Origin of the sequence: Pseudomonas urethralis, assembly GCF_021602465.1 — a bacterium.
In the GTDB taxonomy this organism is placed as follows: domain Bacteria; phylum Pseudomonadota; class Gammaproteobacteria; order Pseudomonadales; family Pseudomonadaceae; genus Aquipseudomonas; species Aquipseudomonas vlassakiae.
In genome coordinates this window covers 284,162-337,078 of record NZ_BQIJ01000007.1, presented here as the reverse complement: position 1 = coordinate 337,078, position 52,917 = coordinate 284,162, and the positions used below count along the sequence as shown (strand labels likewise).

At 63.3% G+C, this 52,917-nt stretch carries 45 protein-coding genes, 4 tRNA genes and 1 pseudogene (1 of these 50 running past the window's edge); 19 read left to right on the top strand and 31 right to left on the bottom strand.

Going from position 1 to position 52,917, the window contains the following annotated elements; translation table 11 throughout:
• The coding region (locus tag L6D64_RS14700; protein WP_236192480.1) for an MFS transporter at positions 1 to 1,068 on the bottom strand (1,068 nt) is incomplete at its 3' end.
• Positions 1,069 to 1,220: 152 nt separating this feature from the next.
• On the opposite strand from L6D64_RS14700, the gene L6D64_RS14695 reads away from it, so the two are divergent.
• The 3 genes from L6D64_RS14695 (at position 1,221) to L6D64_RS14685 (ending at position 4,220) form a co-directional block, all read left to right on the top strand.
• Positions 1,221 to 1,952, top strand: coding sequence for a GntR family transcriptional regulator (locus tag L6D64_RS14695; protein WP_176509492.1), 732 nt, complete (start codon positions 1,221 to 1,223; stop codon positions 1,950 to 1,952).
• A gap of 138 nt (positions 1,953 to 2,090) precedes the next feature.
• The gene (locus tag L6D64_RS14690; protein WP_176509491.1) at positions 2,091 to 3,365 is read left to right on the top strand and encodes an MFS transporter; all 1,275 of its coding nucleotides are present in this window, start codon (positions 2,091 to 2,093) and stop codon (positions 3,363 to 3,365) included.
• A 21-nt stretch (positions 3,366 to 3,386) separates the two neighbouring features.
• Positions 3,387 to 4,220, top strand: coding sequence for an amidohydrolase family protein (locus tag L6D64_RS14685; RefSeq protein WP_176509490.1), 834 nt, complete (start codon positions 3,387 to 3,389; stop codon positions 4,218 to 4,220).
• A gap of 91 nt (positions 4,221 to 4,311) precedes the next feature.
• Here L6D64_RS14685 and L6D64_RS28550 read toward each other — a convergent pair whose 3' ends face one another.
• Positions 4,312 to 5,175 (bottom strand): methyl-accepting chemotaxis protein, encoded by an 864-nt coding sequence (locus tag L6D64_RS28550; RefSeq protein WP_371870323.1) that lies wholly within the window; start codon positions 5,173 to 5,175, stop codon positions 4,312 to 4,314.
• Positions 5,167 to 6,231: pseudogene (locus tag L6D64_RS28545) on the bottom strand (methyl-accepting chemotaxis protein); the annotation flags it as partial. The gene L6D64_RS28550 and the pseudogene L6D64_RS28545, both read right to left, overlap by 9 nt.
• A gap of 266 nt (positions 6,232 to 6,497) precedes the next feature.
• Between L6D64_RS28545 and L6D64_RS14675 the strand changes: the two are divergent.
• Positions 6,498 to 8,375, top strand: coding sequence for an MFS transporter (locus L6D64_RS14675; RefSeq protein ID WP_176509488.1), 1,878 nt, complete (start codon positions 6,498 to 6,500; stop codon positions 8,373 to 8,375).
• A gap of 9 nt (positions 8,376 to 8,384) precedes the next feature.
• Here L6D64_RS14675 and sugE read toward each other — a convergent pair whose 3' ends face one another.
• The 3 genes from sugE to rdgC all read right to left on the bottom strand — a co-directional run bounded on the left by sugE (position 8,385) and on the right by rdgC (position 10,869).
• Positions 8,385 to 8,702: a quaternary ammonium compound efflux SMR transporter SugE gene (gene sugE, locus L6D64_RS14670; RefSeq protein ID WP_054887036.1), complete on the bottom strand. Its 318-nt coding sequence runs from the start codon at positions 8,700 to 8,702 to the stop codon at positions 8,385 to 8,387.
• 95 nt (positions 8,703 to 8,797) lie between these two features.
• Complete coding sequence (locus tag L6D64_RS14665; protein WP_176509487.1) at positions 8,798 to 9,763, bottom strand: bile acid:sodium symporter family protein; 966 nt, start codon at positions 9,761 to 9,763, stop codon at positions 8,798 to 8,800.
• 185 nt (positions 9,764 to 9,948) lie between these two features.
• The gene (gene rdgC / locus L6D64_RS14660) at positions 9,949 to 10,869 is read right to left on the bottom strand and encodes a recombination-associated protein RdgC (RefSeq protein WP_099815954.1); all 921 of its coding nucleotides are present in this window, start codon (positions 10,867 to 10,869) and stop codon (positions 9,949 to 9,951) included.
• Between the two features lie 216 nt (positions 10,870 to 11,085).
• Between rdgC and L6D64_RS14655 the strand changes: the two genes are divergently transcribed.
• From L6D64_RS14655 to L6D64_RS14640, 4 genes are all read left to right on the top strand, one after another.
• Positions 11,086 to 11,161: transfer RNA gene (locus L6D64_RS14655), tRNA-Val, on the top strand.
• Positions 11,162 to 11,174: 13 nt separating this feature from the next.
• Positions 11,175 to 11,251, top strand: a tRNA-Asp gene (locus tag L6D64_RS14650).
• Positions 11,252 to 11,420: 169 nt separating this feature from the next.
• Positions 11,421 to 11,496, top strand: a tRNA-Val gene (locus tag L6D64_RS14645).
• 13 nt (positions 11,497 to 11,509) lie between these two features.
• A tRNA-Asp gene (locus L6D64_RS14640) sits at positions 11,510 to 11,586 on the top strand.
• A gap of 78 nt (positions 11,587 to 11,664) precedes the next feature.
• On the opposite strand, the gene map is transcribed toward L6D64_RS14640, so the two are convergent.
• Complete coding sequence (gene map / locus L6D64_RS14635; protein ID WP_176507203.1) at positions 11,665 to 12,441, bottom strand: type I methionyl aminopeptidase; 777 nt, start codon at positions 12,439 to 12,441, stop codon at positions 11,665 to 11,667.
• Positions 12,442 to 12,798: 357 nt separating this feature from the next.
• Between map and L6D64_RS14630 the strand changes: the two genes are divergently transcribed.
• The 3 genes from L6D64_RS14630 (at position 12,799) to nirD (ending at position 19,816) form a co-directional block, all read left to right on the top strand.
• Positions 12,799 to 16,599 carry a bifunctional nitrate reductase/sulfite reductase flavoprotein subunit alpha gene (locus tag L6D64_RS14630; protein WP_176507202.1) on the top strand — a complete coding sequence of 1,267 codons (3,801 nt, stop codon included), beginning with the start codon at positions 12,799 to 12,801 and terminating at the stop codon, positions 16,597 to 16,599.
• 305 nt (positions 16,600 to 16,904) lie between these two features.
• Positions 16,905 to 19,454, top strand: coding sequence for a nitrite reductase large subunit NirB (nirB, locus tag L6D64_RS14625; RefSeq protein ID WP_176507201.1), 2,550 nt, complete (start codon positions 16,905 to 16,907; stop codon positions 19,452 to 19,454).
• Positions 19,454 to 19,816 (top strand): nitrite reductase small subunit NirD, encoded by a 363-nt coding sequence (gene nirD, locus L6D64_RS14620; RefSeq protein WP_176507200.1) that lies wholly within the window; start codon positions 19,454 to 19,456, stop codon positions 19,814 to 19,816. The genes nirB and nirD overlap by 1 nt, the downstream gene beginning before the upstream one ends.
• A gap of 47 nt (positions 19,817 to 19,863) precedes the next feature.
• Here nirD and L6D64_RS14615 read toward each other — a convergent pair whose 3' ends face one another.
• The 10 genes from L6D64_RS14615 to L6D64_RS14570 all read right to left on the bottom strand — a co-directional run bounded on the left by L6D64_RS14615 (position 19,864) and on the right by L6D64_RS14570 (position 32,093).
• A complete protein-coding gene (locus L6D64_RS14615; RefSeq protein WP_176507199.1) occupies positions 19,864 to 20,121 on the bottom strand; it encodes a PAAR domain-containing protein in 258 nt (85 codons plus the stop codon).
• A complete protein-coding gene (locus L6D64_RS14610) occupies positions 20,118 to 20,948 on the bottom strand; it encodes a DUF6708 domain-containing protein (RefSeq protein ID WP_236192479.1) in 831 nt (276 codons plus the stop codon). The genes L6D64_RS14615 and L6D64_RS14610 overlap by 4 nt, the downstream gene beginning before the upstream one ends.
• Positions 20,948 to 24,136, bottom strand: coding sequence for a T6SS effector BTH_I2691 family protein (locus L6D64_RS14605; RefSeq protein WP_176507198.1), 3,189 nt, complete (start codon positions 24,134 to 24,136; stop codon positions 20,948 to 20,950). Before L6D64_RS14605 ends, L6D64_RS14610 begins: the two co-directional genes overlap by 1 nt.
• Positions 24,133 to 25,047, bottom strand: a complete 915-nt coding sequence (locus tag L6D64_RS14600; RefSeq protein ID WP_176507197.1) for a hypothetical protein — start codon at positions 25,045 to 25,047, stop codon at positions 24,133 to 24,135. Before L6D64_RS14600 ends, L6D64_RS14605 begins: the two co-directional genes overlap by 4 nt.
• Positions 25,044 to 27,128: a type VI secretion system Vgr family protein gene (locus L6D64_RS14595; RefSeq protein WP_176507196.1), complete on the bottom strand. Its 2,085-nt coding sequence runs from the start codon at positions 27,126 to 27,128 to the stop codon at positions 25,044 to 25,046. Before L6D64_RS14595 ends, L6D64_RS14600 begins: the two co-directional genes overlap by 4 nt.
• Before the next feature lie 19 nt (positions 27,129 to 27,147).
• Complete coding sequence (locus L6D64_RS14590; RefSeq protein ID WP_176507195.1) at positions 27,148 to 27,810, bottom strand: DotU family type IV/VI secretion system protein; 663 nt, start codon at positions 27,808 to 27,810, stop codon at positions 27,148 to 27,150.
• Positions 27,811 to 28,070: 260 nt separating this feature from the next.
• A complete protein-coding gene (locus L6D64_RS14585; RefSeq protein WP_176507194.1) occupies positions 28,071 to 29,021 on the bottom strand; it encodes a 2-hydroxyacid dehydrogenase in 951 nt (316 codons plus the stop codon).
• Positions 29,022 to 29,045: 24 nt separating this feature from the next.
• Positions 29,046 to 29,804, bottom strand: a complete 759-nt coding sequence (locus L6D64_RS14580) for an SDR family oxidoreductase (RefSeq protein WP_176507193.1) — start codon at positions 29,802 to 29,804, stop codon at positions 29,046 to 29,048.
• Positions 29,805 to 29,821: 17 nt separating this feature from the next.
• Positions 29,822 to 30,532: a fumarylacetoacetate hydrolase family protein gene (locus L6D64_RS14575; protein ID WP_176507192.1), complete on the bottom strand. Its 711-nt coding sequence runs from the start codon at positions 30,530 to 30,532 to the stop codon at positions 29,822 to 29,824.
• A 220-nt stretch (positions 30,533 to 30,752) separates the two neighbouring features.
• Entirely contained in the window at positions 30,753 to 32,093 is a 1,341-nt protein-coding gene (locus L6D64_RS14570) for an MFS transporter (protein WP_176507191.1), read from the bottom strand.
• A 294-nt stretch (positions 32,094 to 32,387) separates the two neighbouring features.
• Here L6D64_RS14570 and L6D64_RS14565 point away from each other — a divergent pair, with 294 nt between their 5' ends.
• From L6D64_RS14565 to L6D64_RS14540, 6 genes are all read left to right on the top strand, one after another.
• Positions 32,388 to 33,317 carry a helix-turn-helix transcriptional regulator gene (locus L6D64_RS14565; RefSeq protein ID WP_176507190.1) on the top strand — a complete coding sequence of 310 codons (930 nt, stop codon included), beginning with the start codon at positions 32,388 to 32,390 and terminating at the stop codon, positions 33,315 to 33,317.
• Positions 33,318 to 33,327: 10 nt separating this feature from the next.
• A complete protein-coding gene (pcaQ, locus tag L6D64_RS14560) occupies positions 33,328 to 34,260 on the top strand; it encodes a pca operon transcription factor PcaQ (protein ID WP_176507189.1) in 933 nt (310 codons plus the stop codon).
• Between the two features lie 306 nt (positions 34,261 to 34,566).
• Complete coding sequence (locus L6D64_RS14555; RefSeq protein ID WP_027918134.1) at positions 34,567 to 35,322, top strand: BamJ family beta-barrel-assembly machinery protein; 756 nt, start codon at positions 34,567 to 34,569, stop codon at positions 35,320 to 35,322.
• Between the two features lie 279 nt (positions 35,323 to 35,601).
• Positions 35,602 to 36,042 (top strand): YkvA family protein, encoded by a 441-nt coding sequence (locus L6D64_RS14550; RefSeq protein WP_054886433.1) that lies wholly within the window; start codon positions 35,602 to 35,604, stop codon positions 36,040 to 36,042.
• Between the two features lie 101 nt (positions 36,043 to 36,143).
• Positions 36,144 to 36,482, top strand: a complete 339-nt coding sequence (locus tag L6D64_RS14545) for a helix-turn-helix domain-containing protein (RefSeq protein WP_176507188.1) — start codon at positions 36,144 to 36,146, stop codon at positions 36,480 to 36,482.
• Positions 36,479 to 36,847 (top strand): hypothetical protein, encoded by a 369-nt coding sequence (locus L6D64_RS14540; protein ID WP_176507187.1) that lies wholly within the window; start codon positions 36,479 to 36,481, stop codon positions 36,845 to 36,847. Before L6D64_RS14545 ends, L6D64_RS14540 begins: the two co-directional genes overlap by 4 nt.
• Here the strand turns inward: L6D64_RS14540 and L6D64_RS14535 are convergent.
• Positions 36,829 to 37,827 (bottom strand): EAL domain-containing protein, encoded by a 999-nt coding sequence (locus L6D64_RS14535; RefSeq protein WP_176507186.1) that lies wholly within the window; start codon positions 37,825 to 37,827, stop codon positions 36,829 to 36,831. The two genes, L6D64_RS14540 and L6D64_RS14535, sit on opposite strands and share 19 nt — an antisense overlap.
• Before the next feature lie 113 nt (positions 37,828 to 37,940).
• Complete coding sequence (locus L6D64_RS14530; RefSeq protein ID WP_176507185.1) at positions 37,941 to 40,022, bottom strand: carboxy terminal-processing peptidase; 2,082 nt, start codon at positions 40,020 to 40,022, stop codon at positions 37,941 to 37,943.
• Positions 40,023 to 40,166: 144 nt separating this feature from the next.
• Here L6D64_RS14530 and L6D64_RS14525 point away from each other — a divergent pair, with 144 nt between their 5' ends.
• Positions 40,167 to 41,129, top strand: a complete 963-nt coding sequence (locus tag L6D64_RS14525) for an NAD(P)H-quinone oxidoreductase (RefSeq protein ID WP_176507184.1) — start codon at positions 40,167 to 40,169, stop codon at positions 41,127 to 41,129.
• Positions 41,130 to 41,190: 61 nt separating this feature from the next.
• On the opposite strand, the gene L6D64_RS14520 is transcribed toward L6D64_RS14525, so the two are convergent.
• From L6D64_RS14520 to L6D64_RS14495, 6 genes are all read right to left on the bottom strand, one after another.
• Positions 41,191 to 41,844, bottom strand: coding sequence for an HAD family hydrolase (locus tag L6D64_RS14520; RefSeq protein WP_176507183.1), 654 nt, complete (start codon positions 41,842 to 41,844; stop codon positions 41,191 to 41,193).
• A 14-nt stretch (positions 41,845 to 41,858) separates the two neighbouring features.
• Positions 41,859 to 42,848, bottom strand: coding sequence for an ABC transporter ATP-binding protein (locus L6D64_RS14515; RefSeq protein WP_176507182.1), 990 nt, complete (start codon positions 42,846 to 42,848; stop codon positions 41,859 to 41,861).
• A 1-nt stretch (position 42,849) separates the two neighbouring features.
• On the bottom strand, positions 42,850 to 43,644 hold the full coding sequence (locus tag L6D64_RS14510; protein ID WP_176507181.1) for an ABC transporter permease: 795 nt from the start codon (positions 43,642 to 43,644) through the stop codon (positions 42,850 to 42,852).
• Positions 43,634 to 44,464 (bottom strand): ABC transporter permease, encoded by an 831-nt coding sequence (locus L6D64_RS14505; RefSeq protein WP_054886424.1) that lies wholly within the window; start codon positions 44,462 to 44,464, stop codon positions 43,634 to 43,636. The genes L6D64_RS14510 and L6D64_RS14505 overlap by 11 nt, the downstream gene beginning before the upstream one ends.
• Entirely contained in the window at positions 44,461 to 45,267 is an 807-nt protein-coding gene (locus L6D64_RS14500) for an alkaline phosphatase family protein (RefSeq protein WP_054886423.1), read from the bottom strand. The genes L6D64_RS14505 and L6D64_RS14500 overlap by 4 nt, the downstream gene beginning before the upstream one ends.
• A gap of 160 nt (positions 45,268 to 45,427) precedes the next feature.
• Positions 45,428 to 46,492 (bottom strand): ABC transporter substrate-binding protein, encoded by a 1,065-nt coding sequence (locus L6D64_RS14495; RefSeq protein ID WP_176507180.1) that lies wholly within the window; start codon positions 46,490 to 46,492, stop codon positions 45,428 to 45,430.
• Positions 46,493 to 46,810: 318 nt separating this feature from the next.
• Here L6D64_RS14495 and L6D64_RS14490 point away from each other — a divergent pair, with 318 nt between their 5' ends.
• Entirely contained in the window at positions 46,811 to 47,524 is a 714-nt protein-coding gene (locus L6D64_RS14490; protein ID WP_176507179.1) for a UTRA domain-containing protein, read from the top strand.
• A gap of 4 nt (positions 47,525 to 47,528) precedes the next feature.
• On the opposite strand, the gene L6D64_RS14485 is transcribed toward L6D64_RS14490, so the two are convergent.
• From L6D64_RS14485 to minD, 6 genes are all read right to left on the bottom strand, one after another.
• Complete coding sequence (locus tag L6D64_RS14485; protein WP_176507178.1) at positions 47,529 to 49,682, bottom strand: mechanosensitive ion channel family protein; 2,154 nt, start codon at positions 49,680 to 49,682, stop codon at positions 47,529 to 47,531.
• 44 nt (positions 49,683 to 49,726) lie between these two features.
• Entirely contained in the window at positions 49,727 to 49,894 is a 168-nt protein-coding gene (locus L6D64_RS14480) for a hypothetical protein (RefSeq protein WP_165837385.1), read from the bottom strand.
• Positions 49,895 to 50,095: 201 nt separating this feature from the next.
• Entirely contained in the window at positions 50,096 to 51,385 is a 1,290-nt protein-coding gene (locus tag L6D64_RS14475) for a M18 family aminopeptidase (protein ID WP_176507177.1), read from the bottom strand.
• A gap of 44 nt (positions 51,386 to 51,429) precedes the next feature.
• On the bottom strand, positions 51,430 to 52,065 hold the full coding sequence (locus L6D64_RS14470) for an RluA family pseudouridine synthase (protein WP_019472567.1): 636 nt from the start codon (positions 52,063 to 52,065) through the stop codon (positions 51,430 to 51,432).
• An 84-nt stretch (positions 52,066 to 52,149) separates the two neighbouring features.
• A complete protein-coding gene (gene minE / locus L6D64_RS14465; RefSeq protein WP_003252572.1) occupies positions 52,150 to 52,404 on the bottom strand; it encodes a cell division topological specificity factor MinE in 255 nt (84 codons plus the stop codon).
• 3 nt (positions 52,405 to 52,407) lie between these two features.
• A protein-coding gene (minD, locus tag L6D64_RS14460) for a septum site-determining protein MinD (RefSeq protein WP_054886417.1) crosses the window boundary here: on the bottom strand, positions 52,408 to 52,917 show its 3' portion. The gene runs 303 nt beyond the window's last position; the window shows 510 of its 813 coding nt (coding positions 304-813); its start codon lies beyond the right edge, outside the window; the stop codon is at positions 52,408 to 52,410.

Here is a 52,917-nt window from a genome sequence, read left to right as displayed (position 1 = left end):
TACCGGCCCCAGCGCCGCCCCGAGGTTGGACAGGTTCTGCGCCCCGTAATACACCCCGCGCAGGTGCTCCGGGGCAATCAGGTCGATGAACATGTACTCGGCGGGTATGACGATGATTTCACCGAGGGTGAACACCAGCATCGCCAGGCACCACGCCACGACCGATCCGGCCATGGCAAAGCCGAGCAGCCCGGCGATGAACAGCGCCATGCCGGCCAGCAGCCAGGGCATCAGCTGCTGGCGGCCGATGCGTCGACCGATCAGGTACTGCAGGGCTATCACCGTCACCGCGTTGGTCGTGACCAGATAACCGACCAACCGTGCCGCCTCGCTGGCGCTGCTGGTCACCACCAGGTACTGCGACAGATAGGCGGTGAACTGGCCGAAGACCACTGCGCTCAGTACGCCGCCCAGGGTGAAGCACACCAGTCGACGGTCGCGCGCCAGCCCTAGCGCAACCTGGCTGAACCCGGCGCCCGGCTGCACCTGCGTGCTGGCCTGCAGGCCACGGTCGCCAAGCCGCCAGTAGGCCAGGCACATGCCCAGGCCGGTGAGCGCCGAGGCGATGAAAGGCAGATGGTCGTCCAGCTCCAGCATGGCCACGCCAAGCAGCGGGCCGACGGCATAACCGACGTTGCTCAAGGTGTACTTGATGGCGAACACCTCGGCCCGTTGCTCCACCGGCAGCAGCGCGCAGAAGCCGGCCTTGGCGGCGATGTCGACCACCGCCAGGGCCAGGTTGATCAGCACCAGGCAGGTGAAGAACAGCCACACCGAACGGCTGGCGATGGCGATTACGAATGCGAGGGCGAAGACCAGCGTGCTGGCGCTGACCAGGGTGTGGTTGCGCACGGTGTCGACCAGGTGCCCGCCATACAGGCTCAGCAATGAGGCGACGATCAGCGCGCCACCGATCAGCAAGCCGATCTGGCCGACCGACAGTTGGAAGTTGTCGGCCAGGTAGACCACCAGGTAGGGCAGGGTGATAGCGCGGGCGACAGTCAGCGAGAAGGTGGTTGCCAGCAGCAGACGGACGCTGGCGGGATAGCCTTTCATGGCAGCGAGCATTGCCACGTCCTTGGTGTGGGGTAATTCGATGCTGGAGGATAATTGAGACGGGCGGCGGCGACCAGCGGAGGATTGACAGCCTGCACCTCGCGGGGGAATACTCTCGACCAATTCATATATATGTTTATATAACAAGAGACGAGAGCCGACCCATGCACCCACTGTCCGGTGATGCTCGACTACCCCGCTATCAACAGCTGCGCGATCATCTGATCGAGCAGATCGCCAACAACCGCTGGCGTCCGGGCGAGGCCATTCCCACCGAAGCCGCCCTGGCCAACGAGTTCGACATGTCTGTCGGCACCGTGCGCAAGGCCGTCGACGTGCTGGTCGCCGAAGGCGTGCTGGAGCGTCAGCAGGGCCGCGGCACCTTCATCCGCCGCCCGCAGTTCCAGTCTTCGCTGTTCCGCTTCTTCCGTTTCGAAAGCGCCAACGGCGAGCGGCTGATGCCGGAAAGCCGCATCCTCTCCATCGAGCCGGTGCCGGCCCCTTCGGCGGTTGCCCAGGCCTTGGGCCTGGTTGCCGAGGCTGAGGTCATTCGCATTGTCCGTACCCGTCTGCTCGGCGCTCAGCCGGTGCTTGCCGAGGAAATCTGGCTGCCGCGCCAGACCTTCCAACCCCTGCTCGACGTCGACCTGGACAGCAAAGGTCCGCTGCTCTACCCGATCTACGAGGAGCTGTGCGGCCAGGTGGTCGCCTACGCCGAGGAGACGCTGACCGCCGAAGCGGTCGATGCGGTGCATGGCCGCTTGTTGCAACTGCCGGCCAACAGCCCGGTCGTGGTGATCGAGCGCCTGGCCCGCGATTACGCCGGCAAACCGCTGGAATGGCGCCGCTCGCGCGGCCACGCGCAGCACTTCCGCTACCGCGTCGACATTCGCTGAGCCGTTAAACCGGCTGCTTCCCCCGTACCCGTCTGCGCCGTTCTGCCACGGCGCAGTGGCTTCGCCTGTCCGGTCGCCGGCCTGCCAGCGCTTTGGCACGCCCGGCCGTCACACACACGACTAAGAAGGATAACAACCATGTTCAGCTGGTATCGCCAGATCACTTCACGGGAACGCAAGACGTTCTGGGCCTGTTTCGGTGGCTGGTCGCTCGATGCGCTGGAAGTGCAGATGTTCGGCCTGGCTATCCCCGCGCTGATCGCCGCGTTCTCCCTGACCAAGGGCGATGCCGGCCTGATCAGCGGCCTGACCCTGGTGACCTCGGCGATCGGTGGTTGGCTTGGTGGCACCCTGTCGGACCGTTATGGCCGCGTGCGGACCTTGCAGTGGATGATCCTCTGGTTCTCCTTCTTTACCTTCCTCTCGGCGTTCGTCACTGGCTTCTATCCGCTGCTGTTCGTCAAGGCCATGCAGGGCTTCGGCATCGGTGGCGAGTGGGCGGCCGGTGCGGTGCTGATGGCCGAGACCATCAACCCGAAATACCGCGGCAAGGTCATGGGCACCGTGCAGAGCGCCTGGGCCGTGGGCTGGGGCCTGGCGGTGGGGCTGTTCACCCTGATCTATTCGCTGGTACCGGCTGAGTACGCCTGGCGGGTAATGTTCTTCATCGGCCTGCTGCCATCGCTGCTGATCATCTGGGTGCGCCGCAACGTGCCGGAGCCGGACAGCTTCCAGCGCCTGCAAAAGGACAAGGCCATCCCCGGCAGCTTCTTCAAGTCGATGGCCGGCATCTTCCGCCCGGAGCTGCTGCGCGTGACCCTGCTCGGCGGCCTGCTCGGCCTCGGGGCGCACGGTGGCTACCATGCCGTCATGACCTGGCTGCCGACCTTCCTCAAGACCGAACGCAACCTGTCGGTACTGAACTCCGGTGGTTACCTGGCGGTGATCATCTTTGCCTTCTGGTGTGGTTGCGTGGCCAGCGGCCTGCTGATCGACCGCATCGGCCGTCGCAAGAACATCCTGCTGTTCGCGCTGTGCTGCGTGCTGACCGTGCAGGCGTATGTGTTCTTCCCGCTGAGCAATACCCAGATGCTGTTCCTCGGCTTCCCGCTGGGCTTCTTCGCCGCCGGCATCCCGGCCAGCCTGGGGGCGTTCTTCAACGAGCTGTACCCGGCCGATGTGCGCGGTGCCGGGGTCGGCTTCTGCTACAACTTCGGCCGCGTGCTGTCGGCGGTGTTCCCGTTCCTGGTCGGCCACATGAGCGAATCCATGTCGCTGGGTAGCGCAATCGGTATCGATGCCGGCATCGCCTACGGCGTGGCGATGCTCGCCGCGCTGTGCCTGCCGGAGACCCGTGGCCGCAACCTCGAGGCCACGCCCGCGCCGGCAATGGCTGGCGCTGTCGCCAAGTAACCTGACTGTTCTGTGATGACCATGCCCGACGTTCCTGTTTCACACCTGACCGCCATCGACAGCCATGCCCACGTGTTCAGCCGTGGGCTGAACCTGGCCAGCGAGCGGCGTTACGCGCCCAGCTACGATGCGCCGCTGGGTGATTACCTGGGCCAGCTGCTGGCCCATGGTTTCAGCCATGGCGTGTTGGTACAGCCCAGCTTCCTGGGTACCGACAACCGCTACCTGCTCGATGCCCTGAAGACCGTGCCGGGGCAACTGCGCGGGGTGGTGATGCTTGACCGGGACGTCGAGCGCGAGACCTTGCAAGAGATGGATCAGCTCGGGGTCCGGGGCGTGCGCCTGAACCTCATGGGCCAGGCCCTGCCAGACCTGACGGGGGCTGAATGGCGGCCCCTGCTGGAGCGCATCGGCGAACAGGGCTGGCACCTGGAGCTGCACCGCCAGGTGGCGGACATGCCGACCCTGGTGCAGGCCCTGGAGCCTTATGGGCTGAACATCGTGGTCGACCATTTCGGTCGGCCCGATGCCCGCCTGGGGCTTGGGCAACCGGGCTTTGCCGAGCTGTTGACGCTGGGCGGCAAGGGCAAGGTGTGGGTCAAGGTGTCGGGGATCTACCGGTTGGAGGGTAGCGCGGAGCAGAACCTGGCATTTGCGCGCCAGGCGCTGTGTGCGCTGGAGGCTCACTACGGTGCCGAGCGGTTGATGTGGGGGAGCGATTGGCCGCATACCCAGCATGAGTCTTCGGTGAGCTTTACCAAGGTTGTCGAGCAGTTCGATGCCTTGGGCTGCTCGGCTGAATTGCGCCGCGCGCTGCTGGTGGATACTGCACAGGCGTTGTTCGGGTTCGCGTGATGTAGCGCCTGTGCTGGCCTCATCGCGGGTAGTGGCACGGTCAATCTGAAAGATGCCCCGCCACCTTCACAGGCAGCGGGGCATCTATTGGTCAGAAGCGGAATCGGCTGATCATCTGCTGCAACTGCCCGCCCAACCGCGCCAGCTCCACACTGGACGCCGAGGTTTGCTGACTGGCCTCAGCGGTCTGTTCGGAAATATCCCGCACTGTCACCACGCTGCGGCTGATCTCTTCAGCCACCGCACTCTGCTGCTCGGAAGCCGCGGCAATCTGCTGGTTCATCAGCTGGATCGCCGACACACGCTGGGTAATCCCTTCCAACGCCACCCCTGCCTCACGCACCAGCGCCACGCTGCTTTCGGTGAGGCTCTGGCTCTGCTCCATCAGCTCGCTCACCGAACGAGTGCCTTGCTCAAGGCTGCCGATCGCCGATTCGATCTCCAGCGTCGATGCCTGGGTACGCTGTGCCAGGCTGCGCACTTCATCTGCCACCACGGCGAAACCACGGCCCGCTTCACCGGCCCGGGCCGCTTCGATGGCGGCATTGAGCGCCAGCAGGTTGGTCTGTTCGGCCACGGCCTTGATCACGTCCATGACCTTGCCGATACGCTGGCTCTCGGTGCGCAGCGCTCCCATGGCTTCGCCAGTGGCGTCCACCTGGCTGGCCAGGCGGCTGATCTGGGCCACGGCGCGGCTGACCACGCTGTCACCTTCACGGGCTTCTTCGTCAGTGGCACTGGCGGCGGTAGAGGCTTCGCCGGCATTGCGCGCGACTTCGTGCACGGTGGCAGCCATTTCCTGCATGGCCGTGGCCACCTGGTCGGTTTCGACCTTCTGGTTGCTGGCGCCGGCGCTGGTCTGCTCGGTGATTGCCGACAGCTCTTCGGTAGCGCTGGCAATCTGCGAAATGCCATCGCGCACCTGGGCGATCAGCTCGCGCAGGTTGCGAGTCATGCCCTGCAGGGCGTTCTGCAGTTGGCCGACTTCGTCGCGGCGGCGGCTGCTCGGTTGTTCGCCGAGGTCACCGGCAGCGACCTGCTCCATGGCCTTGAGTGCCTGGCGCAGCGGCTGGCTGATCTGCCGGGCAATCACCCCGGCAGCCAGGGCGCCGAGCAGCAAGGCGAGCAGGGTGGTGGCAATTTGCAGGGTGCGGGCGAAGTGGCTGTCTTTGGCGACCAGCACCGCCTGGTCGTCCAGCAGTTGGCCGATGACACCGTTGAGGGTCTCGATGTCGTTGGCCATGGCGGCGCGGTAGTCCACCAAGTGGCTGACCTCGCCACGGAACGCCTCTACGGCCTTCGCATAGGCCTGCACCTGCAGCTCCAGCTGCTGGAACTGCTGCGGGAAATTGCCATTGAAGCGGGCGACCAGCCCCGGCAGATCGTTCACCGTGGTGGCGATCTGGGTGTTCATCAGTTTCTCGGTCTCGGCGTTGGTATTACCGGTATAACCGCGAACGTGGTAGCGCAGCAGGATCAGGTTTTCGCGGATCTGGTTGATGGCCTCGATGCGCACGAAACGCTGCTCGGCATCGGGCAAGGCGCGTACCTGATTGCGAATCTGCTCGATGCTGGCGAACGACTGGGTGGCCAGGACGCCCATTTCCTTTTGTGCCGCGCGCATCTTTTCATAGGAGCGGAAGCTGGCGGCCTGGTTGCCGCTGTAGCTCTGCAGTGCCTGGTCGGCACTATTGATCAGCGCATGGGCCTGCGCCCTGACCATCACCTCGCGCAGCTTTGCCAGTGTCGGCTTGAACGCGTCCAGTGCAACTTGCAGCTGTTTGCTCTCGGCGGGTGCGCCGTTGGCCATGGCATGGCGCAAGCGCGCTTCGCGCAGGTCGCCGAGGGCGTCGTTGAGGCGCGATACATCGCTGACAACCTCACTGCGCCGTACCAGGCTGCCGAGGCCGTCCCAGCTGATCAGCGACTGCACGAGTGTCAGGCACAGCACCAGGCCGAAACCGAGAAAGAGTTTATGGGCGATCCTGAGGTCGCCAAACCAGGTAAACATTACTGCCGAGCTCCTTTTCTTATGCGTTGGAGGAGACCTGAGGTCTGTTCCTTCTGTCAGATATAGTCATCTATATGAATTATCGGCACATGTAACAAAATCTGAACAGTGGTTGGCAGGAAATTAATGTCACTGTGATATCAAATTGTGAGCGGGTTCCTGAGTTGCCCGGTGTTTCTTGCCAGGCGGTGGCTTTCCCATGCAGATTTGTGGCTTGCAGCGCTTCGCGTGCCTCCAATGACAAAAGACACTCAGGAACAAGGACGATGAGTCACCCCTCGCAATTCACCTTGCTCGGCAAACGGCGTTTCCTGCCGTTCTTCGTCACCCAGTTACTGGGTGCCTTCAACGACAACCTGTTCAAGCAGTCGCTGATCCTGGCCATTCTGTTCAAGCTCAGCCTGGGCGACGGCGATCGATCGATCTGGGTCAACCTCTGCGCGCTGCTGTTCATCCTGCCGTTCTTTCTGTTCTCGGCGCTGGGTGGGCAGTTCGGCGAGAAGTTCGCCAAGGACGCACTGATCCGCGCGATCAAGCTGGCCGAGATCGTCATCATGGCGATCGGCGCCATCGGCTTCGTCACCCACCACCTCACGCTGATGCTGGTGGCGCTGTTCGGCATGGGCACCCACTCGGCGCTGTTCGGCCCGGTGAAATACTCGATCCTGCCCCAGGCCCTGCGTGAAGAGGAGCTGGTGGGGGGCAACGGCCTGGTGGAGATGGGCACCTTCCTCGCCATCCTGGTAGGCACCATTGGCGCCGGGGTGATGATGGCCAATGACAGCTATGCCACGGTGGTGGCCGGTGGCGTGGTCGGTACCGCCGTGCTCGGCTACCTGGCCAGCCGCTGGATTCCCCGGGCTGCGGCAGCGTCGCCGCAGATGGCGCTGGACTGGAACATCTTCAAGCAGTCGTGGGTGATCCTGCGCATGGGCCTGGGGCAGACCCCGGCAGTGTCGCGCTCGATCGTCGGCAACTCGTGGTTCTGGTTCGTCGGCGCCATCTACCTGACGCAGATCCCGACTTACGCCCAAGAGTGGCTGCACGGCGACGAGACCGCAGTGACCTTGGTGCTGACCCTGTTCTCGGTCGGTATCGCCGTCGGGTCGCTACTGTGTGAACGCCTCAGTGGGCGCAAGGTGGAAATCGGCCTGGTGCCGTTCGGCTCGTTTGGCCTCACCTTGTTCGGCCTGCTCTGGTGGTGGCACTCAGGTGACGTACCGGCCGGCGCCCAGCCGCACGACTGGCTGGCGCTGCTGGGCATGCACCAGGCCTGGTGGATCCTGGTGTCGATCGTTGGCCTCGGCGTGTTCGGCGGCTTCTACATCGTGCCGCTGTACGCGCTGATCCAGGCGCGCACTGCCGAAGACCAGCGGGCGCGGGTGATCGCCTCCAACAACATCCTCAACGCGCTGTTCATGGTGGTCTCGGCGATCTTCACCATCGTCCTGCTGAGCGTGCTCAAGCTGAGCATCCCCCAGCTGTTCCTGGTGGTGTCACTGCTGAACGTGCTGGTCAATGCCTACATCTTCAGGATCGTGCCCGAGTTCACCATGCGCTTCCTGATCTGGATGCTCAGCCATTCGATGTACCGCGTGCAGCACCGCGACCTCGAACGCATCCCCGATGAAGGCGCTGCGCTGCTGGTGTGCAACCACGTGTCGTTCGTCGATGCACTGCTGCTGGGCGGGGCGATCCGCCGGCCGATCCGCTTCGTCATGTACTACAAGATCTACAACCTGCCGGTGCTCAACTTCGTGTTCCGCACGGCGGGTGCCATTCCCATTGCCGGGCGCAACGAAGACCAGGCCACCTATGATCGGGCCTTTGCGCGTATCGCCGAGTACCTGGCAGACGGTGAGCTGGTGTGTATCTTCCCGGAAGGCAAATTGACCGGTGATGGTGAAATCGACGTGTTCAAGGGAGGCGTCAGCCGCATCCTCGAAGAAACCCCGGTGCCGGTGATTCCGCTGGCGCTGCAGGGCCTGTGGGGGAGTTTCTTCAGCCGCGACCCGGCCAAGGGCTTCTTCAAGCGCCTGTGGTCGCGGGTGACCATCGTGGCAGGCGCCGCCATCCCGGTGGAGGCGGCGCAGCCAGAGGCCTTGCGTGAGCAGGTCAGCCGCTTGCGCGGTGGCCTGCGCTGAGCAGGGGTATCAGCTGGCGCTGACCTTCAGGCCGATCAGGCCGGTAATGATCAGCGCCACGCTGACCAGCCGTACCAGGGCCATCGACTCGCCGAACAGGATGATCCCGGCGATCACCGTGCCGACGGCGCCGACGCCGGTCCAGATGGCATAGGCGGTGCCCAGCGGCAGTTCCTTCATGGCAAGGCCCAGCAGGCCCAGGCTGATGGCCATGGCGGCGACGGTGAGTACGGTCGGGAGCGGTTTGCTGAAGCCGTCGGTGTATTTCAGGCCGACGGCCCAGCCGACCTCGAACAGGCCGGCGAAGAACAGGATGATCCAGGACATGATGCGTCTCCATCGTTGCGAATGATGGGGCCGTCCCCGGAATGGTCACGCGGTGCGTCGTGAGGTCGTCCTCACCGTGGCCATCAGGGTACACATCAATGCCTGGCTGGCTCAACCTGTTCAATGGCGGCCGATGGCTCTTCCACCCTGCGGAACCAGGTCGAAAGCAGCGCCCCGGAGATGTTGTGCCAGACGCTGAACAGCGCGCTCGGCACCGCCGCCAGCGGCGAGAAGTGCGCCGCCGCCAGCGCCGCCCCCAGCCCCGAGTTCTGCATGCCCACCTCCAGCGCCAGCGACTTGCGCTGGGCCAGCGGCAGGTTGCAGAGCCGGCCAGTGAGGTAGCCCAGCAGGTAGCCGAAGGTGTTGTGCAGCACCACCACCGCCATGATCAGCAACCCCGATTCGGCAATCTTAGCCTGGCTGGCCGCCACCACCGCGCAGACAATCATCACGATGCTCACCACCGACACCAGTGGCAGCACCTGTACCGCCGCCTGCACCCGCGCACCCAGCAAGCGCTGAGCCAACACACCGAGCACGATCGGCAGCATCACCAACTGCAGGATCGACCAGAACATGTCCATGAAGGACACCGGCAGCCAGGCCGAGGCCAGGAACCAGATCAGCGCCGGGGTCAGCAGGGGGGCGAGCAGGGTGGTGACCGCAGCGATCGCCACCGCCAGCGCCAGGTCGCCCTTGGACAGCCAGACCATCACGTTCGACGCCGTGCCGCTCGGGCAGCAGCCGACCAGGATGACGCCCACGGCGATTTCCGCCGGCAGGTGGAACAGCTGGCACAGCAGCCAGGCCATGCCCGGCATGATCACGAAGTGCGCGACCACGCCCAGGGCCACACGCCAGGGCTGGCGGGCGAGGGCGGCGAAGTCATCGAGCTTGAGGGTCAGGCCCATGCCGAACATCACCAGCCCCAGCAGTGGCACGATGGCGACCTTGAGGGCGATGAACCACTGGGGCACCAGGAAGGCCAGCACGGCGAACACCAGCACCCACAGGGCGAAAGTATTACCGACGAAGCGGCTGAGGGCGGCGAGGGCACGCATGGGGCAATTCCTTTTCTATTTATAGCTTTGTGAATTTCACCGGCCTCTTCGCGGGCAAGCCCGCTCCCACAGGTACTCCACAGAATCTGAAAACTGTGGAGTACCTGTGGGAGCGGGCTTGCCCGCGAAGAGGCCGGTGCTGGCGACAACCGAATGTCAGGCCAGCACCGGTCTATCAAACCACATCAGACCCCTTGCGGAATCTCTTCGCCACCGAGCACTTCGAACAGCGCCGGCAGGAATTCGGCAAAGGTCATCATCATCAGCTGGAAGCTGGCATCGAACTGCTGCGCGGCCTCTTCGCCACCGTCCTGTTCGGCCTGTTCCTGCAGCAGCTCTTCGAACTTCAGGCGCTTGATCACCATCTTGTCGTCGAGCACGAACGACAGCTTGTCCTGCCAGGCCAGGGCCAGCTGGGTGACCACCTTGCCGGTGCTCAGGTGCAGCTGGATCTCCTCGCTGGTCAGGTCCTGGCGCTTGCAGCGCACGATGCCGCCGTCTTCGGCGGTGTCCCGCAGTTCGCACTCGTCCAGCACGTAGAAGCCTTCGGCAGCCTGTTGCGACTTGACCCAGTCGGTCATGGTCGCAGTGGGTGCGATCTTCACGGTCACCGGGCGCACCGGCAGCGAGCCCATCACTTCGCGCAGGGTCGACAGCAGGTCTTCGGCGCGCTTGGCGCTGGCCGAGTTGACCAGGATCATCCCCAGGCGCGGGGCGATGGCGGCGAAGATCATCGAGCGGCGGATGAACGCGCGCGGCAGGAAGGCCTGGATGATCTCGTCCTTGATCTGGTCGCGCTCTTTCTTGTAGACCTTGCGCATTTGCTCGGTCTCGATCTCTTCGACCTTCTCCTTCACGGCATCGTTGACCACGCTGCTCGGCAGGATGCGTTCTTCCTTGCGCGCGGCAACCAGCAGGAATTCGCCGCTGACGTGCACCAGGGGAGCGTCTTCACCCTTGCCGAACGGCGCGATGAAACCGTAGGTGGTCAGCTCCTGGCTGGCGCAGGCGCGGGCTGGCTTGGTGGCCAGCGCGGCTTCCAGCGCTTCAGGCTCGAACGGTACTTCCTGGGTCAGGCGGTAGGACAGCAGGTTCTTGAACCACATGGGGGGCAATCTCTCCTTAATGCATAAGGCGGGCATTATTCTCCGAGCAGCGCTCTGAGGCCAACCCTGTCAGAGGGCCAGCAGGACCCGATAAGGAAGGAAAAGCCCCGGCTGCGCTAGGTCTTTGAAAGGCTTGGAGTTTTTTTTGAAAAAAAATAAAAAAATGCTTGCCAGGGTAGCAGCCCCTCCGTAGAATGCGCGCCACACCGAGACGAAGGGTGATTAGCTCAGCCGGGAGAGCATCTGCCTTACAAGCAGAGGGTCGGCGGTTCGATCCCGTCATCACCCACCACTCGATGTATAGCGCAGCGGTAGTTCAGTCGGTTAGAATACCGGCCTGTCACGCCGGGGGTCGCGGGTTCGAGTCCCGTCCGCTGCGCCATATTCCACTTCCTGGGCCCACTGAACACCCGGAAGTAACAAAGATAGCGACCTTAGGGTCGCTTTTTTTGTGCCTGAAATTTGCGATGGTTGATTTTGCAAAAAAGTTGCTTCAATGGCTTGCCAGGCTGCTGGTTCATCCGTAGAATGCGCGCCTCACCGAGACGAATGGGTGATTAGCTCAGCCGGGAGAGCATCTGCCTTACAAGCAGAGGGTCGGCGGTTCGATCCCGTCATCACCCACCACTCGTTGATTAGCGCAGCGGTAGTTCAGTCGGTTAGAATACCGGCCTGTCACGCCGGGGGTCGCGGGTTCGAGTCCCGTCCGCTGCGCCATATTCCGCTTCCAGGGCCCACTGAACACCCGGAAGCCACAAAAAAGCGACCTTAGGGTCGCTTTTTTTGTTTGTGCGCTTACCGGCTACGCTCTTCATCCCGTAATGTCAGTACCTCGACCCCATCCTCAGTCACCGCCACCGTATGTTCCCACTGTGCCGACAGGCAGTGGTCGCGGGTGATCACCGTCCAGCCATCTTTGAGCGTCCGCGTCCCGCGCCCACCCTGGTTGATCATCGGCTCGATGGTGAACACCATGCCCGGTTGCAACTTCATGCCCATGCCACGCAGGCCGAAATGCAGCACCTCGGGCCCTTCATGCATCTGCTGGCCAATGCCATGGCCGCAGTACTCGCGTACCACGCTGTAGCCAGCCGCTTCGGCATGAGCCTGGATGGCATGGCCGATGTCACCCAGCGTCGCCCCGGGGCGTACCTGTTCGATGCCTTTCCATAGCGCCTCATAGGTCATGTCGACCAACCGCTGTGCGTCTTCGCTGATTGGCCCGATGCTGTACATCTTCGACGAGTCGGCAATGTAACCACCCTGTTCGAGGGTGATGTCGACATTGATGATCGAGCCTTCCTTCAACACTTCATCGACCTTGGGGATGCCATGGCAGACCACATGGTCCACCGAGGTGTTGAGCGAGTAGGGGAAGCCGTACTGGCCCTTGCTCGCCGGGCGTGCCTTGAGGGTATCGACGATGAATGCCTCGGCGCGGTCGTTGATCTGCATCGTGGTGATGCCGGGGCGGATGAAGCTGTCGAGTTCGGCGAAAACCCGGGCCAACAGCTGACCGGCGTTACGCATCAATGCGAGTTGGGCGGGGGTCTTGAGGATCACCTTGGACATGGAATGCAGGCTGTAGCTCTTGCGGGAAAGTGCTCCAGCATAGCGCCATGAGCCTTGCACCTGCCACCGCATGGTGCGCAGGGCTTTTGTGGGAGCGGCCTTGTGTCGCGAAAGGGCCGCGAAGCGGCCCCAGGATTTTGATGGTATCGCTTGAATTGCTGGGGCCGCTCTGCGGCCCTTTCGCGACACAAGGCCGCTCCCACAAGGTCTGGCCCACTAATTGCTGACTGACCCTTATCCAGGGCTATCAACGTCGACAGCCCGCAAAACTCACGACAAAGGCGCCGTGTTGCCCCGCTTGCTCTGCAAGCCCGGGCAGCCGGCGCCTTTTTGCGTTCCTGACAGGGGAAGAGCGCCATGACCACCCGTGAAGTACGCAGCGTCTGCCCCTACTGTGGCGTCGGCTGTGGCATTGTCATGAGCATCGAGGATGGCAAGGTCAGCAAGATCCGTGGCGACAAGCAGCACCCAAGCAACTTCGGCCGCCTGTGTACCAAGGGCCTCACCGCACACCTGCCGCTGACCGCCGCCGGGCGCATGGAGGATGCCTACGTCCGCCAGCAACGCAGCCAGCAGCCGGCACGCAGCAGCATGGACCAGGCCATTGCCCAGGCCGGCGAGCGCCTGCGCGGCATCATCGACCAACACGGAGCGGACGCCGTGGCGCTGTATGTGTCCGGGCAGATGTCGCTGGAAGCCCAGTACCTGGCCAACAAGCTGGCCAAGGGCTTTATCCGCACACGCCATATCGAGTCCAACTCACGGCTGTGCATGGCCAGTGCCGGCAGCGGCTACAAGCTGTCGCTCGGCGCCGACGGCCCGCCCGGCAGCTACCAGGATTTCGAACGTGCCGAGGTGTTCCTGGTGATCGGCGCGAACATGGCTGATTGCCATCCGGTGCTGTTCCTGCGCCTGCTGGACCGGCTCAAGGCCGGGGCCAGACTCATCGTGGTGGATCCACGGCGCACCGCCACGGCCGACAAGGCCGACCTCTTCCTGCAACTGCGCCCCGGCAGTGACATGGCGCTGCTCAACGGCTTGCTGCACCTGCTGCACCAGAACGGGCACACCGACCCCGCGTTCATCGCCCGTCACACCGAAGGCTGGGACGAACTGCCGGCCTTCCTCGACGATTACACCCCGGCGCGCGTAGCGGCCATTACTGGCCTGAGCGAAGCCGACATCCGCCGGGCAGCAGAATGGATCGGCACCGCCGGTGAGTGGATGAGCTGCTGGACCATGGGCCTCAACCAGAGCGTCCACGGCACCTGGCACAGCAACGCCTTGTGTAACCTGCACCTGGCCACCGGCGCCATCTGCCGCCCCGGCAGCGGGCCGTTTTCGCTGACCGGCCAACCCAATGCCATGGGCGGCCGCGAAATGGGCTACATGGGCCCGGGCCTGCCGGGCCAGCGTTCGGCGCTGGTGGCGGCGGACCGCGCCTTCGTCGAGCAGCAATGGCATCTGCAACCGGGCAGCCTGCGCAGCGAAGGCGGTGAGGGCACGATCGCGCTGTTCGAGCAGATGAAGACCGGTGCGGTGAAAGCCTGCTGGGTGATCTGCAGCAACCCGGTGGCCAGCGTCGCCAACCGCCAGCAGGTGATCGACGGCCTGCGCCAGGCCGAGCTGGTGATCACCCAGGACGCCTTCCTCGACACCGAGACCAACCGCTACGCCGATATCCTGCTGCCCGCCGCGCTGTGGGCCGAAGGCGAGGGCGTGATGATCAACAGCGAACGTAACCTGACGCTGATGCCGCAGGCGGTGCTGGCACCCGGCCAAAGCCTGGCGGACTGGCAGATCATCGCCCGGGTGGCCTGCGCCATGGGCTACGCAGAGGCTTTCGATTACCCCGACGCCGAGGCGGTATACGACGAGATCCGGCGTTTCTGGAACCCGACGACCGGCTACGACCTGCGCGGCATCGGCTATCGGCAATTGCGCCAAGGTCCGCGGCAATGGCCCTGCGCGCCGGGTCGCGAAGCTGACCGCAGCCCGCTGCGTTACCTGAACGACGGCAGCAGCCAGCACCTGTTGCGCGATGCCGGGGGCCATGCGCCTGCCCTGGCGTTCCCCACCGCCAGCGGCAAGGCACGCTTCTTCGCCCGGCCTTGGTTGCCGGCGCCCGAACTGCCCGATGCCGACTACCCGCTGGTGCTCAACACCGGCCGCGTGCAGCACCAGTGGCACACCCTGACCAAGACCGGCAAGGTACCGGCGCTGAACAAGCTGGAGCCCGGCCCCTTCCTTGAAATTTACCCAGATGATGCTGCCCGCCTGGGCATCGCCGAGAAGGACCTGGTCGCCATCCGCTCGCGTCGCGGCAAGGCCGTGTTGCCTGCGCGCATCAGTGACCGGGTCATGCCCGGCAACTGCTTTGCGCCATTCCACTGGAACGATCTGATCGGCGAGCAACTGGCGATCAATGCCGTGGCCTGCGATGCAGTCGACCCGCTGTCGCTGCAGCCGGCGTTCAAACATTGCGCGGTGGCCCTGGCGCGGGTCGCCGGCGAGCGCATCGATGCGCTTGAGCTGAACACTGATGTTGCGCAGTTCGCGCAGCCAGTCGCTACGCCGGCCCGCGCCGCGCCGCGTCATCAGGTGCTGTGGGCCTCGCAGACGGGCAATGGCGAGGCGCTTGCCGAGCGTTGTGCCGAGCGCCTGCGTGGTGCAGGCCTGGAGGTAGAGCTCAGTTGCATGGACGCGGTCAACCCCAGCCAGCTGCAAGGCGCCGCCAGTGCGGTGCTGATCACCAGCACCTTTGGTGACGGCGACGCGCCCGATAGCGCCACGGCGTTCTGGCAGGCCCTGCAGGGCGAGGAGGGCGCCTGCTACGCGGAGCTGCCCTATGCCGTGCTGGCCTTGGGTGACTCCAGCTACGACCAGTTCTGTGGCTTTGGTCGCAAGCTCGACCAGCGTCTGGCCGAGCTGGGCGGGCGCCGCGTGCTGCAGCGGGTCGATTGCGAACCGGATTTCGATGAAGCCTTCGCCGCTTGGCTCGAAGCCCTGCTGGCGGAGCTCGGCTGCGCCAGCGCGCCACCACCGGTCAGCCAATCGGCGCCAGTCGCGAGCTACAACAAGCAGCAACCATGGTTGGCCCCGCTACTGGAAAATCAGCTGCTCAACGGCCCGGGTGCCAACAAGGAAACCCGCCAGCTGGTGTTCGACCTGTCCGGCAGCGGTTTCACCTACGCCGCCGGCGATGCCTTGGGCGTGTGGCCGCGCAACTGTCCGGCACTGGTCGACGAACTGCTGGCGCTGACGCAGCTCGATGGCCAGGCGCTGGTGAAATTGAAGGGGCAGCCGCTGATGCCACTGGTCGAGGCTCTGGAAACCCGTCTGGAGATTGCCAAGGTCACGCCGCAGCAACTGCAGGTGTTCAGCGCGCATCACGCCGAGCTGCAGCACCTGCTGCAACCCCAGTGCAAGGCGGAACTGCAGCATTGGCTGTGGGGCAGGCAGCTGGTCGATGTGCTGCGTGCATTCCCGCAGCAGTTGCCGTTGGCCACCTGGCTTGACCTGCTCAAGCCGTTGCAGCCGCGCCTGTATTCGATCAGCTCCAGTCCCTTCGCGCATCCGGACCAGGTCCACCTCACGGTATCCACCGTGCGCTATGGCAAGCGCAAAGGGGTGTGTTCAACGTTCCTTGCGGACCGGGCTCAGGCATTGAAGGTGGAAATCTTCCCGCAGGTATCGAAGCACTTCCGCCTGCCTGAAGACGACAGCGTGCCGGTGATCATGGTCGGCCCCGGCACCGGTATCGCACCATTTCGTGCCTTCCTGGAAGAGCGCGAGGCACGGGGTGCGAAAGGTGGTAACTGGCTGTTCTTCGGCGAGCAACATGCGGCCACGGATTTCTACTATCAGGCACAGCTGCAGGCCTGGCAGGCGAGCGGGCATCTGCGCCTGGACACGGCGTTCTCGCGGGACCAGGCCGAGAAGATCTATGTGCAGCAGCGCATGCTCGAGCAGGGCGCGCAGCTGTGGCAATGGCTGGAGGCGGGGGCGTACTTCTATGTCTGTGGTGATGCCCAGCGCATGGCCAAGGATGTCGATGCAGCGTTGCGTGAGGTGATTGCCGTGCATGGCGGGGTGGATGCCAATGCCTATGTCGAGGCCTTGGGCAGGGCCAAGCGGTATCGGCGCGATGTGTATTGAGGTGCGCCAGGATGGGGAGCGCTGCACTTGAACTGTGCATTGGCAGCGCTGGCCCCGTCGTGGGTGAACCCGCGCCTACAGCTACCGTACAGTGCTTGAGAGCACTGGAGGCCCTTGTGGGTGCGGGTTCACCCGCGAAGAGGCCAGCACAGCAAGCTGGGTTGGCACAGTCCCTGCTTCATCCCTGATACAACAAAGCCCACTGATCAACGGCGATCAACCCGGGCCACCCACCGTGATGAATACAGGCAAAGGCGCCTGGAGCTTCGGCTCCAGGCGCCTTTTTTTTGATCGAGGATCGGCTTATGAAGGCAAAAGCGAGCAGGCAACGAGAGCGACTGGTCATCGTCGGCAACGGCATGGTCGGCCACCATTGCGTCGAGCAACTGGTCGAACGCGGCGCCCTCGCGCGCTTCGAGCTTCATGTGTTCGGCGAAGAACGCCAACGTGCCTACGACCGCGTGCACCTGTCGGAGTATTTCGCCGGCAGCTGTGCCGAGACTTTGGCCCTGTGCGGGCAGGATTATTACGGCAAAAGCGGCGTGCACCTGCACCTGGGCGAAGCGGTGCTGGAAATCGACCGCGAACGCTGCGAGGTGGTGACTGCCGAGGGTCGTTACGGCTATGACCAGCTGATCCTGGCCACCGGCTCCTACCCGTTCGTGCCGCCGATCGAAGGCTCAAGCGGCAGTGCCCGCCTGGTCTACCGCACCCTCGACGACCTCGATGCCATTCGCGCCGCTGCCGGCCAAGCGCGTCGTGGCGTGGTGGTCGGTGGCGGCCTGCTCGGCCTGGAAGCCGCCAATGCGCTGAAGTCCCTTGGCCTGGAAGCGCACGTGGTGGAATTCGCCCCACGGCTGATGCCTGTGCAGCTGGACGGCGAGGGCGGCGCCGCACTCAAGGCGCAGATCGAAGCATTGGGCGTTGCTGTGCATCTGTCGCGCGCTACCCAATCGATCAGCACGGGTGAAACCTACCGCTACCGCATGAACTTCGAAGGCGGTGACTACCTGGAAACCGACCTGATCGTATTTTCCGCCGGCATCCGCCCACAGGACGCCCTGGGCCGTGCCAGCGGCCTGGAAATCGCCGCACGCGGCGGTGTGATGATCGACAACCACTGCCGCAGCAGCGACCCGTGCATCTTCGCCATCGGCGAATGCGCCTCGTGGAACGGCAGCGTGTTCGGCCTGGTCGCCCCGGGCTACAGCATGGCGCGCAACCTGGCCGCGCTGCTAATGGGCGAAGCCGCTGGCGGATTCACCGGCGCCGACCTGTCGACCAAGCTCAAGCTGCTGGGCGTGGATGTCGGTTCCATCGGCGATGCCCAGGGTGCCACGCCGGGCTCGCGCAGCTACCGCTTCATCGACGAGGCCAACCACGCCTACCGCCGGCTGGTGGTGGATGCCAGTGGCAAGCGCGTGCTCGGTGCAGTGCTGGTGGGGGACAACAGCTACTACGACGCCCTGCTGCAGTACGCCCAGAACGGCATCGCCCTGCCGGCCGACCCGGCAGCGCTGATCCTGCCGCAGAGTGGCGGTGCGCCTGCGCTCGGCGCCGACGCACTGCCCGACAGTGCGACCATCTGCTCGTGCCACAACGTCAGCAAGGGCGCGGTCTGTGCGGCCATCGACAGCGGCTGCGGCGACCTCGCTGCGGTCAAGGGCTGCACCAAGGCGGCCACCGGCTGCGGCGGCTGCGCAGCGTTGCTCAAGCAGGTGTTCGAACACGAGCTCACTGCCCGTGGCGTGACTGTCGACAAGAGCCTGTGCGAACACTTCGCCTACACCCGTCAGGAGCTCTACGGGCTGGTGCGGGTCGAGGGCATCCGCACCTTCAACGAACTGCTCCAGCGCCACGGCAAGGGCCCTGTCGGCTGTGATATCTGCAAGCCAGCTGTGGGCTCGATCCTCGCGTCCTGCTGGAACCAGCCGATCATGGACCCGGCGCTGGTGCCGCTGCAGGACACCAACGACACCTTCATGGCCAACATGCAGAAGAACGGCACCTATTCGGTGGTGCCGCGCATTCCGGGCGGCGAGATCACCCCCGACAAGCTGATCGTGATCGGCCAGGTGGCGAAAAAGTACGACCTCTACACCAAGATCACCGGGGGGCAGCGCATCGACCTGTTCGGCGCCCAGCTGCACGAGCTGCCGTTGATCTGGGGAGAACTGATCGAAGCCGGCTTCGAGACCGGCCACGCCTACGGCAAATCGACGCGCACGGTGAAATCGTGCGTGGGCAGCACCTGGTGCCGTTACGGCGTGCAGGACAGCGTCGGCATGGCCCTGCGCCTGGAAGACCGCTACAAGGGCCTGCGCAGCCCGCACAAGCTCAAGTTTGCGGTCTCTGGCTGCACCCGTGAGTGCGCCGAGGCACAGAGCAAGGACATCGGCGTGATCGCCACCGACAAGGGCTGGAACCTCTACGTCTGCGGCAACGGCGGCATGCGCCCGCGCCACGCCGAACTGTTCGCCACCGACCTGGACGACGAAACCCTGGTGCGTCTGATCGACCGCGTGCTGATGTTCTACATCCGCACCGCCGACAAGCTGCAGCGCACCTCGGTCTGGCGCGAAAGCCTGGAAGGCGGCCTGGACTACCTCAAGCAGGTGATCCTCGACGACAGCCTGGGCCTGGCCGCCGAGCTGGAGGCGCAGATGCAGCATGTGGTCGACCAGTACGAATGCGAATGGGCCAACGCCCTCAACGACCCCGAAAAGCTCAAGCGCTTCCGCACCTTTGTCAACGACAAGCGCGCCGACCCGGACGTGCACTTCGTGCGCGAACGCGAACAACGCCGGCCGGCTGCACCGCTGCACCTGATCCCAACCGTCGAGGAGGCTGTCTGATGAACCTGTCCGATGCTGCTGTGAAAACCCAGGAGAACTGGCAGGCGGTGTGCCAGGCCGATGACCTGGTGGCCGACTCTGGCGTGGTGGTGTGGCTTGATGGCGCACAGGTTGCGCTGTTCTATCTGCCTGGGCTGGAGCAGAGCCTGTATGCAGTGGACAACCGCGATCCGCGCTCGGGGGCCAATATCATCGGGCGGGGGCTGGTCGGTAGCTTGCAAGGGGAGCTGGTGGTGGCGGCGCCGTTGTACAAGCAGCACTTCAGCCTGGTAAGCGGGGCGTGCCTGGAAGATGCCGGGCAGCGGCTGCGGGTGTGGCCGGTGCGGTTGAAGGGTGGGGCGGTGGAGCTGGCAGTGGTCTGATCAATCGCTGGGGGCGCTTTGCGCCCCTTTATGCATGGCCAGGCAGATCATTCAAGTTGCCAGCCAGCATCGCCTTCTTCCAGATACCCACCATGGTCAGTTCGATCGCCCTGGCGCGCCACGGCCTTGCCTTCGATCTGGTAGGCCGCCGAGCCGCTGACGATCACTGCCCCGCAACTTGTCCGGTCACCGACCCTGGCCACGGCCTTGCCGTTGAAGGTGTAGTGGGGGCTGCCGGTTTCCACGACGCCTTTGCCGTGGATCGGGCAGACTTGGGAGTGGCCGACGAGCACCACAGGTTTCATGGTTGTTCTCCTGGGGCGGGGGCGGTGCGGGATTCCAGGTCCATTTCGGTGGGCCACTGGACTTTGGGAGCAAGGCGGTCAAACGGGTTGCCAAGAGCAACATTTTCCAACGCGTCAGGATTCGTTGATTCTTCATGCTCTTTCGAGGTGTGAATAAAGTCGGGAAGTGCTTCGGGGCCTTGCTGCATGAATAGCCTGGCAATGGCCCAGTACTGCTCGCCTTTTTCAATATCGTCGGCAAGGAAAACTCGATCAATCACTTCGTCAGTACCGGGTTTGCGGACCGAAAGCATCACCTCCTCTCTTAATCCGCCGTAACCCATGGCCCCGTAGATCCGATAAGCCTCGGCGGTGAGGTCATCCCAGTCATAGACCACCGGCTTCACCCCCCAATTTTTACGACCGAAAGGGTGAAGCAAGTCAAATCGGTATTGATAGAAATAGACCTTTCGGCGATGTCTGTTGAAGCGTATGGGTTCGTTGCAAGGTCGTCCGATATCCATGCGAATGGAGGGTGTCAGGATGGCGAATAAGATGATGCTGGCACCCAATGTTGCTGCGATAAATTCGAGATCTGTTTTGTTTGCTATGAATAAGCTGTAATAAATTGCTTCGGCTTCTATGTATGCAGTGGCGAGAAGTAATAGGGATCCTGTTATTAGGGTAGGGCCTCTGAAATTGACAGAACGTCTTGGTATTTCAAGCATGTTCTCGTCTATGTTCTCCAGTGGTGCCTCTATGTTACTGCTGATAAGTTGTGCGTGACTGGGGTGGTCAATCGCATTTAAATCATATTTCCAGCCGGCTGGGCGTTGAGTGTGGCTCATTAAATTTTTTCCTGTATTGCTGTTTCGGCATAGGCTTCTGGGATGCTCCGGTCTGGCCAGTAAGTTATAAGAAGCGAGGCGGCCAATATGTTGTGTCTGCCTATGTCAGGGGTCAATGCAATACTGCCACTAAATGACATGTTAGGGCGCTCGCCAGATTTGGCCGGTTGTTGATGTATTGGGTTGACTATTGTTGCGTTGGCGATGTAGTCAGCAGATCTAGGTGGATGAATTGGCCTCATTGAGGCATAGAATGAAGTTCTTGTCGGGATGCGTGGCGGTAGGTGTTGTTCATTGATTACGACCTCTCCGCCGATATGGTTCGGAGCATTGCCATCTCCTTGGCGATGTAAGATCAGAGCCAAGTGGTAACTGGAAATAGCCTCGTTGTAATGTGGGATTGTAACTTGAAATTTTATGCTGTGTTGCAACTCTACATTTGCGCGCCCTCCTGTTTTTGGGCTTGCCGGGTCTTTCTTGGTGCTTTCTAATGTCAGTCCGCCCGTCAAGGAAAGCGTGGCTGCATTTAGTTCAGCAAATGCGATGTCAGCATGACTTGGCGAATTCCAATGAATGCGCGGAGACTCGTTAGCGAACCCGAAAAAGCAGCGTCTAGCCCAATACTCTAGTCGTGTTGATTTCTGCTTTTCAGCCCATTTAGTGAAATAGAAAGTAAGGAGGTTCAGAATGATAGTGACGCCTAAAGCTCCAACAAGTAATGGGCTGAATACGGCTCTAATGCCACTAATAGCTCCGCCTGCGGCTAAAACTGCAGTAAAGGAGTACCAAGTTCTAGCGTTGCTGTCACCGTCCTTAAAAGAGCGGTTCGCTGCGGTCAATAAATAGACGGACTCAAAAATTCCCGCAACTGCGCTGATGACTGCTCCGGTTCTCGCAACTGTCCGGCCAAGAGCGGCGGTACTGCTTGTGTTTATCCTGCGAGGAATTGACAGCCCGGCAAGCTCTACAGCACTACCGAGTGTGCCAATGCTGGAACCGTATAATGCCATCAGGGCCTCTCTGGACTTCGGGCTAATTTCCTCTTTCGTCGCTTTAAGGTTTTTCTCAAAGCTGTCGCTCATCAAGTAAAGTCCGCCCAAAGAAAGCAGCAACTCCCAGCCTTTTCCCGTTCCTCGGAGTCCGGTGAAGCTGTCTCGTACCAATTGCGATGCTTGGCCCGCACTGATCTTCATGCCATTCAGTGATCTGCGCGCATCCAGTTCCAGCGTCCCCGCTGCCACCTTGATTTCCACCAACGCCATCTTTGCGGCGTCATTCAGTTGGTTGACGTTCAGCTTCACTTCCCGGGCCAAGCGCTCATGAAGGTCATACGCCGTGCCTTCGACCCAGACGCTGACCGGGATTACCTGATGTGCCACCTTCGGGTCGAGCACGGCCAGGCTCAACAGCCCGGTCTGGATGATCGGTTTGACCTTGCGCGCTCCGTTCTGCACGCCAGCTTGTAGTTCGTCGAGGGACAACATCATGCCTTCCCGCGCCTTGGCCAGTTTTTGGCTGGCGCTGTTCTGCAGTTCCCGCAGATGAGCGCTTTGCAAGGCGTAGTACTCGCCCAGCTTCATCTGCACCTGCAACTCGATGAGGTGCACACCGTTGTAAACCCGCTGACTGACGCTGTTCAGGTGCCGCACAGCCTGCTGGATGCCAGGGTCGAGGTGTGCCTGCAGGCGCTGGCTGGCGGCATTGACTGCGCCCTGTAGTTCAGTGATGGCCTGTCTGAGCGAATCACGCATCTTCAGGCCCGCATCTTCACTGGTAATGAACTTGCTCAAGGCGTTGTAGAGCTTCTCGCTGTCGTTCCAGTTGGTCGGCTCGGTCGGCGAAAAGCTTGGCAGCAATGCTGTCAGCAGTGGGCCGTCGCGGAGCAGCAGCGCCCGATAGGGCGGGCTGTTCGGCTCTTGCAGCCACTTCAACCACAGCGCTTCACTGGTGTCGGGTGCTGGCGGGGACGATTCGGCGCTGGCAGCAAGCGCTTCGGTGATGCCGCCGGCCAGGCAGGCGGCCATGGTCTTGCTGTAGGCGATGCCCGACTCGCGGTCCCGGCCGTCGTAGTCGTGGCGTTCAATGAGGGCGAATGCCGGGCTTTCGCACAGTTTCGCGTAGGTGCCGGCATGCCGGTCGATGTAGGCCTGGAAGCGGGCTTCCTCTTGTTCATACTCTGCTTGGAATGCCGCGCGCCGGGGTTCGTCATAGCGTTCCTCGAGCTTCTTATCGCTTTCTAGCTGGGCCATTTCGACCACGCGCTGGCGCTCTACTTCGGAATCGATGAATACAGGCGGCCCGTCGCCGGTCTGTGGCTCGAACGTCGGCACCTCTTGCGCCGCCCATTCGCGCTGAGTGGCACGGATGATCTGCAGGATCTGCGAGGTCTGCAGCTGGTAGGCGCGCAGCGGATCCTCGCGCCAGGCCTGGCGCTTGACCACCCAGTTCAGGCGCTGGTGGTTGTACTCCTGGATCAGGCCGACGGTGTCGTCGAGCACCACCGCCAGCACGCCGTTCTCCAGCTTGTGCCTGGCGATGGCGTTGGTCAGGTAACCGCGCAAGGCAGTCTTGCGCAGGAAGCGGCTGTGGAAACCATGAGCACTGTCGAACGGCCCGTTCAATTGCTGGGCATACTCGAATACCTCGCGGTCGACCTGGAGGTTGTCCGGGGTCATGGCCAGGCCCAGCAGTTCGGGGTGCTTGCGCGCCTGGATCAGGTCAAGGCCCTCGAAGCGATGTGCAGGGTACTGGCCGCTCTTGTAGGCCTGCAGCACGGCGACCGGCCAGGGATCACTGGAGAACGCCAGCCAGGCCGTGCCGTAAGTGTCGGTGTCGATGTTGAGGAAGGACGAGGGAATGTCGTGGTCCTCATGCATGCAGCGCTCGGGCAGCGACGGTGGTGGCCCCGGGTTGGGTTCGTAGGGGTCGAAGCGACGCAGGTGACCTTGAGCAGTGACTTCGTAGGCGTGCCAGATGCGCTGGTCGAGCAGCACGTAGAGGTAACCACTGCGCAGCGTGCGCAGGCCCCTCCGGGTTTGTGTCGCGGGATCGCTGCCGGGGCGAGTGTCGGGGACTACAGCGTGGCGCAGGGGGAGGATGGGCAGGCCCTGGCGTTGGCAAGCCTTGCAGGGGGTGAGAAGGAAGTCGACTTCGGCGACTGCATTGGCAATGTCTTGAGTGATGCTCATGGGTAAGCCTCTGGCTGGGGAGTGGCTGCAACCAGGCGTTGCCAGCTCGAGTCGGTAAAGTGCGCGAACATCTCGGCGAGAGGCCGTTGCTGACGGATGGCCATGTCGATCATGTCGCGCACGGCTTTCTGTGTGTGCAGGCGCGGGTGCAGCCGGAGCAGGTGAAGGGCCATGACCAGAATGTCCCGCTCGGCCTTCAAGCCGAGCCCGCGCGCGTCATCGAGATGGTTGGCTGCCCGTACGGCAGCAAATGGAGGGATCTCGCGGGCACCGGGAAGCGCAGGCAATTTCCTCCATGCGGCTAACACGGCCTCGATCAGCGCGGCGTCCTGCTGCACGCCGATGGCGCCCGCAGGCAGGCCACGCTGGTTGCGGGGCCGACCTTTCAGGCTCGCCAGGCTGCCGCCACTGGTCACGAACACCCAGCGCTCGATCGGCCACCACGGTCCCTGTTCCGCACGCTCGAACATCGCGGCCAGCAACTCCAGGCGCAGCGGTTCGTAAACAGGGTGAATCGCCGTCGCTCCGGATGCCTCTGGCAAACGGCACAGCGCGGTCAGGTGTGCTGCAATGGCAGCGGGCGGCGCTTCGCTGAGCAGCCAACCGCAGACCTGGCGCTTGCGTCGATGCATGTCGCGTTCGGCAGCCTGTGCTGTCAGCTCCAGCAGCGCGGCGTCAGGCACGCTGCCAGGTGAGCCAAGGCACACGAGCACGGGATGCAAACCAGGTGCAAGGGGCAGGTCGGGCCGAGTCACGCGTGTCATCGCACCGTCGCCCAATAGCGACTTCAGGCTAGCGAGAGCTGAGTGCTCGCTACCTTCCGAGACTGCCAGCGGGTCCAGCAGGACATAGCTGTACTGCCCGGTGTGATGATGTTCGCTGAGGAGTTCGACCAAGGCTTTACGGTTCATCGGCCTGTTTCCTCGCACCTGTCGCTGGCATTGGCGAGCAGATCCAGGTCCAGCGTGTTTCCCGATCCCTCGATGGCCGCTTTGGTCGGGCCGAGCAAGGTGAGTGTCAGGCCGTTCAAGGTGATGCCTTGCTGATCCAGGACGATGCTGCCACCGGGGCTTTTGAATTCGATGCGTTCACTGGCCTGCAGTTGGTAGAGGGTGGTTTGCTGGTTCACGCCCCCGCCGATGGTGATCTGCTGTCGTCCTTTGATGTGCAGCTCGCTCTGCCCGCCGATGGCGATATGGTGATTGGCACCTGTGGTCTCACGATGGTCATTTTCGACTTGCTCGACCAGATCCTTGCCGATGTCCACCTGGCAGCTGCGCCCGACCCTGTGAGTGCGGTCGCGCCCGGTTTCCTGTATCAGGTCATTACCCACTTTCAGCTGTTCGTCATTGCCGACCTGTTCGACGCGGTTACGCCCGACGCGCGTGGTCTCGTCATGCTTGACCACATTGTTCTGGTTTCGCTCGGCATGGATGAACACCTCCTGCCGCCCCAGTTCATCCTCGAAACGCAGCTCGTTGTAGCCATCGCCCTTGTGGGTCTGGCTCTTGATGGTCATGCGCGTCTTGTGTTTCGGCAGGTCGTAGGGCGGCAGCTGGTTACCGCAGTAGGTGCGCCCGGTGATGATCGGCTGGTCGGGGTCGCCATTGACGTACTGGACGATCACGTCCTGGCCGATGCGCGGGATGGCCATCGAGCCCCAACTGCCGCCGGCCCAGGCTTGCGACACGCGCACCCAGCAGGAGCTGAACTCGTTGTCCTCACTCTCCCGGTCCCAGGGGAAGCTGACCTTGACCCGACCCCACTCGTCGCAAAAGATCTCCTCGCCGGGCGGACCGACCACGGTCGCCATGTGCGGACCGTCCACGCGTGGCCGGGGCAGAGGTGCCGGTCGCCATTCGGCCATGCCGGGGACCAGCACGGCACTCTGCTCGTAATGGGTGCCCTGTTTGGCCTCGGCAGCACCCTCCTGCAGGCTGGTGAACTGGGTGCCCTCGTGGTGGGCGCTGATCACTCGCCACAGCACATTGAGGTTGTCGCGCGGGTGGCCGGTGAGGGTGAAGGCCTGGCCCGGTTGCAGGCGCACGTCGTCGCCTTTGACTTCGGCGATGCGTGCGTCGTGGCGCAAGCCGGCAAGACGGGTCTGGGTGAAGGGGATGCCGACTGCTTCGCGCTTGTAGCGCCCAGGGAAGTCGAAGCGCTCGTAGTCCATGGACTGATGCACTTCGCCCTTGGCCTCGGCGTGCTGATCCAGGCGATAGGATGGGTGGACGAAGGTGTAGTCACGCTGGGCCTGGCGTGCAGTGCGGACGTTTTCGCTGTAGTGGAAACGCCGCAGGCATGGCTGTGCCTGGTCGCCACCGCTGTTGACGTGGTACAGCACAGGGGCGGGGCGGCGTGCATCCTCTGCTTCGTAGGCGCCTTGGTGCTCGCCCTTGGCCTGAACGGGACCCTGTCTGATCAGGCCCAGTGATAACAAACGGTCGGTGATGAGCAGCTTGTGCTGCCTGGGGCTGTGCTCGAAGCTGTAGACGAAGCCGTCCTCTGCCGCGAGACGGGTGATGAACTCAAGGTCGGTCTCGCCAGCCTGGACGCAGAATTCGCGGGCCTGATGGTCCGAGCCGGTACTCAGATCGAAGCGCAGGATGCCTTGGCGCTGGAGCATCAGTTCGAGGATCTGTGGCACGGTCTTCTGCTGGAAAATGCGCCAGTTCGAGCGCAATCCGGCGCGGGCCAGCTGAGGCTCGACCACGGCGCGGTAATAGGTACGGTGGAAGCCGCTGTCGCCCTGGCGAAAGCTGCTGATCAATCCGTGTACGTAACGCACCGGGCGGTCTGCGTCCCAGATAGTGAACAAGGCGGGCTTGTCCAGCAGTTGGCTGAAGTCAACATCGTCGTAGAAGCTGATCAAGTCCAGGTGCAACTCGAAAGGTTTACTGAGTGCTTCATCGAGCTTGAATGACACCACTTCGAGTTCGATATCAGCCGCCAGGGGCTGGAAGCTGTAACGCAGATCGGATTGTCCAGGCATAAAGGCTCCAGAAGCAGAATCATTGCTGCAGGATGTGGTTGAGCGACTCCAGCACTTCGGCGGTCAGCAGCTGCAGGCGACAGCTGTAAATCCCGTACACCACCGCCATGGCTGCGGCACTGATCAGCAACGGGCTCCACCATGGCCACTGGCGGCGCATGCGGACGTTGCTCGGGGCGACATTGGCCAGGGGGGCGCAGACCTGTTCCGGTACCGGGCCACGCACTTTCCGGATGAGCGTGCAGATCTGCCGGAGCAGGGCGTTCACCGCCTCGTCCAGGTACAGGCACAGGGCGTAGGAATAAGCCAGCAGTTGCGCGGCCTCATGACCGCGCTGGCGCATTTCCTCGACGATGTGGTCGACCTGGGTACGCACCTGCTGGTGCACCTCCAGGATGTTGGGCAGGTCGTCCAACGTGCGCAGGCGCATTACCAGGCCGAACAGCGGCATCGCCGCAACAATCATCGGATTGTGGAAGGTGCCGCGCAGTTGGAAGTCAGGGTCGGCCGGGTAGCGCTCAGGCAATTCAGCGAATTCGGGTTGGCTTCTTGGCGAGTGGGAAGAGGGACTGGCGCTCCATGCAGAGCGCTCGAGAATGGACGCGGCGTTGTGTTCGTTTATTGCTTGAGTGACACTTGGCGTATCCGCTTTCTTGCTGTTGGAATCAGACTTTTGGAGCATGAAAGTTCCTCTTTCACCCGTCATCGCGCGGCTATGCCGGCCAACGGTTGGTTAGCGAACAGGTGCGTCTTGGTTGCACCTGAACACTAACGAGGAATCAATTCTCAGAGGAGGTTGGCTCTTCTTCAAAACTTGTAGGGCTTGTCCTTAAATAACTTTCCAGCCATGTGAGCAGAAGCAACTTAATTGTCTGTGCGGCAAAAAGTGGAGCGGTAAATGGCAGTCAGCTTGCCATTCACCGTTCTCACTGCAGGTCCAAATCAGACCACCAACCCCTGCGGCTTACGCCCGGCAAACACATCCACCAGGCTGGCGACGACCATCTCGCCCATGCGCGTGCGGGTCTGCACCGTGGCACTGGCGCGATGCGGCTGCAGCACCACATCCTCACGTTCGAACAAGGCCTCGGGCGCCCGTGGTTCATCGGCAAACACATCCAGCGCCGCGCCAGCGATGTCGCCGGCCTCCAGCGCCGCGATCAACGCCAATTCATCCACCAGCTTGCCGCGCGCGATGTTGATCAGATACCCCTCGGCGCCCAACGCCTGGAGCACCTCACGGTTGACCAGCGCTTCGCCCTTGTCGGCTGCGGCCGCCAGAATCAACGCATCGCTGTCCTTGGCCAGTTGCAGCAGATCCGCCTCGAAACCATAAGGCACTTCCAGCGCCTGCAGATCGGTGTAGCGAATCGGGCAACCGAACGCCGCCGCCCGCTGCGCCACGGCGCGGCCGACCCGGCCCATGCCGACGATGCCCACGCGCATGCCCGATACCTGGCGGGCCAGCGGCAGCGGTGCCAGTGGCGTGGCGCTGGCAGCCCAATGGCCGGCGCGGACGAAGCGGTCACCGGTGCAGATGCCACGGCACACGCTGATCAGCAGGCCGATGGCGAGGTCGGCGACATCCTCGGTGAGGGCGCCGATGGTCGCTGTCACCTGAATGCCACGGTCGCGGGCATAGGGCAGGTCCACCGCGTCGGTGCCGACGCCATTGACCGCGATCACTTCGAGGTTGGGCAGGCGCGCCATCAGCGCCTGGCTGATGCCGGTGTGGCCACCGGTGATCACGCCGCGAATGTTGTCGGAATGCTGGCTGACATAGGCGTCCTTGTCGGCCTGCTCGTAGTAGCGGTGCACGGTGAACAGCTGTTCCAGGCGCTCACGGATGTGCGGGATGAGGATCGGGCTCAGTTGCAGGACTTCAGGTTTCATCGGTCACTCCATCAGGAACAGGGATCAGCCACGGCCAACGAACGGCATGTTGCTGGCCATCACGGTCATGTTCAGTACGTTGGCGTCCAAGGGCAGCGCGGCGATGTAGCGCACCGCATCGGCCACATGGCGCACGTCGAGCATCGGCTCGGCGGCGGTCTCGCCATTGGCCTGGCGCACACCACGGGTCATGCGCTCGGACAGTTCGGTCAGGGCATTGCCGATGTCCACCTGGCTGCAGACGATGTTGTACGGGCGGCCATCCAGCGCCAGAGCCTTGGTCAGGCCGAGCACCGCGTGCTTGCTGGCGGTGTAGGGCGCCGTGAACGGGCGCGGGGTGTGCGCCGAGATCGAGCCGTTGTTGATGATCCGCCCGCCTTGCGGCTGCTGGCGGCGCATCAGGCCGAAGGCGGCACGGGCGCACAGGAACACACCGTCGACGTTGGTGGCGATGACGTTGCGCCAGTTCTCCAGCGGCAGCTCGTCGACCGGCACGGCGGGGGCATTGATGCCCGCGTTGTTGAAGATCACATCGAGGCGCCCATGAACCTCTTCGATGGTGGCGAACAGCTGTGCGACGCTCTGTTCATCGCGTACGTCGGTGGGTACGGCCAAGGCTTCACCACCGGCTGCCAGCGCTTGCTCAACTACCGATTGCAGCGGCTCTGCGCGGCGACCGGCGAGGATCAGGCTGAAGCCGTCTTCCAGCAGGGCGAGGGCGACAGCGCGGCCGATGCCGCTGCCGGCACCGGTGACCAGGGCGACTTTGTTGTTTTGGCTCATAGAGGACTCCAGTGGATTCAGGCAGCGTTGGCGGCTTGCCCGGCAGGGCGAGGGCCGACGCGCAGGTGCAGTTCGCCGATGCCATCGATGCCGGCGTGGATCGTGTCGCCCGGGTTCAGCGGCGCCACGCCGGGCGGGCTGCCGGTCATGATCAGGTCACCGGGGCGCAGCGGTAGCTGGCGGGACAGCCGGCTGATCACTTCGGCCAGCGCCCAGGTCTGCTGACTGAGGTGGGCACGCTGGCGCTCCTGTCCGTTCACTTGCAACCACAGCGATGCGTCCAGTGGCCAGGCGCATTCGCTGGCAGGGACGATGGCGCTCATCGGTGCCGAGGCTTCGAACACCTTGGCGCCTTCCCACGGCAGGCCCTCGGCTTTGGCCCTGCGCTGGTGGTCGCGACGGGTCATGTCGAGGCCGGCAGCAAAGCCGAACACATGTTCCAGGGCATGTCCCGGCGCAATGTTGGCACCGCCCTTGGCGATGGCTGCGACCAGCTCGATTTCGTGGCAGAACTCATCGGTCTGCGGTGGGAAGGGCAGTTCACCCTGCGCCTCGACCACGTTGCTCGCCGGTTTCATGAAGAACACAGGCTCTTGTGGCGCCGGGCCGTAGGTCTCCGGCCAGGGGTAGTTGCGGCCCAGGCAGAACACCCGGCCGACCGGGAAGCGCACAGCGCTGCCGCGGATCGGCAGGCTGACGATGGGCGGCGGGTTGAACAGGTAGGTCATGGATGGATCCTCCGTGCTGGAGTGGCCAGCGTAAGGCAGAGGCTGGCCGGCAAAGTTGGACGAAAACGGGGTCGGCTTGGACTATCCCGGGAACCTGTGCCGCCCCTTTCGCGGCTGAGGCCGCTGCCACAGGTACAGCACTGCCGTCAGGCCTGGCGCTACCCCCTGCAGGAGCGGCTTCAGCCGCGAAGTTGCCGGTACCACCGACGCATTCCTCGGATCAGGCCCCGGTCTTCAGCTCGATCCGATACAGCTTCCCAAGCAGCAGCGAATACGAAAGGGTGCCCATCAACGCCACCCCACCGATGAACCAGAACGCCATGGCAAACGAGCCGCTGGCATGCACGATCGCGCCAATCACGATGGGCGTGACGATGCCGCCGATGTTCGCCGCCAGGCTGGTGATCCCGCCGGTCAGGCCGATCAGTTCCTTGGGCGCCACCTCCGACACCGCCGCCCACGACGCCGAGGCGATGCCCTGGGCGAAGAACGCCAGGGTAAGGATGGCGATGCACACCAGATTGGAGTCGGTGAAGTTCACCAGCACGATCGACATGCCCAGCATCGAACCCACCACCAGCGGCAGCTTGCGGGCGAATGACAGCGAGTGACCCTTGCGGATCAGCAGGTCGGAAACGATCCCCGCGAGGAGGATGCCCACCGTGGCGCCAATGAACGGCATGACGGCGAAGAGGCCGACCTTGATCAAGGTCAGCTGGCGCTCTTCGATCAGGTAGGTGGGGAACCAGGTGAGGAAGAAGTACAGCGCCGAGGTGCTGGCGAACTTGCCCAGGCAGATGGCCCAGATCTGCCGGTAGCGGAACAGCTCGGCAACCTGGCGCCAGTCGAAACGGGTACGCTCCTGGCTGCTTTTCACCAGGCCGCCGCCTTGCTCGATGTAGGCCAGTTCCTGCGGGCTGACCTGCTTGCAGTTCAGCGGGTCGCGGTACAGCCACAGCCACACCACGCCGAACAGGATGCCGACCAGGCCGGTGCTGTAGAACACATGGCGCCAGTCGTAGGTGGTCGCCAGCCACAGCAGCGCGCCGGTGAACAGTGCGGTGCCCAGGTACTGGCCACACACGTAGATGCTGCTGGCCATGCCGCGCTCGCGGGCCGGGAACCACACCGTGACCGCGCGGCTGTTGGCCGGGAAAGCCGGGGCTTCCATGGCACCGACTGCCAGGCGCAGGCCGAACAGTGAGGCAAAGCCGCCGGCCAGGCCCTGGGCCACGGTGACCGCCGACCAGCTGATCAGCGACACGCCGTAGGTCAGGCGCGAGCCGAAGCGGTCGGCGATGAAACCGGCCGGTACCAGGGCCAGGGCGTAGGTCCAGGCGAAGGCGGAGAAGATCAGGCCCATCTCGACCTTGTCCAGGCCCAGGTCCTTGGCCATGAACGGCGCAGCGATGGAGATGTTCACCCGGTCGACATAGTTGATGATGGTCGCCACTAACAACAGCGACAGCATGAACCAGCGGCGGCGGGTGGGCAGACGCTGGGCAGGGGCCGCGTCCAGCGCGAATGACGACGCGGCGCGAGGGGTAGGCGTGCTCGACATGAGTCGACCTCGTTTGTTGTTGTTGGTAGAGGTTGGGCTGCAGTCCCTTTTCTAAGGTGGTCGTACAACGAATCGAATGCAATGGCGGTTTTAGACCGTTTTTTTTACAGAGGGTGAGCTAGGTTGGTGCTGTCCAAGAAAATCCACTGTCAGGGTTTTGCCCGGAGTTCTTGCTGAATGCCGCGTTTTATGCGGGTTGTATGGATTTGCTGTTGCGCAGGTTTTTGCAGAAGGGGTTAAATTGCGGAGTTTGGACATCGTACAACTAAAAGCCCCGCCACTCGGAGATTGCCCATGCCCCCCAAGCGCGAGGTCCCGACCTACGTCATGCAGCAGCGCAGCGAGCTGATGGATTTCTACATCCGCGACCAGCGCGGTCGCCCCGCCGAGACCGCGCCGCATCGTCACGAGTACTTCCAGATCCAGGTAAACTTCGGCGGCGACACGGTGCAGCACATCGGCAGCGTGCAGCGCCCCTTCGAGCGCAACACGTTGGCCTTCATCCTGCCGCACCGGGTGCATGTGATCCCGCATCCGGCCGACAGCGACTTCGTGGTGATCAATTTCTCCCAGACGTTCCTCTTGCCGCACCTGGCCTGCGACCCGATGGACCTGGAGGAGGTGTCGATCCTGCAGGCCCCGGAGCTGTCACCGTTCCGCTTCCAGGAGCACCTCGACTTCTGCCTCGACGAGGCCGACTTCGCCGAGGTGCGGCAGATCCTCGATCGGATGCGCACGTTGGATGCCAATCGCCGCTTCGGTAGCCGCGAAATGCTCAAGGGCCTGCTGCTGCAGCTCATCGGCCAGGTCTGCGGCCTGTACGCCGAGCCGCTGCGCGAACTGGCCGACAGCAATGCCGCGCAGCTCAGCCGCCGCGCCGCACTGGGCCGCATGAGCGAGTATCTGCGCCGGCATATCGACGATCCCGATCTGAACCTGCAGAAAGTCGCCGCCGCCACCTACCTGTCGCCGACCTACCTGACCCACTGGCTGCGCAAGGAAATCGGCAAGACCTTCAGCGAGCTGGTGCTGGAGCGGCGCATGCACGCTGCACGCAATTACCTGCTCAATGGCAGCCGCCCGGTGGGCGAGGTGGCGCGGCTTTGTGGCTTTGCCGATGAGGCCTACTTCTCGCGGCGCTTCCGCCAGATCCACGGCCTGCCGCCAGGGCAGTTCCGCCGCCAGCAGCGCGACCCGGATACGCCGCAGGTGGCGATGCGGTAAGCTTGCCGGCATGAACCTCGACACCCGTATCAAGTACCGTCACCTGCTGTGTTTCCTGGAGATTGCCCGGCAGGGCAGCCTGGCCAGGGCGGCGGATATTCTGGCGATCAGCCAGCCGGCGATCTCCAAGACCCTCAAGGAACTCGAGGACCTGCTCGAAGCGCGCCTGTTCGAACGCAGCCGCCAGGGCGTCGAGCTGACCCCGGCTGGCACGCGGTTCATGCGTTACGCCGGGCCTAGCGTGCAGGCGCTGCGTGATGGTGTCAGCAGCCTGCGCGGTGAGGCGCGGGCACCGTCGCAGGTGCGCATCGGCGTGCTGTCGACGGTCGAGGGGCTGCTCATGCCCGAAGTGCTGTGCCGCCTGCATCAGCGCCATGAGGCCTTGGTGATCAGCGTGGTCACCGGGGTCAGTGCGCAGTTGCTTGGGCAACTGCACCTGGGCGAGCTGGAACTGGTGGTCGGGCGCATGACCGAAAGCCCACAGATCCAGGGGCTGTCATTCGAGCACCTGTACAGCGAGTCCATGGCCCTGGTGGTGCGCCCCGGCCATCCTTTGCTGGCAAGTGCACCGGTGGAGCGGCAGCGGGTCGGGCAGTATCCCTTGGTGCTGCCACCGCCGGGCACCACCATTCGCCAGCATGCCGACAGCCTGTTCGTGCAGTGCGGCATCCAGATGCCGGCGCAGCGCCTGGAGACCTTGTCGTTGGCGTTGAGCCGGCGTTATCTGCTGGGTAGCGATGCGTTGTGGGTGGCGCCGATGGATGCGGTGCTGCTTGATTTGCGCCGCGGGGAGCTGGCCGAGCTTGACCTGGGCGTGCGCGAACCGGGCGGGTCGGTGGGTATCTGCCGCAACGCTGCCTTGCCGCTGAGTTTGCCGGGGCAGTGGGTTTGCGAGGTGCTGCGCGAGCTTGCAGAGCAGTATCGGGAGGGGCGGTATCCTTGAGGTACCTGGCGCTTAATCTGTTGTGGCAGGCCCCTGGTGGCCATCACACCATCCCAATCCAGGCCCCTGTCACTCCCGACCAACCTCACTCAGAACCCACCGAAATAAAAAGCCACAAAAACCAGGAAAACCCGGCACAACGGGTCAATACTGGCAAATGGCTGTAAAGCTTCCATGAAGAAGCTTTTACCTACTGAACTTCCTTACGAAAACCCGCTCCTATGCCGGTAGCCATTGGTGATGGCCGCCTGATAAGCTCGCGGCTTTACCCTGATTGCCCTTATGGCGCATGAACAAGGAAATAGCATGAAACAGCATCGTCTGGCGGCTGCGGTTGCCCTGGTAGGCCTGGTACTGGCTGGCTGTGATCAACAAGCCAGCAGCCCCGAGCTGAAAACTCCGGCACAGAAAGCCTCCTACGGTATCGGCCTGAACATGGGCAAGAGCCTGGCTCAGGAAGGCATGGAAGATCTCGATTCGAAAGCGGTCGCTCTCGGCATCGAAGACGCTGTCGGCAAGAAAGAGCAACGCATCAAGGACGAAGAGCTGGTAGAAGCCTTCACCGCGCTGCAGAAGCGCGCCGAAGAGCGCCTGGCCAAGGCCAGCGAAGAAGCTGCCAGTGCTGGCAAGAAATTCCTCGAAGAGAACGCCAAGAAGCCTGGTGTGGTTACCACCGCCTCTGGCCTGCAGTATGAAGTCGTGAAGAAGGCCGACGGCCCGCAGCCAAAGCCGACCGACGTGGTCACCGTTCACTACGAAGGCAAGCTGATCGATGGCAAGGTGTTCGACAGCTCGGTCGAGCGTGGCAGCCCGATCGACCTGCCCGTCAGCGGTGTGATCCCAGGCTGGGTCGAAGGCCTGCAGCTGATGCACGTTGGCGAGAAGTACAAACTGTTCATCCCGGCTGAGCTGGCCTACGGTGCGCAAAGCCCGAGCCCGCTGATCCCGGCCAACTCGGTGCTGGTGTTCGACCTGGAACTGATCGCCATCAAGGACCCGGCCCAGCTGCAGGGTGGCGAAGCACCCGAAGCTGAAGCCCCGGCCGAAGCACCTGCCAAGTAACAACGGCTGGTACTTGCACAACGCCCCGTCCTGACGGGGCGTTGTCGTTTGTGAAGGCTCATTCGGCGAACCTCGTGCGGCGGCGATTGTCCGAGCAAGTGCAGTGTGAAGAAGCCAGAAGCTTCTGACGCAGATCGTTTGCAGATCTGAAACGGCTGCGTAAAAAACGCCCGATCTGAGCGGGACCCTTGCCTTGTGGGCGCCCGCCGTCACAAACTTCGCCCTGTTCACAAGGTTATCCACAATAAATGTGGATAACCTTTCCCTGCTGGAGGCTCCATGAGCGCACCCTGGAATTTCGCCCGTTTCCTGCCTCTGGCCGAGCGCCTGCTCAGCCGTGGCCGCTTGCCGGCCTTGCTGTTCGCAGTAGCCCGCAAAGGCCCGCGCATCGGCCAGCTGCGCGACGACGTCAAGCTGCTGCAGTCGCTGTGCCTGGCCTGGTGGCGGGGTGAATACCGCGCCATCAGTCCCAAGGCACTGGTGACCATCGTCGCCGGCCTGCTGTACTTCGTCAGCCCCATCGACGCCATTCCCGACTGGATTCTGGGTGTCGGTTTTCTCGATGACATCGCTGTGCTCGGCTGGGTCCTGAAGACCGTGGCCGATGAGCTGGCGCGCTTCAAGGCCTGGCGCGACAGCCAGGCGCCTGAGCGCCTACGGGTGGTCGAACGCCTGCCCGACACCCCGGAAGCACTGCGGCTGGAGCGCAATACGCACTGAAATCGAGCAAGTCCCCACAGACTCCCGCGCTTGGTAATATAATTGGCATAAGCGTTATGCCTACGGATTACATGCGGTAATCCTTACGTAAGGGGGTTGTAATGGGTATTCAGGTTATTAGCCGGGACGGTCAACCCGAGTACGCTGTCGTGCCCTGGGAGCAGTACCAGGCCTTGCTCAAGGCAGCCGGGGAAGCGCCCGCCGAGGCGGTTGCCGAACCCGCGCAGCAAAGCGCGCCTGCAGCCAGCCTGCCAGCGTTCAGCGAAGTGGCACAACTGCGCCAGGCCAAAGGCATCGCCCCTGAGCAACTGGCGCGTAATGTCGGGGTCAGCCCGGCTTACCTGGCCATGATCGAATCGGGTGAGCGCCAGCCGGATGCCGCGATCCGCCGCGCCCTGGCCTGGCATCTGGGGGTGGCCGGCTGGAGCGAGCCGTCATGAGCCAGGTCAGGATCAGCCGACAGCAATGGCAGAACCTGCTGGACGAGCTTGACCTGGCCCGCCGTCAACGCCACCTGCTCACCTACCGTGCACTGATCGAGCGCCTGCAATTGCCCAGCCCGGCCATGCAGACCCTCACCGCTGCGCTGGAATACCTGGCGGTGCTCGATGCCCGTGCCGAGCAGCCCTTGCGCAGCTCGCTGGTGATCAGCCAGGGTGCCAGCCGCCTGCCGCGCACCGGCTTTTTCGAGTGTGTGGAGCGCCTGGGGCGTTTCGCGGGGCCGGTGGATGGCATGGAGGCGGCGTCCTGGCATGCCTCCGAGGTCGTTCGGGTGTTTGAGTACAGTTATCCCGAGCATGCTTGAACGGTGTGGACTCCCTGTGCTGGCCTCTTCGGGGTGTCGAACCGCCGCGAGGAGGCCAGCACAGACAGAGCATCTCGATGGATCACGCCGCAAGGGTTGCCATCGGCATCCCGTATATCCAGTTCCTTCAGGTCACCATAGCGGCCAAACAAATCCATGACCTGGCCAAGGGTGGCATTCAGCCCCACCGTTGGCTGTTCGACCAAGGCCGCCGGCAGCACTTGAGCCAGTAGCTGCTGATCTTCTCGCACCCCCATATCCTGCGGCCGTCCCATCAGGTAGCCCTGGACCAGGTCCACGCCCATCTCGGTCAATACCGCCAGCTCTTCCGGCAGCTCGATCCCTTCGGCGATCACTTGCGCCTTGGAGGCCCTGGCAATCTGCAAGATGGAGCCGACGAATTCGCGCTTGAGCGGGTCGCGGTGGATGCCATCGATGAAGTGGCGGTCGATCTTCACGTACTCGGGACGCAGCTCCGACCACAGGCGCAGGCTCGAATAGCCGGCGCCGAGGTCGTCCAGGGCGATGGAAAAGCCCATGTCGCGATAATGGTGCAAGGCGTTGGACAACAGCTGGAAATCGTCGGTAGGGGTCTGCTCGGTAAGCTCGATCACCACCCGACTGGGCGGCAACCCCACTTGTTCGAGGAGCTTGAGGGTGCGCCCGGAAGGATAGTGCGGTTCGAGCAGCGATTCGGGCGAGATGTTGAGAAACAGCTTGCCGTCGAGCCCCTGTTCGCTGAAGCGTCGGCACGCGCTTTCACGGCACGCGGCCTCCAGTTCGGTCAGTTGACCGGCCTGGCGGGCGATGGCGAACAAGTTCAAGGGCGAATGCAGCGGGCTGTTGGAGGGGCCACGGCTCAAGGCTTCATGGCCGAAGACCCGCCGTTCGCTGAGGCAGACGATCGGTTGGAACAAGCTGTGAATGCTGCGCTGAGCCAGGATTACACTCAAGGCACTGAGCTGTTCGGCGACGGTCATGACGGTATCCTGAAAATGAAAGGGCCGGGCATTTGCATGCCCGGCCCCTCTATTTCACGAAAGTGCCATGACTGTTTGATGACGGATCACATTAATTCGCCATCATCGGTCGGTTACTTCTTGGCCATCTTGGTACTTTCGCTCAGGTAGTCGATGAGGATGCGACCGGTCTCGGCCAGGTAGGCGTCATCTTCCGGCTTGGTCTTGTCATCCTCTTCCGGCAGGGCGTCCTCGTCGACTTTCTTCAGTTCCTTGAGTGGCTCCTCGCCCTTGGCCTTGCGACGGATGTTCTCCATGGCCAGCTGCTTGGCTTCAACGTCATCGTGGCGGGCACGTCGCTCCTGCTCGTTGAGGCTGACGGTCTTCTCGTCCATCAGCTTCTGGGTCAGTGCCAGGCGGTCACGGATGTAGGTGAACTCGGCGTCCTTGGCGCTGCGAGCGTCATGTTTGGCCTTGAGGTCGGCCAGGAACGGCTTGAACGGATCGACTGCGGGCTTGACCACCGGGCGGATGGTGTCCCACGGCATGGCTTCCGGCAGGGCGCTTTCGCCGATTTCCTTGGTGTCGATGATCGATGGGTAGTCGATGTCCGGAAGCACGCCCTGATGCTGGGTGCTCTGCCCGGAAACGCGGTAGAACTTGGCCAGGGTCAGCTTCAGCTCGCCATGGTTGAGAGGCTGGATGGTCTGCACGGTGCCTTTGCCGAAGGTCTGGCCACCGATGATCAGCGCACGGTGGTAGTCCTGCATCGCGCCGGCGAAGATCTCCGAGGCCGAGGCTGACAGGCGGTTGACCAGCAGCGCCATCGGGCCTTTGTAGAAGGCGCCCGGGTTCTCATCCTCGAGCACATCGACGCGGCCGTCGCTGTTGCGGACCAGCACGGTCGGACCTTTCTCGATGAACAGGCTGGTCAGCTCGGTGGCTTCCTGCAGCGAGCCACCGCCATTGTTGCGCAGGTCGATCACCACGCCGTCGACTTTTTCCTTCTGCAGCTCGGTGAGCAGTTTCTTCACGTCGCGCGTGGTGCTCTTGTACTCGGGGTCACCGGCGCGGTAAGCCTTGAAGTCCAGGTAAAAGGCCGGGATCTCGATGATGCCGAGCTTGTAGTCACGCCCGTCCTGCTTGAGCTTGAGCACCGACTTCTTCGCGGCCTGTTCTTCGAGCTTCACCGCTTCGCGGGTGATCGAGACGATCTTGCTGGTCTGGTCGCTTGGCGCATTGCTGGCCGGGATGACTTCCAGGCGCACCACCGAGCCTTTCGGGCCACGAATCAGCTTGACCACTTCGTCCAGGCGCCAGCCGACCACGTCGACCATCTCCTTGTTGCCCTGGGCGACGCCGATGATCTTGTCGGCCGGTGCCACCTGCTTGGTCTTGGCGGCCGGGCCTGCCGGCACCAGGCGTACGATCTTGACCTGGTCGTTGTCGCTCTGCAGCACCGCGCCGATGCCTTCGAGCGACAGGCTCATGTTGATGTCGAAGTTCTCGGCGTTGTCCGGCGACAGGTAGTTGGTGTGCGGGTCGTAGGACTGGGCGAAGGTATTGATGTAGGCCTGGAAAATGTCTTCGGCCCGGGTCTGGTCAAGACGCGCCAGCTGGTTCTTGTAGCGCTTGGTCAGGGTTTCCTGGATCTGCTTCGGCTCCTTGCCGGCGATCTTCTGGCGTAGCACCTCGTCCTTGACGCGTTTGCGCCACAGTTCGTCGAGCGCGGCCTGGTCCTTCTCCCACGGGGCATCCTTGCGATCGATCAGCAAGGTTTCATGGGTGGTGAAGTCGATCTTGTCGACGCCCTTGGCCAGCTCGGCCAGGGCGAAGTCCAGGCGCTGCTTGACGCGGTCGAGGTAGCGCTTGTAGATGGTGAAGCCGGGGTCGAGGTTGCCGCTCTTGAGGAAGTCGTCGAACTGCGTCTTCCACTTGTCGAATTCAGCGATGTCGGCTGCGGTGAAGTAGCTGCGGGCCGGGTCGAGCAGCTTGATGTAGCTGTCGTAGATGATCACCGAGCGGGCGTCATCGAGCGGCGGCTTGCTGTAGTGGTGACGCTTGAGCAGCTCCACGACATTGAGGCTGGCGACGATTTCGTCGCGGTCCGGCTGCAGGCTGTCCCACTTGTTGGCGGCCGCCGCATTGCCGCCGAGCGTGAGGCTGCCCAGGCCAACCATCAGGGCCAGGGCGGTGCTGGGAAGGAAATGCTTCATGCTGATTCGACGTGGAGGCAATTGATCACGCATAGTAGGCCGTCTTATCCGTTCGCCGGTTCCATCAGAGCCGGGCAAATACTGCAAAAAAGCCTGAGGAGCGGGCTCCTCAGGCTCAGTCTGTGAATCAACTATGGAGGCACTGTGAAGGCATTGCAAGGCGTTGACGGACATGTGGCCTGGGTCGAGGCCGAACGCCCGGCCTGTGACGCGGGCCAAGTGCGCATTCGCGTGGCTGCAGCGGGGCTGAACCGCGCCGATCTGTTGCAGATGAAAGGGCTGTATCCACCGCCGCCAGGCGCGAGCCCATACATGGGCCTGGAGTGCGCCGGGGTGATCGAGGAGGTCGGTGCCGGCGCTGACTGGCGTGTGGGCGACCGCGTCTGCGCGCTGCTGGCCAGCGGTGCCATGGCGGAAGAAGTGGTGGTCGATGCGCGCCATGTGTTGCCGGTGCCAGAGGGCCTGAGCCTGCATGAAGCGGCGGCACTGCCGGAGGTGTATGCCACGGCGTGGCTGAACATCTTCCAGCTGGGCAAGGTGAAGGCCGGTGAGAAGGTGCTGGTGCATGCGGGTGCCAGTGGTGTGGGCTCGGCGGCGATACAGCTGTGCAAGGCCTTTGGCAGCCCGATCTGGGTCAGTGTCGGTTCCCAGGACCGCCTGGACTACTGTGAGGCGCTGGGCGCTGCGGGTGGCGTGGTACGCAACCAGAACCTCGACGCGCTGGAAGGCATTGGGCCGTTCGACGTGATTCTGGACCCGGTGGGTGCCAGCTACGGTGAGCTGAACCTCAAGCTGCTGGCGCGTGACGGGCGCTGGGTTATCATCGGCCTGATGGGCGGGCGCACGTTCGAACTGGACCTGGCACAGGTGCTGGGCAAACGCCTGGAGATCACCGGCTCGACCCTGCGCAACCGTGATGACGGCTTCAAGGCTGAACTGTTGCGCGAACTGCAGCAGCAGGTGTGGCCGCTGTTTGCCGAAGGGCGACTGTCGCCGCAACTGGTCGATACCTACCCGGTGGAGTTTGCCCAGGCGGCGTACGCCGAGCTTGAGAGCAACCAGGTGTCCGGCAAGCTGGTGATGGTCATCGACCCGAGCCTGGCGTAAGCAGGCCTGGCCTCTTCGCGGGTTCATCCGCGAAGAGGCCGGTACAGCCCCACCCAGCGCTTCAGCTCCAGCTCAACACCGGCCAGCCATTCTTCTCGGCATGCTCGCGCAACACCCCATCCGGGTTCACCGCATGCGGATGATCGACCTTCAGCAACAGCGGCAGGTCATTCCTCGAATCAGAGTAGAAACTTGCACCTTCCAGGTTCTCCTGCTCCTGATCCAGCCATTCCAGCAGGCGGGTGATCTTGCCCTCGCGGTAGGTCAACACCCCATGGGTGTTGCCGGTATACACCCCGTTCACTGCCTCCAGCTCGATCGCCAGGTACTCGTCCACCCCCAGCCGCGCCGCAATTGGCCCGACCAGGTGCGTGCCTGAGGCGGAAATGATCAGGATCCGGTCCCCCCGCCGGCGATGCTCGGCAATGCAGCGGCAGGCGTCGCCGTAGATGAGCGGCTCGATCACCTCCTCGACCCACGGCTCCACCAGGTGCTCGACCTCTTCCAGCGTGCGCCCGGCAATCGGCTCCAGGCTGAAGGCCATGTAGTCTTCCATGCGCAGGTGGCCCTTGCCGTAAGCCTCCATCAGTTCATGATCGCGGCGCAGGAACGCCTTGCTGTCGACCCAGCCCAGCCGGGCCATCTGTTCGCTCCACAGCGACGCACAGTCGCCGTGGATCAGGGTTTCGTCCAGATCGAAAATTGCCAGTGCCATCTTGCTGATTCTCCTTAAGCCACTTCGCGCAACGCCGTGGGGTCGATCGACAGGGAGACCCGCTGGCCGTCGGCATGCAGGTCCTCAGGTGAGCGGTTGAGCACGTCGACCACCAGTTCCACCTCACGCACGTTTACCCGGTAGCGGATGACGTTGCCGAGCAGGCTGTGACTGCGTACCTCGGCGTCCAGTTCACCGTCCAGGCCCAGAGTGATCGACTCGGGTCGGATCGCCAGGCGACCGGCCACCGGCCGTTGCAGCAGGCGGCTGGCGCTGTCGGCGTCGAGCAGGTTGTAGTTGCCGATGAAGCCGGCGGCGAACAGGTCCACCGGCGCGGTGTAGAGGGTTTCGGCATCGCCGCTCTGGACGATGCGCCCCTGGTTCATCAGGAAAATGCGGTCAGACATCGTCAGCGCCTCCTCCTGATCGTGGGTGACGAAGATGGTGGTCAGCCCCAGTTCGCGCTGGATTGCGCGGATCTGCTCACGCAGGTGTTTGCGGATGCGCGCATCCAGCGCCGACAACGGTTCGTCGAGCAGCAGCAGGCGCGGGCGAGTGACCAGCGAACGGGCCAGGGCCACACGCTGGCACTGGCCACCGGACAGCTGATGCGGGTAGCGCCCGGCGAAGCTGCCCAGCTCCACCAGCTCCAGTGCTTCGCGCACGCGCTGCTGGCTTTCATCGGCCTTGACCTTCTGCATGCGCAGGCCGAAGGCCACGTTCTGCTCCACGGTCATGTTGGGGAACAGCGCATAGCTCTGGAACACCATGCCGATGCCGCGCTTCTGCGGGCTTAGCGGCACGATGTCGTGGCCGTCGAGGAGGATCTTGCCGCCGTCTACCGGGGTCAGCCCGGCGATGCAACGCAACAGAGTGGATTTGCCGCAGCCGGAGGGGCCGAGCAGGGTGACGAACTCGCCGCGTTCGATCTGGCAGTCGATGTGCTCGAATACCGGGCTGCCGGCATAGCTTTTTTGCAGGTTTTGTACGCTGACGAAGCTCATGTCAGGTTTTGTCCTTGTTCAGGCGGTTGGCGACCCACGTCAGCACCAGCACGAAGGCGAAATAGGAGATCACCAGCGCACTGTTGAAGTGGCCACTGCTGTTGCGCATGTTGTTCAGGTACACCTGCAAGGTCTCATAGCGGGTGCCGACCAGCAGGTTGGCGAACACGAATTCGCCGAACAGGAACGAGAACGACAGCAGCAGCGCCACCAGCAGGCCTTTGCGCAGGTTCGGCAGCACCACCAGCAGGGCGGCCTGCCAGGTGCTGGCGCCGAGCAGTTGGGCGGCATCCATCAGGTCGCGCAGGTTGATTGCCTGCAGGTTGTTGGTGATTGCTCGGTACATGAACGGCAAGGCGATGGTGAAGTAGCAGCCGATCAGGATCCACGGCGTGCCGACCATCGCCAGTGGGCCGCTGCCATACAGCTGCAGCAGGCCCACCGACGACACCACCGGCGGTACCGCAAAGGGCAGCAGGATAAGGATGTTCATCAGTGCGTCGAGTTTCGGGAAGTGGTAGTGCACCACGAACAACAGCGGCAGGATCAGCACCACCGACAGCAGCAGCGCGCCCACGCACACCAGCAGCGACTGGCCGAACGCGGCCAGGAAGCGTGGCTCGCTCCACAGCGCGACGTACCACTTGAAGGTCAGGCTACTGGGCAGCAGGCTTGCCGACCAGCTGGTGGCCAACGAGTAGAGCAGGGTGCCGGCCAGCGGTAGCAGCAGGATCAGGAACAGCAGGTACACCACCAGCCGATGGTAGAACCCGGCGGAAGTTTTTTCAGCGCGCATGGTAGCTCCTCTTGAGCAGCCATTGATGAACCACCGTCACCAGCGTCATCAGCCCCACCAGCACCATCGCCAGGGCGCTGGCCAGGTTCGGATCGAGGCTGATATCACCAGCCACCAGGCCGGCGATGCGGATCGGCAGTACGTTGAAATTGCCGGTGGTCAGGGCGTACACGGTGGCGTAGGCGCCGAGGGCGTTGGCCAGCAGGATGACGAAGGTGCCGAGCAGCGCCGGGGTCAGTACCGGCAGGCCGATGTGCCGCCAGAACTGCCAGTGGCTGGCACCGAGCAGCGCGGCCGACTCGCGCCAGTCTTCACGCAGGGCGTCGAAGGCGGGGTAGAGCAGCAGCACGCCAAGCGGGATCTGGAAATAGGTGTAGACCAGGATCAGCCCGCTCTTGGAGTAGATGCTGAAGTCCTCCAGCAGGCCGATCTGTTTCAGCAGCAGGGTCAGCGCGCCGTTGAAGCCGAGCAGGATGATGAAGGCGAAGGCCAGCGGCACCCCGGCGAAGTTGCTGGTCATGTTGGCGAAGGCGCTGACGAAATCGCGCAGCTTCGAGTCGACCTGGCGCAGCGAATAGGCGCCGAGGGTGGCGATGACGATACCGAACAGGCTCGACCAGAAGCTGATCTCCAGGCTGCGCTGCAGCGCCTGCAGATAGAACTTCGAGGCGAACACCTTGCTGAAGTTGTCCATGCCCCAGCCTGCTTCCGATTGCAGGCTGTTGATCGCCACCCAGGCCAGCGGGGCGATCTGGAAGATCACGAAGAACACGGCGAACGGCAGCAGGCAGAGCAGGGCCAGGTAGCGGCCACGGTTCACTTGAGCAGCTCCCGGCAGACCGACTTGTCGTGCGCCGCCCCGAGCAGCTCGCAGATGGTCCCGCACAGTTCGGTCTGCAGCGGTTTGGCGGCCGGGTCGAGGCTGAAGGCGTCGCCGAACACGAACAGCGGTACTTCACGCTCTTCGGCCAGCAGGCCGTTGTGCGAGCGGTCGTTGTTCATGCCATGGTCGGCGGTGACCAGTACCTGGTAGCCCTCTTCCAGCCACAGCGGCAGGTAGTCGGACAACAGGATATCGGCGCTGCGCGCGGCATTACGGTACTGGCTGCTGTCCAGGCCATGGCGGTGGCCGACGTCGTCGATGCTCATCGGATGCACCAGTAGGAAATTCGGCGCATGGCGGCGGCGCAGGTACTCGCCGTCGGCGAGCAGGTGTGAGTCGGGATAGCGGTCGTCCCAGTAGAACAGGCCGTGCTGGATCGGCAGCTTCGGCGCGTGGGTGTGGCGGTCGCGCTGGGGGTCGAAGGGCGAGCGGTTGTACAGCTCGCTCATCCAGTGATAGGCCGCCGCGGCAGTCCCCAGGTTGGCTTCGCGGGCGTAGTGGAACACGCTGCGCTGGTTGGACAGGCGGTTGACGTTGTTGTGCACGATGCCGCTGTCGATCGGTGCGACGCCGGTGAGAATGCACTCGTACAGCGGCCGTGACAGCGACGGCAATTCGCATTCCATACGGTACAGCGCGGCGCGGTCGGCCTCGACGTAGGCGTGCAGGTGGCCCATGGCATGGTGCGCGACCTGGTAGTTGAGGCCGTCGAGCAGGACCAGGATGACGTTGTGTTGCATGATTGCTCCAGTTTTGAACCGCATTGGCGTCTTCGCGGGTAAACCCGCTCCCACAGGGACCGCACATGCCTAGAAGATCTGCTGCTCCTGTGGGCGCGGGTTTGTCGAGGCGTCGAACCGCCGCGAAAGGGCCTGATCAGGCACTACAAAAGCTAGCCCTTCATTCCATCTCGATGATCACTTGCTCCTGCCACATCTGCGGCAGCTTCTTCGAAGTCGCTTCCCACACCTCGGCATTCTTGATCGGCTGCGCGGCCTTGTATTGCTCGTTGGGCAGCAGCTTGGCCTGCACATCCTCCGGCAGTTTCAGGTGCTCGGCACGGATCGGCCGTGCATGGCCCTTGGCCAGGTTGATCTGCCCGGCGTCGCTGAAGATGTACTCACGCGCCAGCTTGGCCGCGTTCGGGTGCTTGGCGTACTTGTTGATGATGGTGGTGTAGCCGGAGATCACCGTACCGTCCGCTGGGATCAGCACTTCGAAACGCTTGGGGTCGATCTGCTCGCGGTAGCTCAGGCCGTTGAAGTCCCAGACCACGCCAACCTCGACCTCGCCCTTCTCGATGGTCTGGATGGTCGGGTTGGCCAGCGACAGGCGCTTCTGCTGGGCCAGCTTGGTAAACAACTGCAGGCCCGGGGCCAGGTTGCTTTCATCGCCCTTGTAGGCGATGGCCGCGGCCAGCACGCCGTTGGCGGCCTGGGCGGCGGTGCTGACGTCACCGATGGCGACCTTGTACTTGCCTTTTTCCAGGTCGTGCCAAGTGGTCGGGCGATCGCCTTCCTTGACCAGGTCCTTGTTGATGATGAAGGCGATGGTGCCGGTATAGGCCAGCGCCCAATGGCCGTCCTTGTCCTTGGCCCACTCCGGCACCTGGTCCCAGGTGCTTGGCTTGTAGGGTTGGGTCACGCCCTTGCTGGCGGCGATCGGGCCGAAGGCGGCACCGACGTCGCCGATGTCGGCGCTGGCGTTGTCCTTCTCGGCTTCGAACTTGGCGATTTCCTGGGCCGAACTCATGTCGGTGTCGCTGTGCTTGAGGCCGTACTTGCTGGCCAGGTCTTCCCAGGTGCCCTTCCAGTTGGCCCAGGCATCCGGCATGCCCACGCTGTTGACGTTGCCTTCCTTGCGGGCGGCGTCTTCCAGGGCCTTGAGGTCGGGGCCTGCGGCCATCGCCGAGGTGCACAGGGTAATGGCCGAACCGAGCAGTGACGCCATGAACAACTTTTTCATCCGAAGCTCCTTGGGTGGGTGCCTTTAGCGATCGTTGTTATGAGTGAAGCGGTTTTTGCTGACCGTTGGTCTAGGTCAGCAAAGCTTGAGCCAAGGTAGGCCGCTTGCATGACAGTTTGATGTAGGGCAAAGCCTGCACCAGGCCTTGACGCTACAGCGTAGACCACCCGATGGCCCCGGATATGCTGGCTTGGCGCGTTTCTGGCAGTACCCGGCCGAGGCCTTTGTCACAGGATGTTCATCAGCCCTGCCTAGGCTTGCACTATTCTCCAGAGGCCTCGTTTTGGGGCTGGACTAGTCCAGATAGGTAACCTTTTGATGCAGTCGACGCCCCCGCGCGCGGTAACAGCCATCTGCCATGCCCTGCAGGAGCAGATCGAGCACGGCCTGCTGGCACCGGGCGGCAAGCTGCCGGCCGAACGCAAGCTCAGCGAGGTGTTCGCCACCACGCGCATCACCCTGCGCGAGGCGCTGGTGCAGCTGGAAGCCCAGGGCCTGATCTACCGCGAAGAACGGCGCGGCTGGTTCGTCGCGCCGCAACGCCTGACCTACGACCTGATCGAGCGTAGCCACTTTCATGCGATGGTGCGGGACCAGGGGCGGGAGGCCAGCACCGAGTTGCTCTCGGCGCGTCTGCAGCCGGCTTCGGCGGCGATCTGCGCGCGCCTGCAACTGTCGGCGCTGTCCAGCGTGGTGCGAATATGCCGGTTGCGGCGCATCGATGGGCGGGCGGTGCTGTATGCCGAGCATTACCTGAACCCGAGGTATTTTCCCGGGATCCTCGAGCAGGACCTGGCGCAGTCGCTGACCGAGATCTACGGGCGGGTCTACGACATCCGCTATGGGCAGGTGTGCTTCGAGATACTGCCGACCGCCTTGCCGGTGGAAGCGGCTGCTGCCCTCAAGGTCTCTACGGGAAGCCCCGGGTTGCATATCACCCGGGTCAACAGCGACCAGCATGGGCACCTGATCGACTGTGACCTTGAATATTGGCGGCACGATGCCATTCGCATCCGCGCCCAGGCGGGGTAGGGCCTCAGCTGGAGGCGCCTGACCCGGTCACGCCGCCACCACCGGCCGTCACCACCTGCACCGACAGACGCGGCGTGGCCAGGTCCAGCCCGGCCTCATCGAGCTGGCGCTTGAGCGCCAGGTTGAACGCCCGCGACACCTCCCACTGCTTGATCGGCGCGGTCTTGAAGCGTGCCCGCAGGATTGCCGAGCCTGACTCGAAACTTTCCACCCCCTGCAGCTCCAGCGGCGACCAGATATTGCGGCGCATCAGCGGGTCGTTGCGCAGTTTCTGCCCCACTTCGCGGATCAGCGTGATGGCCTGGTCGATGTTCATGCTGTGCGGGATGGCGACACGGAAGATCGCGTAGCCGAACTCACGGGAGTAGTTCTTGATGCTCTTGATCTCGCTGAACGGGATGGTGTGCACGATGCCGTCGATGTCGCGCAGGCGTACGGTACGGATGGTCAGGCCCTCGACCGTGCCCAGGTGGCCGCCGACATCGACATAATCGTCGATCGCCAGCGAGTCTTCGATGATGATGAACAGGCCGGTGATCAGGTCGGCCACCAGCGACTGCGCGCCGAAACCGATGGCCAGGCCGATCACGCCGGCACCGGCCAGCAGCGGCGTGACGTTCATGCCCATGTTGGCCAGGGCGACGATCACCGCAATGATGAAGATCACCACGAACATCACGTTGCGGATCAGCGGCATCATGGTCTGCGCACGGGCGTTGGCCAGGCCCCGGCGCGAACGGACCAGGGCATGGTGTACGGCGGTGTCGGCGAGGATCCATACCAGCCAGGCGACGATCAGCGTACCGGCCAGGCCCAGCAGGCGCACGCTCACTTCATGGCCTTCGCCCTCGGCGAAGCCGATCATCGACAGGCCCCATACGCGCAGCCCCAGTTCGATGAACACCAGCCAGATGAACAGGTGCACCAGCAGGTAGGCAAAATTGCGCAGGCGCTCGGCGTACACCGCCTGGCGCTTGTTGGCGCGTTTCGGGTTGGCGGCGTGGCGGCGGACCAGGCCGTTGAGCACCATACAGACCACCACCAGCACGGTGCACATCAATGACTGGCGCAGGGCAGTGCTGGTGTCACCGGCGGAAATGAAGGTGGCGAACAGCGAAATGGCCACCAGGATCAGTGCCGGCACGAACCAGAAGCTGCCGAGGATCTCGATGGTGTCGCTCAGGGTGCGTCGGGTCAGGCGCCGGGCCAGGGGTTGGTTGCGGATCAGGTGGGCGATCGGCCGGCGGAAGCGCAGGATGAACAGGCCGGACGACAGCGCCGCGATGACATTGGCCAGGGTCGCCAGGGCGTGGGCCAGGTGGGTACCGAGTGCGACCAGCATGCGCGGGTCGCTCATGGCCTCGCCAAAGGCGGCGAAGCTGCCGATCAGCCACAGCGGGCGGAAGGCCTGGTGGCGCAGGATGTGCAGGGCGCGGTGGCGATGGGGGCCATCGAGCAGCGAGAAGGCAATCACGCAGATGGCCGAGAAGCAGGTACCGACCACCAGCGCATAGGCCAGTACCATCGCCAGCGATTTGCCCAGTGACGGCGGCAGGGCAAAGCTCAGGTACACGGTGAAGATCAGGGCCACCAGCCACGGGCCCAGCTTGCGCAGGGCGAAGCGCACCAGGTCCCAGGTACGGGGGTGTTGCGGCAGCTCTTCGGTCAGGCCGAAACGCACCCGCACGCGGTGGCCGACCCAGTTGAAGGCATAGGCCAGCAGGCTCCACACTGCAATGACCGCGGCAAAGCCGAACAGGATGGCCGGCCATTGATGCACCGGCACGATCAGTTCGGCCAGTTCGGCCTGGGCCTGTTCGATTTCCTGCGACCAGCGGTAGAACGGGCTGGAGTCACCGCTGAACTGCTTTTCGAAGTCGTTCAGCGCGCCGCCGATCAGGCCCAGGACCCCCTGTTCGACGGTGGGTTGCGATTGCTTGGTGGCGTCGCGCAGTTTCTTCAGGTCGGCCAGCAGCTTGGCGCGTTGCTGGTCGTTTTCGAGATTCTTGATCACCTCGTCCAGCGATTTGCCCAGTGGCTCGGTGGCTTCGGGCTGGGCGGGGGCGCTGGACCCCAGCAGGCTGGGCAAGCCCGCCGCCTGGACCGGGGACATGAAGATGAACAGCAGCAGGGCTAGGCAACGCAGGAAGGCTGGCACCGGAAAATCTACCTCAGGTCAAACGATTGACCGAGTGTAGAGGTTTATGTCGGCAGTTTCTCCAGGATCGTCCAGCAAGTGAGGCCAAAGATGCCCAGGGTGCCGATCCACATCATCAGCACGCCGATATTGCGCTCGCGCATGCTGAAACCGATGGTCAGCAGCATCAGGAACAGGAACACCGGCACGAACAGGGAGAGGAAGGGGGACATGGGCAGCGGTCCTTCTGCTTTGGGGGCCATACAACAAGCATAGCGGGTTGGGCAGACCGGGGATTGATTCTGGACAGTTGTTTTCAGGCCTGGCCTTTTCGCGGGCCCCCCTCCTACAGGGGGCGCACAGGATTTGAACCTTGTCGAGGCCCTGTAGGAGCGGGTTTACCCGCGATGAGGCCAGGCCTGCCTACATCAGGCTCAAGGCAGTTCGCGGCTGCGGTAGAACGCCGACAGCACCTTCACCAGGTGCGCCAGGTCATGGCTGCCACACAGCTCGCGGATCGAGTGCATGGCAAAGGTCGGCAAACCGATATCCACCGTGCGCACCCCAAGATGGCTGGCGGCGATCGGCCCGATGGTCGAACCACAGCCCATGTCGCTGCGCACCACGAAGCTCTGCACCGGCACTTCCTCGGCCATGCACAGGTGCCGGAAGAACCCGGCGGTTTCGCTGTTGGTGGCGTAGCGCTGGTTGTTGTTGACCTTGATCACCGGCCCGGCGTTGAGCTTGGGCCCGTGGTTGCCGTCGTGCTTGTCGGCATAGTTGGGGTGCACGCCGTGGGCGTTGTCGGCCGAGACCATCAGCGAGCGCTGGATGGTGCGCACATAGGCATCGCCGTCCGGCAGCAGGCGCTGCAGGGTCTGTTCGAGCATCGGGCCATCGGCACCACAGGCCGAGCAGCTACCGACTTCTTCATGGTCGTTGCACACCAGCACGCAGGTTTCATCGCTGTCGGCGCCGAGCAGCGCCTGCAGGCCGGCATAGCACGACAGCAGGTTGTCCAGGCGGGCGCCAGCGATGAAGTCACCATTGAGGCCGATCAGCGCGGCGTCCTGAGTGTCGTAGAAGCTCAGTTCGTAATCCAGTACCACGTCGGCGTTGAGGTCGTGCTCGCGGGCCAGCTGTTCGGTGAGCACGGCCCGGAAATCGATGCGCTCGTCACCGGCCACCTGGGCGAGAATCGGCGGCAGTTCATTCTGCGGATTGATCTGCCAGCCTTCGTTGGCGGTGCGGTTCAGGTGGATCGCCAGGTTGGGGATGATCGCGATCGGCAGCTTGAAGTCGATCAGCTGGCTTTCCACCTTGCCGTCACGGCGGAAGGTGACGCGCCCGGCCAGCGACAGGTCGCGGTCGAACCACGGCGCCAGCAGCGCGCCGCCGTACACTTCCACGCCCAGCTGCAGGAAGCCCTGGCGCTGCAACTCAGGCTGCGGCTTGACCCGCAGGCAAGGGCTGTCGGTGTGCGCGCCGACCATGCGGATGCCGTTGTGCAGCGGCGACTGCTTGCCCAGCTTGATCGCGATGATCGAGGAGTCATTGCGGGTTACGTAGTAGCGGCCACCGGGCACCGTAGCCCAGCTGTCACGCTCGTCCAGGCGCTGGTAGCCGGCCGCCTCCAGGCGCTGGGCCAGGCTGGCGGTGGCATGGAAGGGCGTCGGGGAGGCCTTAAGGAATTCGATCAGGCCGGTATTCAGTGCTTCGCGCATAACTCACTCCAGACAGCAGTGGCGCGAGTTTAGCGCAGTTACCTTCAGAAGGGGGCGGGGCACTCGAACTTCAATCGCTCCCCGCTGACCGGATGGGTGAAGCTCAACATCGAGGCATGCAGGCACAGCCGTTCATGGGCCGCCAGCGCCTCGGGGTTGGCATACAGGCGGTCGCCCAGCAGCGGATGGCCGATCGACAGCATGTGCACGCGCAGCTGGTGCGAGCGCCCGGTGATCGGCGTCAGCTCGACCCGGCAGTGGTCCCCGCACCGCTCGACGATGCGCCAGAACGTCAGTGCATGTTTGCCCTGTTCATGGTCCACCACATGCCGTGGCTTGGTTGGCGGGTCGTAGCGCAGGGGCAGGTCGATGCTGCCGCTGTCCAGCGCCGGCTGGCCCCAGCACAACGCGGTGTAGGCCTTTTCGGTTTCGCGGTCATGGAACTGGCGCGACAACTCGCGGTGGCTGTCGGCATCGCGGGCCAGCAGGATGATGCCAGAGGTTTCCCAGTCCAGGCGGTGCACGATCAGCGCGTCCGGGTAGCCGTTTTCCTGCAGGCGGGTGATCAGGCAGTCCTTGTTATCCTCGGCCCGGCCGGGGACCGACAGCAGCAGGGTCGGTTTGTTGATCACCAGGATGGCGGCGTCTTCATGGAGGATCTGGATGTTCGACAGCGGCATTGCGGGTTCTCTGTGAAAATGACAAAAACCACTGGGGCTGCAATGCAGCCCCAGTGGTTTTTGCCTGTGCCGGACGCGTATGGATCAGCGATCAGGCAAGGTGATGTTCAGCTCCAGAATCGAGCAGCTGCCCTGGTTTTCCAGCTCGATGTGCACATCATCGTTGCCGATGTTCACATATTTGCGGATCACTTCCAGCAGTTCTTTCTGCAGCGCCGGCAGGTAGTCCGGTTCGCTGCGCTGGCCGCGCTCATGCGCCACGATGATCTGTAGACGCTCTTTCGCTACCGACGCGCTGGTCTGTTTCTGTCTGCCACGAAAGAAGTCAAAAAGGTTCATGGTTTATTTGCCTCCAAACAGGCGCGCGAAGAATCCTTGCTTCGGCACTTCGACGAAACGCAGGGGTTTCTCTTTGCCCAGGAGGCGGTCGACGGTGTCGCTGTACGCCTGGCCGGCATCGCTCTGGTCGTCGAGGATGACCGGGATACCCTGGTTGGAGGCCTTGAGCACGGCCTGCGACTCGGGGATCACACCCTTGAGCTTGATCGCCAGGATCTCTTCGACGTCGGCGATGCTGAGCATTTCGCCCTTTTCCACGCGCTCGGGGTGGTAACGGGTGATCAGCAGGTGTTCCTTGATCGGCTCTTCGCCGTTCTCGGAGCGGCGCGACTTGCTCGACAGGATGCCCAGCATGCGGTCCGAGTCACGCACCGAGGACACTTCAGGGTTGGTCACGACAATGGCTTCGTCGGCGAAGTACATCGCCAGGTGCGCGCCTTTCTCGATACCGGCCGGAGAATCGCAGATGACGTAATCGAACTGTTCTTTCAGCTCCATCAGCACCTTTTCCAC

Excerpts from the sequence above, each read along its gene's own strand:
- L6D64_RS14580 (WP_176507193.1), bottom strand. The coding sequence starts at position 29,804 with ATGAGCCAAAACAACAAAGTCGCCCTGGTCACCGGTGCCGGCAGCGGC.
- L6D64_RS14565 (WP_176507190.1), top strand. The coding sequence starts at position 32,388 with ATGCCCCCCAAGCGCGAGGTCCCGACCTACGTCATGCAGCAGCGCAGC.
- L6D64_RS14595 (WP_176507196.1), bottom strand. The coding sequence starts at position 27,128 with ATGCCTGGACAATCCGATCTGCGTTACAGCTTCCAGCCCCTGGCGGCT.
- L6D64_RS14475 (WP_176507177.1), bottom strand. The coding sequence starts at position 51,385 with ATGCGCGAAGCACTGAATACCGGCCTGATCGAATTCCTTAAGGCCTCC.
- L6D64_RS14480 (WP_165837385.1), bottom strand. The coding sequence starts at position 49,894 with ATGTCCCCCTTCCTCTCCCTGTTCGTGCCGGTGTTCCTGTTCCTGATG.
- L6D64_RS14630 (WP_176507202.1), top strand. The coding sequence starts at position 12,799 with ATGACCACCCGTGAAGTACGCAGCGTCTGCCCCTACTGTGGCGTCGGC.
- L6D64_RS14575 (WP_176507192.1), bottom strand. The coding sequence starts at position 30,532 with ATGACCTACCTGTTCAACCCGCCGCCCATCGTCAGCCTGCCGATCCGC.
- map (WP_176507203.1), bottom strand. The coding sequence starts at position 12,441 with ATGTCCAAGGTGATCCTCAAGACCCCCGCCCAACTCGCATTGATGCGT.
- L6D64_RS14675 (WP_176509488.1), top strand. The coding sequence starts at position 6,498 with ATGAGTCACCCCTCGCAATTCACCTTGCTCGGCAAACGGCGTTTCCTG.
- L6D64_RS14570 (WP_176507191.1), bottom strand. The coding sequence starts at position 32,093 with ATGTCGAGCACGCCTACCCCTCGCGCCGCGTCGTCATTCGCGCTGGAC.
- L6D64_RS14490 (WP_176507179.1), top strand. The coding sequence starts at position 46,811 with ATGCAGTCGACGCCCCCGCGCGCGGTAACAGCCATCTGCCATGCCCTG.
- L6D64_RS14685 (WP_176509490.1), top strand. The coding sequence starts at position 3,387 with ATGCCCGACGTTCCTGTTTCACACCTGACCGCCATCGACAGCCATGCC.
- L6D64_RS14500 (WP_054886423.1), bottom strand. The coding sequence starts at position 45,267 with ATGCAACACAACGTCATCCTGGTCCTGCTCGACGGCCTCAACTACCAG.
- minE (WP_003252572.1), bottom strand. The coding sequence starts at position 52,404 with ATGAACCTTTTTGACTTCTTTCGTGGCAGACAGAAACAGACCAGCGCG.
- L6D64_RS14495 (WP_176507180.1), bottom strand. The coding sequence starts at position 46,492 with ATGAAAAAGTTGTTCATGGCGTCACTGCTCGGTTCGGCCATTACCCTG.
- pcaQ (WP_176507189.1), top strand. The coding sequence starts at position 33,328 with ATGAACCTCGACACCCGTATCAAGTACCGTCACCTGCTGTGTTTCCTG.
- nirB (WP_176507201.1), top strand. The coding sequence starts at position 16,905 with ATGAAGGCAAAAGCGAGCAGGCAACGAGAGCGACTGGTCATCGTCGGC.
- L6D64_RS14610 (WP_236192479.1), bottom strand. The coding sequence starts at position 20,948 with ATGAGCCACACTCAACGCCCAGCCGGCTGGAAATATGATTTAAATGCG.
- L6D64_RS14690 (WP_176509491.1), top strand. The coding sequence starts at position 2,091 with ATGTTCAGCTGGTATCGCCAGATCACTTCACGGGAACGCAAGACGTTC.
- L6D64_RS14585 (WP_176507194.1), bottom strand. The coding sequence starts at position 29,021 with ATGAAACCTGAAGTCCTGCAACTGAGCCCGATCCTCATCCCGCACATC.
- L6D64_RS14555 (WP_027918134.1), top strand. The coding sequence starts at position 34,567 with ATGAAACAGCATCGTCTGGCGGCTGCGGTTGCCCTGGTAGGCCTGGTA.
- L6D64_RS14520 (WP_176507183.1), bottom strand. The coding sequence starts at position 41,844 with ATGGCACTGGCAATTTTCGATCTGGACGAAACCCTGATCCACGGCGAC.
- L6D64_RS14615 (WP_176507199.1), bottom strand. The coding sequence starts at position 20,121 with ATGAAACCTGTGGTGCTCGTCGGCCACTCCCAAGTCTGCCCGATCCAC.
- nirD (WP_176507200.1), top strand. The coding sequence starts at position 19,454 with ATGAACCTGTCCGATGCTGCTGTGAAAACCCAGGAGAACTGGCAGGCG.
- L6D64_RS14605 (WP_176507198.1), bottom strand. The coding sequence starts at position 24,136 with ATGAGCATCACTCAAGACATTGCCAATGCAGTCGCCGAAGTCGACTTC.
- sugE (WP_054887036.1), bottom strand. The coding sequence starts at position 8,702 with ATGTCCTGGATCATCCTGTTCTTCGCCGGCCTGTTCGAGGTCGGCTGG.
- L6D64_RS14510 (WP_176507181.1), bottom strand. The coding sequence starts at position 43,644 with ATGCGCGCTGAAAAAACTTCCGCCGGGTTCTACCATCGGCTGGTGGTG.
- L6D64_RS14535 (WP_176507186.1), bottom strand. The coding sequence starts at position 37,827 with ATGACCGTCGCCGAACAGCTCAGTGCCTTGAGTGTAATCCTGGCTCAG.
- L6D64_RS14545 (WP_176507188.1), top strand. The coding sequence starts at position 36,144 with ATGGGTATTCAGGTTATTAGCCGGGACGGTCAACCCGAGTACGCTGTC.
- rdgC (WP_099815954.1), bottom strand. The coding sequence starts at position 10,869 with ATGTGGTTCAAGAACCTGCTGTCCTACCGCCTGACCCAGGAAGTACCG.
- L6D64_RS14590 (WP_176507195.1), bottom strand. The coding sequence starts at position 27,810 with ATGCTCCAAAAGTCTGATTCCAACAGCAAGAAAGCGGATACGCCAAGT.
- L6D64_RS14600 (WP_176507197.1), bottom strand. The coding sequence starts at position 25,047 with ATGAACCGTAAAGCCTTGGTCGAACTCCTCAGCGAACATCATCACACC.
- L6D64_RS14540 (WP_176507187.1), top strand. The coding sequence starts at position 36,479 with ATGAGCCAGGTCAGGATCAGCCGACAGCAATGGCAGAACCTGCTGGAC.
- L6D64_RS14470 (WP_019472567.1), bottom strand. The coding sequence starts at position 52,065 with ATGCCGCTGTCGAACATCCAGATCCTCCATGAAGACGCCGCCATCCTG.
- L6D64_RS14665 (WP_176509487.1), bottom strand. The coding sequence starts at position 9,763 with ATGCGTGCCCTCGCCGCCCTCAGCCGCTTCGTCGGTAATACTTTCGCC.
- L6D64_RS14550 (WP_054886433.1), top strand. The coding sequence starts at position 35,602 with ATGAGCGCACCCTGGAATTTCGCCCGTTTCCTGCCTCTGGCCGAGCGC.
- L6D64_RS28550 (WP_371870323.1), bottom strand. The coding sequence starts at position 5,175 with ATGACTCGCAACCTGCGCGAGCTGATCGCCCAGGTGCGCGATGGCATT.
- L6D64_RS14695 (WP_176509492.1), top strand. The coding sequence starts at position 1,221 with ATGCACCCACTGTCCGGTGATGCTCGACTACCCCGCTATCAACAGCTG.
- L6D64_RS14515 (WP_176507182.1), bottom strand. The coding sequence starts at position 42,848 with ATGAGCTTCGTCAGCGTACAAAACCTGCAAAAAAGCTATGCCGGCAGC.
- L6D64_RS14530 (WP_176507185.1), bottom strand. The coding sequence starts at position 40,022 with ATGAAGCATTTCCTTCCCAGCACCGCCCTGGCCCTGATGGTTGGCCTG.